This window comes from Streptomyces sp. NPDC043812 (assembly GCF_056436245.1).
Map to the genome: position 1 here is coordinate 1 of NZ_JBWKCY010000039.1, position 51,713 is coordinate 51,713.

Here is a 51,713-nt window from a genome sequence, read left to right on the forward strand (position 1 = left end):
ACGCTACGAACGTAAAGCGGACCACTTCCTCGCCTTCACCAGCATCGCCTGCACCCTCATCTGCTACCGCAGACTCACCAAATGAGATGGCTTCTAAGCGGCCTCCCAACTCGTGGGCGCGGCCGCCGCGCTCGACCCAGTGCGGGTCATCGAGGATGATCTCGGGGTCCAGCAGCCCCGCCCGGGCGAGGAAGACGATCAGGTCGTGATCGCTGTGCGCCAGGCCGAGGATCTCGTCCCGCCCGTTCCGGGACACGGTCACCGCGGCGCGCTGCGGGGGGTTCGGGATCGTAGCCTCGCCGGCCGGTCATCAGCCGCCTCCGCCGCCGGGAAGTCGGCAGCACCGCTGCCCGGATGTCAGCGGTTACGCGGGGTGACCAGGCCGGACTCGTAGGCGAGGACCACAAGTTGGGCACGGTCGCGGGCGTGGAGTTTGGTCATCGCCCGGTTGATGTGGGTCTTGGCGGTCATCGGGCTGATCACCATGCGGTCGGCGATCTGGTCGTTGGACAGGCCCTGTGCGGCCAGGGCGACCGCTTCGCGTTCGCGGCTGGTCAGCTCCGTAAGTGCGGCACCGGTGATGGGGAGCGGCTGGGTGAGGTACCGGTGGATCAGTTTGCGGGTGATGGAGGGGGCGAGCAAGGCATCGCCGCGGGAGGCGACTCGGACGGCGTGCAGGAGGTCCTCCGGCACGATGTCCTTGACCAGGAACCCGGCGGCGCCGGCGCGCAGCGCTTCGTAGACATACTCGTCCATGCCGTAGTTGGTCAGCATGACGACGTGCACGCCGGCCAGGGCGGGGTCCGCGGCGATGCGCCGGGTCGCCTCGATGCCGTCCATGACCGGCATCTGGATGTCGATGAGCGCGACATCGGGCAGATGCTTCTTGATGAGCGCCAAACCCTCTTCGCCATCGGCGGCTTCGGCCACCACCTCGATGTCGTCTTCGAGGTCGAGCAGCGCGCGGAAGCCGCTGCGAATGAGCGGTTGGTCGTCGACCAGCAGGACACGGATCATGATGCTCGTTCCACGGGGAGTTCGGCCTGGACGGTGAAGCCGTGTTCGGTGCGCGGTTCGGCGCGCAGCCGGCCACCGAGAGCGGTGACGCGTTCGCGCATGCCGAGCAGTCCGAGGCCGGGTGCCGGGGCGTCATCGGGGGTGGCCTTGCCGTCGTCGTCGACCTGGATGGACAGCGCGTCGGGGCGGTATTCGATCCGGACCGTCGCGGTGGTGGCGCCGGCGTGCCGGGCAGTGTTGGTCAGCGCCTCCTGGACGATGCGGTAGGCGGTCCGGCCCACTGCGGCCGGTACGTCATGCCGTTGCCCTTCGATCGTCAGCCTCGCGTCCAAGCCCATCGATCTGGCGCGCTCCACCAGTTCCGGTACGTGCTCGAGGCTCTGCGGCGGGCTCGTGTCGTCGTCGCGCAGGGCTTCCAGTGTCGCGCGCAGCTCCCGGGTTGCCTCCCGTCCGGCCGTCTGGATCGCCAGCAGGGTCTCGGGCACCTGCTCGCCGCGCCTGCGGGCTACGTGGACGGCGACCTCGGACTGCACCTTGATGATCGAAATCTGGTGGGTGAGGGAATCGTGCAGCTCCCGCGCGATGTGCAGCCGCTCCTCGTCGGCGCGGCGCCGCGCGGTCTCCTCCCGGGTGCGCTCGGCTTCGTCCGCCCGCCGCTCGGCCTGCCGCAGCGCCTCCCCGGCGGCAAAGGCGGCGATCAGCCAGGCGATTTCCAGTACGTTCCGGGCCTGCGCGAACGCCTCGCGCGCCGGCCCGTCACGGAAGACCAGGGCTGTGAGAGGGAGGACGACGAGGAGAGACACGGATACCGCCACCGTCAGGGCACGGTGCCCGGCCCGCACGGCGCCGTACACCGCGACCAGATACGGGACAGCGAGCACCTCAAAACCCGCCGCCTCGTACCCCACCGCGCACAGGCCGGTGACAGCCAGCACGGCAATCGGAGACCTACGACGCGCGACCAGCGTCAGACCGCCCGCAGCCAGCAGCACGGCGCCGAACAGCTCGCGTTCCCCGGCCGAGTGCTGCCCCGACAGCCCGGTTCCCAGCAGCAGTGCCGCCACGCCGACGGCAATCGCCCAGTCCACGGCACCGGCCGGGACACGAAAACGCCCTGTGTCCATGCGCGCACCCTAGCCGGACGCCGGTGCGGGCGAGTCCCGCCCGCGGACGAGCGGCCGGCTACCGCACCCGCGGTACTTGCCCGACGCCTACCGCATCCGCAGTGCCGGGCTGCGGCATCGGCGGCAGTCCGAAATGACTGCATCCGCCGGACGACCGGCAGTGCAATCGGCAGCACGCTTAAGTCACAGCGAAATCTCGAAATTTGCCACGCACGAAGGAGGAGAGCGGCATGAGCGCGACAGATACCTTGATGATGGCCGCCGAGGGCGGAGTCATCGGCGACGGGCGGACCGGGGCCAACCTGGCCCTCGGGGTGGGACTGATCGGCGTGACCATCGGATGGCTGGCCCTGGCCCGCCTCGCCGGCCGGATCGGCACAGGCAACGCGCGCACATCCGCCCTGTCGGCCATGGCGATGGGGCTGGTCGGCACGGCCCTCGCGGTGCTGCATGTGACCACCTCCAGTGGTGGTCCCGGCACCGGCAACGGAATCGTGGGAGCCATCGGGGCCATCCCGTTGGGGCTGATCGCCATGGCCCTCGGCCAGCGCGCTCTCACCCGCTCCCGACGCAGCGAGCGGACCGCCGACGGCTTCGAACATGAGCGGAAGTTCCGGTCCACCTGATAAGTACTCCCGGACCTCTCTGACGGGCCGGCTGGGTCGTTTCCAACCAGCAGGCCCCCGAGTGCAATGGCAGGGCATGGGCTGCTGCGCGACGCCGGTCACGACCGCACTGCCCGATCAGACGCGGGACGCGTGCGGCTGCCGCTTTGGCTGCGACTGCTGCTCATCAAACGGCGCAGGCTGATCGGCGCGCGGACGTTGAACACGAGGTCAGTGAAGCGGCTTTGGGTGGGAGTTGCCATGGGGCGAGAGATCGCGGCCCGTAAGATTCCCGCGACTCGGGCAGTCTCCCTGACCTGCCCGCTAAAACCCGATGTGGGCCCCGATCTTCGAGGCTCGCCCCATGGTGGCTGCCAGAAGCCGTGGAGCCGACCGCCCCAGCCCCGTGCCGGCCTTTTCTACTCACTCAGCCCGCTGCTGTCACTGAGCCTGAGAGACTGCCGTCAAGACTTACCGTCAACGCCCCCGCAGCGCTTCGCTGCGGGGGCGTCTTGGCTGGTGGGCGCGGACGGTGGCGTCTTGGCTGGCGGGCGCGGGCGGTTTCGAACCGCCGACATCTGCTTTGTAAGCCTGGCAGCGCACGCGGATGTGTCCTCGCTGGTCGACCTGTAGGCCACCGTGCGACTGTGCCGACATTCGTCTGAGCCGCCACGGGCTCAGAGTGACCGTGATTGACCGCTCGATCTGGCACGGATCTGGCACGCGGCCGTCGCCGAGGCCAGGCACATCGAACGAGCCGGAGTGAACGCGGTGCGAACACTCCTGGAACCACTCACGTCCCCGAGGGAATCAAGTTTGTCTCAGCCTAGGTGGGACGCTGTGGCTGTCCGTTCACGGTTCCGGCGTGGCTCCGGGCGTTGGCTCGTCGCGCTCCACCCACGTGCCGCAGCTGGTGATCACCGAACCCGTGCGATCGCAGGTGATGGTGTGCACGGTCCCGGATGTGGTGATCACGTCGATGACAATGTCACTGCCCTGACCGGTGGGGCCGACGTCAATGGAGACCCCGCAGGCCCCGTCAGGTACGTCTCCTCCCTCATCGGAAAGGTCATCCCAGTCGATGATTCCGAGGGGGCTGAGCTCGTCACCGACATAGGCAACTCCACCACTTGTCGCCGCGTAGAACGCTCCGCCGCCGGCTGCTTCCTGGCGGACGGTGTCGATCTCGAAGCACCCGCCACCGTCGCCGTCACCGTCGCCCGGCCTGTCCTTGTCCTTGTCTTTGTCCTTGTCCTTGCCAGGCTCAGGGTCCGTCGCGTGAAGGGCTTCCGATTCGGTGGACACAAAGGCCGCGGCAGGTTCGGCGCTCAGGCCCTGAGCTGCTGCCGGCACGGCACCCAGCGTCCCAACCAGCGCCGTTGCAGCCAGCGAGGTGCCCGCTACCAGTCCCAGCCGCGTCGTCCACCGCGAACGGCGCAGAGGCGATACGGCTCTGTATTGAGCTTGCATGAAACGCTCCCTAGTCGATGGGTCCGGAGTCTCCCGAGGTACCGTTCCATTCTTTGCGGCCGACTGATCCCTACCACTTCTATTGAGCTGACCGAATGACTGCCGTTGAATTTCGCATAGTTAAAGATGGGAACAGCCAGGCCGTGCTCCGGATGGCCCAGGTGTCAATTCCCCATGCGCTACGGGCTCAGAGCGCCCCTGTGACCACGCGACGGGAAGTCCGTCTACCAGCACCAGTTGGTCAAGGAACTCGCCGCCCTCGACGTCGCCCTGGTCGGCATCGACTGCAAGGAAGGAGTAGAGCTCACCCACCCGCCCGACGCGTTTCTCGGCGCTTGCCGACAACGCTGATGATGCCGCCGACCTGCTCGACGTCCTGGTGGATCGCATGGCTTCAGTCCCCGCTCCATCTGACACGTCTGTGGCACGGACTGACTCTCTAGATGCGAACTATGGGCGAGGCGGTCGCTCAGGTCTGCTGAGCTGGCCGCTCGGCTCAGTACGGGCGTTGTTGGTCGACTGCGGTCACTGCGGTTGCTGTATCCGCTGCTGAAAGGGCCAGGCACTCGGCATCGACCGTGTGGCGAAGACGTGCAACGTGCGCGAGCACGACCGTGCCCTGCCGGCGCAGCTCTTCCGAGTCCGAGCGCAGGGCGCGGGCGATCCGGGGAAGGATGACCCCGGGGTCGGGGTGATTGAGGATAAGGCCGATCACTGCCACTCCGACATGAGGCTCCTCACGCTCAAGAGCCGCGTCTATTTCCTCCGGCTGGTCCATCCCGAGCGGGCCTGTGCGATCCGCCAAGTTGTAGGCCCAGTCAGGAGAGCCCGTGGCTTCGCGCTCATATGGCACGTGCTGACCTTACGACTGACCTGAATGACCGAGTCAAGCGCCGCCGGAGTACCGGAGCACTACTGACCTTGCATGCGTGATGTCCTCAGGGTGATGCGGGCGCCAGTCCCGTTCCGGCGAGGCAGCCGTCGAGAACGTCGTGGCGATCACTGGAGTTGGCGTAAGCCTCGCCGGACGACAGTGATCAGGTCTTGCGGGTCGGCAAAGCACGGTTGGCCGTGGCGGTGCGCCGCAGTACCGACCAGATGCCCTCGACCGGGTTGAGATCCGGTGCGTAGCACGGGAGTTGGTAGACGGTGAGCCAGTCCGGTTCGGCGATGTAGCGGCGCATCCCGGCCGTCAGGTGGGTGTTCAAGTTGTCCCAGACCAGCACGATCGGGCCACCGAGCTGCTGGTGGGCGGTCTGGATCAGGTCGCAGTAGTCCTTCCAGGAGAAGCTTTTGCGTCCGTCCGGTCGGGCGTCCGGGCACGGCCGGTTGATCAGCCGGGAGCGTTCGCTCCCCTGGCTTACACCCGAACCAACGATGGCGATCGAGGAGGAGGAGTCTCTCGCAAGCCTGGTCGTCGACGGTCGCCGAATACCTCGATCAGGGAGGGCTCGTCGACCAGCACGACCTGGCGGAAATACGCCCGGACTTGAACAAGCCGGCTCGGAACCCCGGAACCGCCTGAGGCGCCACCAACCAATGCAGCGCGGAGGTCCCGGACCAGAGGCCGGGGCGGGTACCACCGCTCGCGTCGGACAGTCGTCAGCTCAGGCTCTGGCCCGGCGGCGGCGCACGATGAGGAGCGTGCCCGCACCCGTGACCACCGCCGCGGCAGCCGCGCCCGTGATCGGCAGCGTCGAGGATCCGGTGTCAGCCAGGTTGCCGCCGTTCGTCGTCGTCCCGTCGTCGCCGGTCGACGACGACCCGCCGTCCGAGCCATTGGTCGAGCTGCCCGTCGAGCCGGTCGACCCCCCACCCGTGACGTCCAGCGTGATGTCGGCCTTGTCATTGGCCTTGTTGGGGTCGAACGGCCGCGCTTCGGTGCTCAGCGCCACCGAGCCCTTGGCGTCCGCCACCCGCTTGTCGATCTTCAGCTCGAAGGTGTAGGTCTCTCGGCCGCCCTCATTGACCGACCGCTGACTGGTGCCGCAGGCGTACGCCTCACCCTTTGCCTCGCAGAACCCGTGGGGCTTGACGACCGACGTTCCGGCGGGAGGCGTGATCATGACCCTGACGAGCCGGTCCCCCTCCTTGGTCAGCACCCAGGCGGGCCCGGCGTTGGTGAACTTCACCTTCATCGTCACCGTGTCACCGACGCTCCCCTTCAACGCGGCACCCGTCACCTGGTAGTCGGCCGTGTTGACGGAGGTGACGGGCACATCGACAAATGGCGCGGACCCCTCGTCCCCGGCCTGTCCCTCGACCAGTTTCACCGCCGGTGCGGTTCCCGCCACCGGCGGAGTGCCGTTCTCGTCCGCCCCGGGATCGACGTCCCCGACACGCACGCGCAGCTCGTCGTTGAGCGCGCGCTCCAGTGCCTTGACACGGAGAGGCTTCTCGGGCATGTAGACGACGCCCGGCTCCACCGCCTGGTCGAACGCGCACACCGCGATCCATCTCTCGGGCATCTCGTCGTAGGACGGGACCTGCTGTGCTCGGCAGTTGGAGGGAACCTCCGCGAAGTCGAGTCCCCGGGTGACGGAGTAGGAGACCCACACCTTCTCGGCGGCCCCGGTGCCCTTGTTCGCCACGGTGACCGGCAGATCGAAGCTGCTCCCCGGTTTCACCCCGTCGATCGGCTCGATGCCTCCAATGACCAATTCGGGTGCGGTTTCATCGCCGAAGGCGGCGGGAGCCGCGGCCAGCGCGATCAGGCCGGCAGCGCCGAGGGCGGCGACAGCGGCACGGGAGGCGCGACGGTTGTGTTGGGGCATCGGCATGGAGAAAACCTCTGTCGGGACGCGGGCAAACGGACGGTGTCTTCCAGGAGAACAGCCCTTCGGTCGCTAGACTCTTGCCGATCCCGAACGGTTGCACGTCCAGTGCCTCCGCCTTGCGATCGCACCTACCGGACGCCGTGAGCCCCGCCCCGGTGTCGACACCGATTGCCAGTGCGAGGTCGTCGGAGAAGGATCGGCTGCCCACCGGCTGAGGCCTTGCCCGCTTACTCCAGTCCACCGAGGCGGAGGGCATCCTTCATCTCGCTGAGCTTCGCGGCTGCCGTCACGGTCCACTCCTTCGGCCGTTCAGCAACACGGAGGGCGTCCTCAATCTCGCTGAGCTTCACGGAGGACAGCACGCCTGCCCGTTCGACCAGGTCGTCACGGGACACGGTGGTCAGCCACGTGCAAGGGGTGAAGCCTGGACGCGGGAACGCGAACCGCAGCACGCCTTCGAAGGGCAGTCCTTCCGTGGCGCCCACGGCCACTTCGACACCCAGATCGCTGATGTCGACGCCCGCCGGAGCGACGACCTGCATCGCCCGGAACCCGGACGCCTCGTCTCCCGGCAGCAGCACGACCGGCCGTCGCTCATCGAACTCGACCCACCAGACTTCGCCGCGTTCCATATGTCCTCCTGGCACGATCTGCGGTGAGGGCGCTGTGAAAACGGGTGCGGCCACCGTTGATCATCGGTGTGTGAAGACTGAAGATCATGCGGTGGCCGCAGGTCACAGCGTAGACCGTGCCCGGTGGCAGGAGTCATTCGAGGGCCTGATGCAGCGGATCGCGGGCCGCTTCGCGCGGGTTGAACCCCGGCGCCGGATCAGAGGCTTGGTGCTGGGGCTGCTGTCGGACCTGCCGCGCAAGAACTGCTGGACCATAGCCGAGCAATCGGAGACACCACCCCGGACGGGCTGCAGCACCTGCTCCGGCGGGCCAAGTGGGACGCCGACCTGGTCCGCGACGCCCTGCGCGGCTACGTGCTGGAGCATCTGGCGGACAAGCAGGCCGTGCTCGTGATGGACGAGACCGGCGACCTGAAGAAGGGCACGCACACTGTTGGCGTCCAACGCCAGTACACCGGAACCGCCGGGGCCCGTATTTCAATAAGTGCTCGGTAGAGGGGTGTTGGTGGGAGTCTGAGATATGACTCCGTGTCTGTCAGGCCGCGCTGCCACCCGTGCTCTGCGAGCTAAGTTCGATCAGATCCTGCCTCACTTCGATGAGCGTCGCCGCCGGTTGTACCTGGCCAGTGAGGCGACGGCCCTCGGGCACGGCGGGATCGTCCGGGTCGCAGCCGCCTCCGGCACCAGCACCGCCACCATCGCGCGAGGTATTGCCGAGCTGGCGGGTTGCTCCTCGCCGACCCGACGGGTCCGGGCTCCAGGCGCCGGCCGCAAGCGGCTGACAGACACCGACTCCGGTCTACTGCCCGCGCTGGAGTCGCTGATCGAGCCGCACACTCGAGGCGACCCCGTCTCTCCGCTGCGATGGACCACGTTGTCGTTACGGGCTCTGGCCTCGACCCTCACGACACAGGGCCACCCGATCAGCGCTTCAACCGTCGGATACCTGCTGCACACCCTGGGCTACAGCCTGCAGGGAACCGCGAAGACAACAGAGGGCATCAGCCATCCGGACCGGGATGCCCAGTTCACCCACCTCAATGCCACCGCCACCGAGTTCCTCAACGACGCCCAGCCAGTGATCAGCGTCGACACCAAGGCCAAGGAATGGCTCGGCAACCGTGACCGGCCCGGTCGCACCTGGCGGCCGGGCAAGAACGCGATCAAGGTGGACTGCCACACGTTCACCACCAACGACCAGCCCATGGCGATCCCCTACGGGATCTACGACGTCGCCAACAACACCGGGTGGGTCAACGTCGGAACCGACCACGACACCGCCCAGTTCGCGGTGGAGTCCATCCGCCGCTGGTGGCAGCACCGCGGACGGGCGGACCACCCGAATGCCGGCCGGCTCCTGATCACCGCCGACTCCGGCGGCTCCAACGACCCCCGCCGCTGGACCTGGAAGAGCAACCTGGCCGCCTTCGCACGAGAGAGCGGCCTGGAGATCACGGTCTGTCACCTGCCGCCGGGGACTTCGAAGTGGAACAAGATCGAGCACCGGATGTTCTGCCACATCGCCGCGAACTGGCGGGGACGACCGCTGACCAGCTACCAAGTGGTCCTCGAGACCATCGCCGCCACAACAACCAAGACCGGCCTGACCATTGGGGCCGAACTGGACACAGGAAGCTACGACCTCGGCATCAGCGTCACACCCGCCGAGTTCCACGCCCTTCCGATCACACCCAACGCCTTCCACGGCGACTGGAACTACACACTGCCTCCCGTGCCACCGCGCACGCCCGACGCGTCGGCAAGCACTCGCCGGACCGATCCGGCCCTGACCCTGATGCTCACCGAACCAGCCCTGACCGGCATGTCACGCAGCGCTTTCGACGCTTTGGTGGCAGTCTCGGAACCTTTCTGGGACGCCATGGCCGAGGCGGCATTCCAGCGACGCTTCCACCGTCCGCGCAGCTACCGCCACCCGCAGACCAGCAGCGTGGACCACACCCACCGGCTCCTGGCAGCAATCCTGCGCCGCCGCAGAGCAGTGACCATGACGTTCCTGGCCCAATTACTGGGCGTCAACCGCACCAACCTGTCCATTCAGTACCAGGATGGAAAACGGCTCCTGGACCTGCACGGAATCCTCGTCACGCCGATACCCGGATCGCCCGCCCGCACATTGGCACAGCTACACGCCCGAACGACCCTCGCGGAAACCCATGATTGACAGTTATTGAAATACGGGCCCCGGCAGGATCGAGAACTCCCAGGTCGCCGTCTACCTCACCTACACCTCCCGGCACGGGCACGCGAGTATCGACCGCGCCCTGTACCTGCCCAAGTCCTGGACCGGCGACATCGAACGCCGCGAGCAGGCCGCCGTCCCGGACGAGGTGGGCTTCGCCACCAAGCCGCAGCTCGCCCAGCAGATGATCGAACGCGCCCTCGACGCCGGGACCCCGGCCGTATGGGCAGCCGGCGACGAGGTCTACGGCGACAACCCGAAACTTCGAGCCGCCCTGGAGACACGCGAACTGGGCTACGTGCTCGCGGTCTCGTGCGCCAACCGCATCCCACCCCGGCCGGCCCGCAGCGCGCCGACCACCTGGCCAGGAAGATACCGCGCCACGCCTGGCAGAAGCTGTCCGCCGGACGCGGCGCGAAGGGCCACCGCTGGTACGACTGGGCGCTGGTCGCCATCACCACAGGCCAGCCGGCCGGACACCAGCACCTGCTGATCCGCCGCAACCGCACCACCGGGGAGCTGGCCTACTACCGCTGCTATTCGCCCCGCCCCGTCCCGCTCAGCACCCTGGTCACGGTCGCAGGCAGTCGCTGGACAGTGGAGGAGATGTTCCAAAGTTCCAAGGGACTGGCGGACCTTGACGACCATCAGGTGCGACGCTGGGACTCCTGGTACCGCTGGGTCACCCTCGCACTGCTCGCCCACGCCTTCCTCGCCGTCACCATGACCCTCGAACGCCGCGAGCAGGCCCCAGCAGACCACGGGACCAGCCCCAGCGGACTGATCCCCCTCACCTGTAACGAGATCCAGCGCCCGTTCATGACGAGCCACGTCTCCAGGGTGAGCAGCCGGGGTAGATCAGGCGGCAGATCCGACACGGTTGTCCCGTCAGTTCTGCGGTCAGGCGGCGGTGTCGACGGCGACCGCCGGCACCGTTGACGGCCGCGTCTCGGCCTTGAGCACGCTGCGGGCCTTGACCCGCTCCTCGCCGTCCAGCGTCTGCCAGTACGGGTGGGCGATGATCCGGATGGACAGGTCGGTGCACTCCATCCGCAGCCGCTTCACCGCCTGCTCCTGCTCCTCGCTCCAGCCGGGGCTGCTCTCCCGGCCGCCGGTGACGCCGTGGCCAAGAGGTTCGACGAGCGCGCCTACGTCTTCCATGGCACCGTCACCGTTGCCTCGATCCGACTCCGGCTCCGCACATGACCCGACGGACAGGCTCCCTAGAGCATGCTGAGTGCCTGCATCGCATCGCGTTCGATGCGCGAGAGCTCGTGGAGGATGGATCCGGCCTGCATGAGGTTCTTCGCGTCGCCGGATTCGCCTGCCGCCGCGACGAGTGCGGCCACCTGTGTCCAGAGGGTGGCGGCCTCGGTATACAGGCTGTGGCCAGTGCGCAGGTGGCTGCTGTCGATCAGCTGGGCACACTCGGCGAGGAAGTCCCGGTAGAGATTGCGGAACAGGGCGCCGCCGGTGCCGGCCCTCTCCATGAGGACGGCGGCCCGTGGCAGGTCCTCCCGCGGATTGTCGCTGCGCTGCAGCCACTTCGGCACTTGCTTGGCGGTCTTCTCGATGCCCCGGTGGCCCAGATTCGCGATGGGCGGGTTCAGGAAGGCGTCGGCGCAGGTCTTGATCGCGGGGATGATCCGGTCCTGCGGTGACGTCGGGCTGCTGGGAGCCGTGATGGTGAAGGAGCGGTGCTTGGCGGTCATGGGGCCGCGCTCGGCCCTGGCCCTGGCCAGGCCCGCGAGGCTGGTCGAGACGGCTCCGCCTTGCGGGTCGGTGTCCACCAGGTAGGCGTCCTGTTCGTCGTAGCCGTACATGGCCACGACGTGCCCGCCGAAGTGCACCTTGGTGCTGAAATAGTCCAGGTGGTAGCTGTCGAGCTGAAGGCCGACCGGCCGACCGGCGTCGATGGGTGCCGCCACGTTCTGCCATGCCTTGCGCGGAGAGGTGGTCTCCCCGACCAGCAGCTCAAGCCCGAGTACGGCGGCCAGGCTCCTGGTGAGCTCGAACGGCTTGACCCGGCCTCCCAGGAAGGGGAAGCCCATGCCTTTGCTGTCCCAGTAGATGAAGGACAGCCCGGAGCCGAGCCCGAACAGCATGGGCTCGGACAAGTCGAGTCCCTCATGCCGCAGCAGCACGCCCAGCGCCGTCGTCTCACAGTGCTGCATACCGCGGACATCGATGTCTCTCACCATGGTCATGCCGCTCATTCTTCCTCCCTCACCAGATGACAAGCCGTAGATGGGCGGGCCAGACCACCGCGTGCGAGGCATGGCCCGCCGGACAGGCCCTGAGCGCTGTCCCGTAAATGATCTACGCCATGCCAGTTGACCAGCTTGGTTTCCGTCAGCCGGCGAGGCTGAGGTTGCCCGGCAACGGGTGGCCGACCACGGCAACAAGTCGGGTGTCGGTATCGATGACGACCTGGTGGTTGGTGGAGTACCGGTAGTTCTTCGACCGCTCGGCGATGCTGTGATCGCGAGTGGGGACCAGAGTGCCGTCGACGATCAACACGGTGCCCTTGCGGAAGCGCTTGCGGGGCTGCAGCGCAAGCGCCGGCCCGAGGTGGTCGATGATGCGGTCAGCAGCCGACTTCGAGATCCCGAACAGTGGAGCCAGCTGTCGCAATGTCAGGTTGGTGCGCCAGTACGCGACGACCAGCAGCACCCGGTCCTCCAACGGCAGGCCCCATGGCCGTCCTTTGCGCACCCGGGTCCACACCCTCTCGACGCAGAGCGGTGATGAGCTTGCCAAACTGCAGCAGGCTCAACCCGGTGAACGGGATTATCCATGAGGGCTCCGACGCCGTGATCACACCAGCCACAACAAGATCATCGCCGACCTGCTCACGCCCTGACGGGCGCAGAAGAACAGGCAGGTCAGGCACCCTTCCCGACCACAGGCACAAGCTGGGCTGAGCCGGAACGCCAGCTGCGACCGAGAGAGATCCGCCCGGGGGGAACCGTCTCGTTCCGAGGGCCTGCGCCAAGACCCGCCGACTCAGCCGACGGCGCCGTTCCAAGCAGAGCCGCCACCGGTCTCGAAGCCTTACAGGGCGGCGCCGAGCCACCTGCCCCGCATCGGAGGGAGTTGTGCGCAGGCAGGGCCGTCAACTCGCTACGCAGCGCGGCGCCCTGGACGCGCGACAAGGGCCATCGTGGGAACGATGGCCCTCGTCCGGCTGCTTCAGACGGTGCAGTTGACGCGGGAATCGCGGGACCCGCAGGCGCACGGCCGGTTCGGTGTAGCCGGGGCCGCGTTCAAAGCGGCGGAGTCAGGAGCGCGGCACGTACGTACCACCGGAGGGCACCCACTCCAGAGGCTGACCGGTGACCTTGTCCTTCGGCCAGGAAGGATCACGCGTCCGGCCCCCCTCACCGGAGCCGTCGTGGTCCTCGACCGGGACGGAGGCTGGTCCGCACTGGACGCCGCAGAAGTGCTCGTCACTCACGGACACGCGGTCTGCCTGGTCACCGAGGCACCCACTCCCGGGCACCTGCTGCGCCGGCACGAGCAGACCGCTTACCTGCGCCGGCTCGATGCCCACGCTGTCCGGATCCTGCCGCACACCCGGTTGATCGTCGACCAGCCCGGATGTCCGGATCTGATCCTTCACGATCTTGTGTCCGACGAGCGCTCGCCCCTGGCGGACCAAGATGGGAGCGGTCGTGGTGGCTCCCGGACGCACGCCGGACAGCCGCCTGTACTCGGAGCTGGGCTCGCGGCACGGCGTTCAGCGGGTGGGGACGCCGTGGAACCCCGCTGCCTGGAGAACGCCATCATCGAAGGAACCCGAGCCCTCCAGCCGACACACCTCCTGTGACACCGCAGGGCGGCACCCGCCGACCTCGACGACGGTGGCGGGCACAGCCGGCAGCCGGCCGTACGCGAAGACACCGCCGCTATCGGCGTCGCCCGTACCGGCACATGCAGCGCGGCGGCGGCCGCTCGCCCTGAACACCGCCACCGGCCACTCGCCGACCCGTCGCCGGTCCTCACGCTTGTGCGCGCACGGCGGCGACCAACCGCCCAGCAACCATCCCGCGGCCCTGCCCCGCCCCAGACCCGCGAAACAGCCCACCGAACACGGCACCCGACACCCGGAGCCCGGCCGCCCTCACCGCGGGCAGGCAAACGTACGCCGCCCCCGGCCCGCTGCCTGCTCCATGTCCTCAGCGCCCGGTGGTCATGTGTTCTTTCGTGGCCTCCGCGGACGTGGCCCGCCGGCGCTGCACGAGCGCAGTTCCCTCTCCACCAACAGCACCTGCAGGGCAAACGACCTCATATGCAGATGCTCCTGGCTGCAAATGGCGATCAAGTCATCAATGGCACTCTCCGGCACCGTGCCTCCCAACTCCTGACGCGCACCCTTGTTGTTGACAGCTGTGCCGGCGACCCCAGCTTCGAGGTGAAACCGCACCATTCTTGCCAGGAGCAGCGGGAAGCGGTGCAGCACCGGCTCGAATCGCCATCGGCCCGGGGCCAGCGAGAAGAGCCACTCCCTGGCCGACTGTGGAAAATCGGCAGACCCGGGCGGGGAGACGGAGCCGGGCCATCCTTGAGGTACGCGGCCGGCGTGGTCACCCCAGATGAACTCGGTTACCGGTGCGGACTGTTCACGGTGGGACTTCTTCATGGATCTCACCCCATCTGGCCTGGTGGGGACAAAGCCCCAAATCGCTACGGTATGGGGTGAATGACTCTTACCTATCGAGGTTCACGGAACGGTAAACGTTCGGGCGCTTTTCGATTTCAACGGGATGGCGTGCCTGCCATGTGTCGCTCCCAGGGGGCAGAGATCCACAACGAGGCCCTCCACGACGACTCCATCGCCTTCGCCACCGGCATCAAGTACCCCGAGTCCGACCACGCCCCCGCCGTCGCCGCCTTCGACGACCTGCGCGGACTGGATGGAGTGTCCAAGCCGTCTGGCTCAGCGGCAGCTTGGGTTTGTCGGAATGTCTGTCGTGTGACCCGGCACTGCGCGTCTGCGCCGTGAGCGACGTCGAACTGAACTCTCCTGGGTACGGCTACTCATGCGTCGCCCAATGCTGACGCCTACCGTCACACGCATGATCAAGAGCCTTGCATCCAGAGCCCGCGCCTCCGGGCGGTCCGTCCTGTATGCCGTCACAGGGCTCGTGACGGTGGCGCTGCTATTTGCTGCTTTGGTGGCGGGGAACGTCGTGTGGAATGGCACTCCGTATCCTTCGGCCGACCCCGACGCGGTCGCGCAACGGCTCAAGGCCCGGTCCGACGAGGTGCACGACGGCTTCGCGCTGCCCGAGAAGTACACCGCGGGCTCGGGCAAAGTCGGCACCGGCGCCTGTTACTACCGCGGGCTGAGGAGCATCGCCCACATCGACGAGGCACGAAGCGATGTCCGCAGCTTCGGTCTCGATTGGAGCGTGCCCGACGTCCCCGAAGCCACCGCCCGAGACGCGCAACGGCGCGTGCGCCAGCAGCTGGTGCAGAAGGGGTGGAAACTCACCCACGAAGGCGACCGTTCAGGCGCAACCTTCCGCCAGCTGGGCTTCCGATTCCAAAACCCGCAAGGCGGCGACCAGATCGACGTGCGGTGGAACGACTCGACCACGACTCTGTTCATCAGCGTCTACGCCCCCTGCGGGCAGGTTCCCGACGAGTTCGTGGAATACGACTGGCCCGAGGCGGACTGGCACCCGAAAGAGCAACCCGCTGGGTCTTAGTGCGTTGTGGCAAAGGGAGTGTCTGTTCGATGAGCAGGGGCTTCGTCGTGTGCGGGGCATGATCGCGGCGGGGTAGGGGCAGGCAGCGGACGGCTTGTTGTGGATCGAGGAGGGTGCGATGCCGTCGGTGCTGGGGTTAATGGAACAGCGTGAGGCGCGGGCGAGGCAGGATCTGCAGTCCTGGACGGAGGTCCTGGAGCAGGCTCAGGCGGAGGTGGATGCCGCGCGGGAGCGGGTCGAGCGGGCCCGAGTGGGGCGTGAGGAACTCGTGTCGGTGCTGGCCGAGGAGAGCCCGGTGAATACGCCGGATTCTGTGCCTTCTGGTGGTGAGATGGCTGCCGCCGTGGGATCAAGCGGCTCCGGCGTGGGGCATGGCGAGCGGCCGCCGGTGTGGCGGTCGGGCATGAGTGAAGAGGTGCTCGGCGGCCTGTATCGGGAGGTGTTCGCCGCGGTGGTGGCCGCTTCGGGGCCGGTGAACGGGGTGGAGCTGACGCGGGCGGTGGGCCGGGAGGCGGAGATCAAGAACGAGGTGGAGAAGATCCGTCACCGTGCCTACGTGCTGGAGAAGCGGGGCTGGCTGGTGCGGGCGAAGGACGGACGGTTCATGCCCGCGCCCGGGGCAGCCGGCCGGGGCGCTTCTCCGGCCAGCGCGGAGCGTCTGCGGCCAGGCGCCTCGACAGCCTGATCACAGCGGCCCACCACACCATCTGCTGGTGGTGGTCGGGGCGGCGTTCGTGGTCGCGGTTGAGGCGGCGTGAGCGGGCCAGCCAGCTCAGCGTCCGCTCCACGACCCATCTGCGGGCCAGTACGACAAATCCGCGTTGTCCGTCGGAGCGGCGCACGACCTCGATCCGGACTCCGTGACGGGCGAACGCCTTCGCCAGCGTCGTCCCCTGGTAGGCACTGTCGACCCACACCAGCTTCAGCAGCCGGCCCGGCTGGTCCATGAACGTCTCCAGCAGCGCGGGGGCGGCCTTGGAGTCGTGCACATCGGCCGTCGTCACGGTGACCTCCAGGAGCAGGCCCTCGGTATCGGTCAGGATGTGACGCTTGCGCCCGTCACGTGACTTGCCGCCGTCGTATCCGCGGCTGTCCTCGCCGACGGTCTCGGAGGCGTCCACCGACTGACTGTCGATGATTGCCGCACTGGGCTCGGCATTGTGGCCTGAGCGTTCCCTCGCCGAACGTCGCAGGCGTTCGTACAGCTCACGCACGTAGTCGTAGGACCGCCAGCGGCGGAAGAAGTCGTAGACCGCCCGCCAGTACGGGAAGTCGACCGGCATGGCCGTCCACTTCACACCGTTGTCGACCAGATAACGCACAGCGTCGAGTATCTCGCGGTGGCAATACGCCTCCGGACGCCCGCCTCGCTTGAGCAGCCACGCCGGCACCGGCATCGCCGAGCGGACCTCGGCCCACTCCGCATCCGTCATGTCACTGGGATAGCAGGCTGCCCGCCGTCCCGGAGCGAGCGAACCGAACCGGTGCACGTAGCAGTCACACCCAGGGGTGACCGCGGTGGACGCATGCACAGAGATGCTGCTCAACTGATCGGGCAACGGGCTTCCTTGGTCGTGCTGGTGTCGTAACCGCGTCACTTCCAAGGGGCCCGTTCTCTCATGCCCGCGACCGCACCCGAACCTCCGTCCAGATGATCACCCACGCCGCACACCTCGAACGACATCCGGTTAGCCACAACGCACTCAAAGAAGCTGATCCGCTTCACGAAATCCGTGCCTGAACCACTTCAACCCTGACAAAAACAGGCCGGTGATGGCGCGGGCGATCCGCTCGGCCCGCCCAGGGTCGGTCGCGGCCACCGCCCACGAAGGGAGGACACGGGCCGCGACCCCGGCGGGTCACGGCCCGTGCGCTACGAAGCGAAGCCCCTGGTGTCCGAAACGGAGAGCCGACCCCAGACGGATTCGAACCAGCTTCGGGCGCTCTCCACGAACACCGACCCTTGTGAGTGGGGGTCGTCGTCCTCGACGTGGCGCGTGAGCGCGGCGCCCAGGCCCCCAGCGTCCAGGGCCTCGACCGTCTCCCCGTTGAGGTCGATGGGGCGTTGGACGACCTCGTAGAACCCGTGCAGGGCCAACACCTCGTTGATCAGGTAGAGCTTGAAGGACGGCACCAGAGGCACCTGGCGGACGGAGAACAGCACGGAGGGGACGAACTTCGACGTGTACACGTTGCTCAGCGTGTTGTGCAGCATGGTGAGATGACGGTGTGCGATGTCCGCGGCACGCTCCTTGAGGGCGTCGTCCCACGCCGAGCGCCAGTAGGGGAACACGAGCGACATGTCGGGCACCATCACCCGCACCGTGATGCTCCGGGGGCTGATCTGCCCGGCGTAGATGCGCTCCGCCTGCAGATGGATGTGGGCGGTCAGGGATTCCGACGTCAGGGTGAAGACGTCGAGACTCACGTCGTCCTGCTCGAAGGCCCGACCGATGTACGGGCCCAGTGAGACGGGGCGGCCGGAACGCCCCGGGCTCGTCGTCCGCTCGCCCCGGCCGTTCTTGATCACACGGGATCCGCTGCCTTGCCGCGAGCTGATCCAGCCCTCGGCCTCCAGACCTTTGAGCACCCGCTGCACCGTGAGGCGCGAGACTCCCAACTCGCCCGCCAGCGCGCGCTGCGGCGGAAGCGTGAAGCCGAGCGGATAGCTGCCGTCGGTGATACGACGCCGCAGCTCCGCCATAGCCATCGCGCTTACGCGCCGTCCGTTGTCACCGCTCCCGTCGGCCTGTGGCGTGGATCCGGCCCAATTGGTCACCTCGTCGACCCAATTGGTCACTGCGTCGACCCGAGTGGTCACCGCGTCGGCCGGATTGGTCACCGCGTCGACCTGATCGGCAGGGGGCGGCGGCCCGGCCGTCGCTGACGACGGGGCATGTGTGCCGGGGGGAGCCTGCGGCCCGGAGGCATCGTCCTCGCCGTCGTCGTACGCCCGGTCGTACAACTCCTTGAAGTGCTCGATGGTGTCGGTGGGGTGGCGACGCCCGCCGGCCATCTTCGCCAACTCCTCGACGAGGAGCTCGACGACGCCCCAGCGAGGAAGTACCGGTTTGGTCAGGGCCTGGTGGATCGTCGTGTAGCTGAAGATGCCCACCGCCTTCTGAAGCTCCCGGGAGGATGGCCAGCCGGCGCGGCCGTGGAGCGCTTGGAGCGCTCGGTTCAGCTCGCGCAGGGGACCGTCCGGCAGGTCGGGCGCCTTCCAGCGTGACATCGGGCGACTCCCTCGCACTGTCAGAGATTGTCAGCGGTCGTTCACGGCTCATGATGCGGCCGTCGGCACGTTCTGTCAGCGGGTGTCGAAGGTTGTGAGTGTTCATCAGCATTCGTTCGCGACCCGTCGACGCCGTCGACGCTGGTCAGCAAGGGCAGTCGACCGTCGGGAGGACGCGATGGACCAGATCAGCACCCGCATGCTCATCCTGCTGGGCATGGGCGCACTCACCACATACGTCGCCTTCCATCATCCCGCTCTGGGAGTGGCCATCGGCGTGGGGGTGATTGTCATGGCACTCCTCCATGACGTGCTCGGGAAGTAGCCATGGCGCGAAAGGGCGGCACCGCGCCGGCTTCGCCGCCCTGCGCACCACCGACCTGTCCGCCCTGGCCCGCACCGAGGTACGCCCCACCGGGGAACGGCTCCTCCGCCTGGTCAGGTCCATCCCACAGGACCCCGCCGTGGGCAAGGATGGCTTTGTTCACGGGGCGACTCTGAGTGCGTGATGATCACCCGCACCGCAGGCTTCGAACGAGATCCGGTTTGCCACAACGCACTTAAAGGCCCCCTCCCGCCCCCGAGGATGGGAAGCGACTCGTCACTCGGATGGAATCGTTGACCAAGCGGCTGACTTCATTGTCAAGGGACAAAGCCCAGCGATATCCCTTCTTGCGCAAATTGGCACCTGTCTCAGGTGATCTGGCCCCATTCGCTCGTCGTCTCAGGTGTTCTGGTCCGTTGGCGCTGCTCATGTCACGCGAGACCTCGACCCGCGTGGCGAAGACAACCGGGGTCTCGGTGAACAGCACGCGCCACTATGGTGGACCGATGGCGTCGATCAAGCAGTTCCAAGTCACCTTCGACTGCGCAGTACCTGAGCGCGTCGCTCGTTTCTGGTGCGAGGTGTTGGGGTACGTCGTACCGCCGCCGCCGGAGGGGTTCGCTAGCTGGGGCGATTTCGATCGCTCGCTGCCGCCTGAGCGTCAGGGTTCGGCGTTCGCATGCATTGATCCCTCAGGTGTGGGCCCGCGACTGTTCTTCCAGCGCGTTCCCGAAGGCAAGGTCGTCAAGAACAGGCTGCATCTTGACGTGCGGGTCGGCACCGGGCTCGTGGGTGAAGAGCGCCTCGCCGCGCTTGAGGCCGAGTGCGCACGACTGGTCGCGCTCGGGGCGGTACGCGTGCGACTACTGCCTGCCGACGGAGTCGACGAGTCGTGCATCGTGATGCAGGACATCGAGGGCAACGAGTTCTGTCTCGACTGAGGGGCCGCGAACGTGTCCTTGTACTGTCCCCATGGGCCAAGACGCAGAACCACCCCCGACCTGTCAGGGCGCTGTGGCGCAGACCGCCGGATCAGGCGCTCGGGACGGGTGAGCCGTCCGGCCGGTTCGACAGATCACGACACGTTCGATGAGATGAACCCGGTGGTCTGCGTCCACTGAAACTGGCGCACCGCGGCGCAGCGGCGACGCTCTGCCCCAGGTCGGGTGCGAGAGGGCACGCGGATGTCCCATGCGGCTCACGCCACTTGGGAGAAGGTGAAGAGCAATCAGGAAAGCCTTTCCAGACCAGGACACCATCCATATCCCAGCTTCGGAGAGCCGAGGCAAGCCGACACGCGCGTGACCCTCCTGTCAGGCCAGGGCTGCCGTGAGCCTTCTCCCGGCACTCCTCGATAATCTTCCAGAAGGAATCGATGTCCACGGCGGGCACTGTGGCAGGCGCCTCTGACAAACCGCCGACAGCGGGTGGGACAGAGAGCAGCACCGCCGATGACTGCCACGTCCGCGGCTTGAGGCCTGCCGGCAAGCTGGGGAAATGACACGGAGCTGGGACTCCAGCGGATGACATGGCGTGAGACGCTCAAGAACAGTCCAGGCCAGAGACGTGGCAGATGACACGGGCCGTGAAACCTACATCCTTTTGCAGGTTCTCCCGGCCCGTGTCACCTTCTCCGCTGTCGTGTCATGACGATGGCAGTCCTGACGCTCCAGCTCACTGGGTTACGGGCAGGCACTCGGCGAGCAGGTCGACGACGTCATGCCAGGCTCGCTGCGCGTGCTGCGGGTGGTAGCCGACGCCGGGGAGCACCCGCTGGTCGACCGGCGGGTGGTGGAAGGCGTGCAGGGCGCCGCCGTAGACCACGAGGCGCCAGTCGACGCCCGCAGCTTGCATCTCGACGGCGAAGGCGTCCCGTTGCTCAGCGGGCATGATCGGGTCCTCCGATCCGACCCCGGCCCACACAGGGCAACGGATGCGCGCTGCCTCGCCCGGTCGGCCCGTGGTCAGTGCGTTGACCGTCCCGATCGCCCGCAGGTTGACGCCATCGCGCCCGAGTTCCAGCACGATTGCGCCCCCGGTGCCGTAGCCGATAGCGGCGATCCGGTCGGGGTCGGTCCGTGGTTCGGCACGCAGCACATCGAGTGCCGCATGGCCGATACCCCGCATCCGGTCGGGGTCGGCGAGCAGCGGCATACAACGGGCCAGCATCGCGTCGGGGTCGCCCAAATAGCGCCCGCCGTGGATGTCGAAGGCCAGCGCTACGTATCCCAGCTCGGCGAGCGCATCGGCCCGGCGGCGCTCGACGTCGCTGAGCCCCGGGCCCTCTGGTCCGAGCAGCACCGCGGGCCGGCGGTCGACACCGGCGGGGAGCGCGAGGTGCCCGATCATCGTGAGGCCGTCGGCCGGGTATTCGACCGTGCGCGTTGTGACCGTCGTCATGAGACCGGACTGTAGTGATCGTCGAGCCCGGTGGGGCCGGTCTTCACCGTCGGCAGAACGGCGCGGGCGTGGGTCCCTGGGTGGGCACTGTGGAAGGCTCTGGTTCTGGCGGAGCACATCGACACCGATGCGAACCAGGTCGCCGGCCATCGCCTATCAGGCCGCACTCCACCTCGCCGCCATCCTCATTGGGCCCGGCGGTAACAGGCTTGGTTCAGCGGTCGACGGCCCACCACTCGTGTCACCAACTTCCCGGGGCAGGGCATGCGAACAGCTTGCGTATTCGGCCGGTTTGCCGCCGGACGGGGGTGACAGCATGCGGCCATGCCTTTCCCGCACCCCAACGGCGATTACGCGATCACCGCGATGTACTCCGTACCCGATGACGCCTGGTACTTGGAACTGGACCTGGTGGCCCAGCAACGGAATCTTGTGACCGCGATCGTCCCCGACGAGGACCCGGCACGGAAGCCGACGATGTGTTTCGACCCTCATGGGCGGCACCTGGACGTCCCGTACGAGGTCATGTGCTGGTTCATGGACGAGGTCGAGAAGGAGATCCGCACGTCCCGCGCCTGGATGCGGCTGCGGCCCGAGCTTGTCGAGGTCATTTACCAATTGCGCCAGGAGTACCTGGGTGTCATCGACGATGACGACTTTCGTCACGTCCTGGCGGAGGTGCGCGCCGCAGTCCCCCAGGCAGACCTCCCCGCCGTACTTGAGGCCGCCTTCGGGCGGAAGCCCGACGGCACCACAGCTGTACCGGCCGACGGCGGTCGACCAGAACGGATGCGCGAGGGTCCGGACAGACAGCGGTAGCAGACGGCTCCCCCTCCCGGCGGATCACCGATCCACGGTACGAAGCATCTCCCTTTCGCAAGACCCGTTCGCGCGCCTCGCGGAGAAGTCCCTTCCCTGACCGGAGCCCGGCCTCTTCACAGGAACGCAGGACGGCGGGGTCCGGCTCTCCCTGTGACCGTCGTCCGATCGGCGAAGGCGCCACTCGGAGTTCGTCCACCCACCCCGCACCCTCGGTGCGCCGACCAGGCATCGCGTCACGGACGTTTGCCCGCGGGGACCAGTGGAAGAGTCGATTCCGACGTACGGTCGACCAACCCGCCGAGCCTCACCTGGCGGGGCCGGTCCTCCTCGACGCGATGACCCAAACGGGAGCCCGCCGATGCGCCTCTACGCCCAGACCCCAGCACGTCGGAACCGCCAGGTGCTCGAGGACCTGATCGCCGCGGTCCTGATGGCCATCGCGGTGACGTTCGCCCTCGCCGTCCACGAAGCGATCATGCTGCTGGCCGAGCCGGCGCGGAAGGTCGAAAGCTCGGGCGACAACCTCGCCACCGAACTCGACAACGCCGGCGACGCGGCGTCGAACGTGCCGCTCGTCGGCGACCTCCTGAAGAAGCCGCTCCAATCCGCAGCCGACTCCAGTACCGGGTTCGCCGACGCCGGACAGTCGCTCCAGCACATCGTCAGCCAGGTCGCCACCCTGACCACAACGGCTCTGATCGTCATCCCAGTGGCCCTCGTACTGCTGCTGTGGCTCCCCCCACGCCTACGCTGGATTCGGCGCACCATCGCCCTTCAACACCTCCTCAACGCGCCCGGAGGCGCCGACCTGATCGCCCTGCGCGCCCTCACCGGCCCGCTGGGCGACCTCGCCGCACTCCCAGCCCCTCCAGGCGGTCTTGCTGACGCTTGGCGCCGCGGGGACCAGCAAGTCATCGCCGACCTCTCCACGGTCGCACTCAGGAGGGGCGGCTTGCTGCCCTGACAAGCGAAGCAGGGTGACGAGCCCCCTCTCCCACCCCACTTGGCACTCGCGGCCCCGGGTTGGCGCCTGAAGCGCCATCAGCGCCCGCGGCAGCGGGGAGCGGGGCCGGGTACGCGTGAGCCCCTGCACCGCGGGTGCGGTACAGGGGCTCACTGGGCGGGGTCAGGGCGTTCCGCGCCTGCTCGGTCTGCAGGGACCTTCCGGTTGAGCGGGTAGCGGTGGTCTTGGGTGGTTGTCCGTCCAACGCGATGCCCATCAGCCTCTCGCCGATTTCGTGGGAGCCGAGAAGGTTCTGTACCCGATGCTCGAGTGCGTTGAAGGGTGCAACCGCATTCAGGTAACTGGCCGTTGCCGAACCTCTCGGCCGCCCCTTCGGCGACGCGTCGCCCTACTCGCTGGCACAGACGCTGGCGACAGCGTTGTCCACTTGACTGCCACGGAGAACGAAGATCGTGTGGTCGACGGGCCCCCCGTTCACGGAGCCTGTGAACCGGAGCGTGATAGCTGCCCCGGCGGGCACCTCGCCGGTGACCGCGAGCTGACGGCCTTCCCGGCCCTGCGGACACTGCTGTTCGCTGAAGTTCACAGTCGGCTTCGAGGGTGCTGTGACGCTTGCGGTCAGGGTGCCCTCCACCAGCCCATCGTGTGGAATGCACCGTTCGAAGCCGGCATAGGTAAGGCACACATTCGAAGTGCCCTCCACGTTGATTTCCGCAGAGCGTGTGATGGTCTCCTGGGCCACCGCCGTCGTGCCGGCGTTGACCAGAGCCAGCAGGGGCACGGTGGCCAGAGAGATTACCAGTCCGCGTCGCATCCGAGCAGATGCCATTGTTACCTCCGGAAGGCGAAGTTTCCCCGATAGGTGGACGCGCGGTCTGGCACGGCCCGCCCGCGCTGTGTCAGCGCATGCCTGTCACTCCATATGATCATTCAAACTTCAGAGTGACCGAACGGGTGGATTCCTGACCTGACTGCGTAACTCCAGTAGCAACGATCAATTTTTTGATGGCACAGGGAAAGCGATCCTCGGTTGATGCACCGTACGACGGTGTTTCGATGCTCCTAGGCCTCAGGTTGAGCCTGGCGGGCGACTGTCGCGCCGGCCAATTCGCAGTGAGATATCAGCGCGGCTTCGCTGATCATCATATCGTCCGATTAGGCGAATACTCAGTTGCTCCGGCGGCGTTCGCCTCGGAACCGGGTAGGCATCCTGGAGCCCAGGTGCGCATCCTGGGGTAGCGACTGAGAAGGGAAGAACCTGTGCACCTCTCTATAAAGGCCGTCCTCGTCGGTGTGGCGATCGGCGCGCTTTCTGCGGCCGGTTCAGGTACTGCACTCGCCCACTCCGAGGGCGACGGTGTGCACGTCGTGAAGTCCCGCACCGTGGACCAGAAGGAGCCGAAGGACCGGGAGAACGAGGAGCCCGTCATCATCGTGCCGACCTGTGTGGTCAGTCAGGTCGCGAGTACGGAGGCGACCGTCGAGCAGTCGAACACCGCCAGCGACAACACCGATAGTCCGACGAACCAGTCGAATTCGGCGGACATCTCTCAGGCGACTGCCCAAGAGGGCACATGCAACTTCACCTTCAACCTGGTGGCCGCACCGGAACAAAACAGCAATCCGTGAGGCGGTCGGTGGCTTTCCTGATGCGACCCGAAGGTACGCGTGTCTCCTCCGATGGAGTGGTCAGTTGACCGCGTACAACCTCATCTCCAAAGCGAGGTACGACCTCACGTCCAGAGCTCTCGGCGCGTCGTAGAGACGCTCGAGCAGCGAAGTGGATGACTTTGGGGGGTTGGGGATCGACACGGCCCCCAGGCGTTGCGGCTGTGGACGATTACCCGCGGGGAGAACAACAGCATCGGTCTGACTAGCTCGCCCCGGCACTGTTGGAGTCCGCGCTGCGTTCCGCCCCTCGCCGCCGCGGCGAGGGGCGGAACGCCGCAGGGCCGTGAACCCGAACTCGATGAGATTGCGCTTGTGCGCTCCCCGGACGAGCCGGCCGGCCTTGTCGGTCCGCACGCGGACCACCTGGAACCGGTCGTCCACCGGTACACATGGGCGCCCCTCCACCGCAACGTCTGGCTCAACCGTCGCAAGGAAGTCACGGGCACGTCATCGAGTTCGGCCGCGCACCGCAGGCTGATGGCCAGGGTCGGAACCGGACTCACCCGGTGAAGCCCGGGGCAATGACGCCACTGTAGGCAAGGCGCGCCGCGTGGTCGCCCACGCTGCATATTCTCGTGAACGGTCACGAACCCCAAGATCCTCAATTGCTGCCCCAACCAGCAGACAAACACTGCCCCTGGAAGTGGACGAAGCCACGCCGTGACGGCAGAGCCGGCGGCCTTCACGGCTGGCGTAGTAGGTGTGGGGCCGTCCGATTTCGCCGAGCATCAGCGTCGTGCTGCCGGGTCTCCGACGCCAGCACCTGGCAGTCACTCGCCCGGAGTTGGGGATGACCCGGGGGTAGGAGTCGGCGGGCATGGTTGTACCCGTCTGCTGGAGCTGCCCAGGTCGCTGATGAGGGCGGATGGATACAGACGCCATCTGGCCGTAGCTATACGAGAAGAGAACAGGGTTCATCGCGGGCTCGGCCAGAGTGCCGGCCGACCGACAGAGCGGCCGGTTACCAGCTCGGGCCAGCCGCGTTGGGACACCCGCCGTCATGATTGGCGGCCCTCTGCGGGCAGTTCGGCCTCGCCGGGAGCCCTGGGCAGCCGCTGCCGCGAGGGACGGGGCAGGTCTCGTCGGCATGCGGGAGCGCGTGGCCACTACCGCCGGGACACTCCACACAGGTGAGCGTCCCGGCGGCGAATTCTGTGTCCCCTGCGACCGTTCCCGACCTGGAGGCCGTCTGCCTCGGTGCCGGCCCGGTCTACGGCACGACCGGCGGGCACTGCCGATGTGCCCGACGTGCCGTGAAAGAGGCGAGCCGCATAGCGGCGATCCGTGCGCTGCTGATCGATGACCAGCCCATGATCCGAACCGGCTTCCGGCTCACCCTCGAAGCGCAGCCGGACATCAGCGTCGTCGGTGAGGCCGGGGACGGTGAGCACAGTGTCGACGACACCCGGGCGCTGCAGCCTGATCGTCCTGATGAACATCCGCAGGCCCCGCATGGACGGGGTCGAGGCGACGCGCCGCATCGTCGCATCGGGAACAGCGAGCCGCGTCATCAACCTCACCACTTCGACCTCCACGAGCACCTCCATGACGCGCTGCGGGCCGGCGCCAGCGGTCTTCTCGTCAAGGACGGGCCGGCCGGCTCGCTGGTGGGCGCGATCCGAACAGTCACCGAGGGCGACGCGGTCGTCTCACCCCGTGTCCCCGCAGGCTGCTCGACCGCTTCGCCCGGCTCGCCGAGCACACCCCGCCCCGGTGCCCCGGAACCTCGACGCACTCAGGGCCCCGGCCTGTCGAACGCGGAGATCGCCGGCGAGTTGCAGGTCGGCGAGGCGACAGTCGCCCACCTACGGACACGGTGTACACCGGGTTCACCTCCCCCGGCACGGGCCGCGGCCCGGAAACCACCACCGCCGGCCTGAACAGCGCCTCCACGCACGGGGGCGGCATCATCGAGCCCCCGGCCGCACCGATCCGGCCGTCTTCCCGCACGGCAACCCGTACCGCGTCGCCCACGTGGACGGCGGTGGCGAGAGCCCGGTCGCAGAGGTCCGGCGTGCGACGCATCGGCAGCCGCATCACCCCGGTCGCCGCATGGCTGCCAAACGGGCGGCCGCAGGCGGCGCAACACCTGGCCGCACAGCACCAAAGGCCCCTTGAACAACGCCACCGGGGAGCCCGTCACCACCGAGGCACCGGGGCGTCGGCACCAGGAACAGGCCGGGTCCGGTCACGCCCCGACCCGCATCCGGCCGCCTGCCGCAGACGGGGCGGTGCTTCGGTGCTGCCCCCTTCCCCTAATCGTTGGACCATGGAGAGGAGGTGACTGGGATGAGCGACCGTCCGATCGCGGACTATGCACTGCTCTCCGACTGCCAGACCGCGGCTCTGGTCAGCCTGGGCGGCTCCGTGGACTGGCTCTGTCTGCCCCACTTCGACAGCCGGGCCGTGCTCGGGCGGCTCCTCGGCCCCGAGGCCGGGCACTGGTCGATCCGGCCCGCCGGCCCGTACACCAGCCGCCGCCACTACCTCGACCACACCCTGGTGCTGAGGACCGAGTTCCGCACCGACACCGGCACGGTCACCGTCACGGATGCGCTCGCCTCCGGTGTGAACGAGCGGGGCCACGACCTGGGCAGACAAGCTCCCCATGTGCTGCTGCGCGTGGTGGAATGCGTGGCAGGCGAGGCGGACATCGAGATCGAGTTCGCGCCGCGGCCCGAATACGGGCTGATCAGGCCGCTGCTCATCCCCGTGGACGGCGGACTGCGCTGCCACGGCGGACCCGACACCCTCGGCCTGTGCAGCCCGGTGCCATGGGAGATCTGCGACATGGCCCGCGGCCGTGCACGGCTGCGGGCCGGCGACACCCTGGCCTTCGCCCTGCAACAGGTACCCGCAGGACAGAAGCCTCCCCTGCTGTCCCAGGACGAGATCCGGGCGCACCTCGAGGACACCGTCGCCGCCTGGCGCTCCTGGTCGGCGCTCCACCAGTCCTACGAAGGCCCCTGGGCCGAACTCGTCCACCACAGCGGCCGGGTGCTCCAGGGACTCACCTTCCAGCCGACCGGCGCGATCGTCGCGGCACCGACCACCTCCCTGCCGGAATCCGTCGGCGGTGTTCGCAACTGGGACTACCGCTTCGCCTGGGTGAGGGACGCCTCCTTCACCCTGGACGCCCTGTGGGTGGCCGCCTGCCCCGACGAGGCCGAGGCGTTCTTCAACTGGATGGCGCAGGCGGCCGCGAGCGACCCCAGCCACTGTGAATCGATGCAGATCATGTTCGGCATCCGCGGCGAACGCGACCTCAGCGAGCGTGAACTGGCCCATCTGCCGGGCTGGCGGGGCAGCCGTCCCGTCCGCGTCGGCAACGGCGCCTGGCAACAGAGCCAGCTCGACGTGTACGGCGAACTGCTGTCCGCCGCCTACCAGTTGCGCGCGTACCTCGGCGGAATGGACAAGCCCACCAAGGCATTCCTCGCGGGCTGCGCCGATGCCGCCGCGGCCGGCTGGATCGCACCCGACCAGGGCATCTGGGAAATACGTAGCGGGCCGCAGCACTTCGTCTACTCCAAACTCATGTGCTGGGTCGCCGTCGACCGCGCCGTGGCACTGGCCGACGAACTCGATGCCACCGACCGAGTGGCGCACTGGACCCGCGCCCGGGACACCATCCGGGCCGCGATCGAGGAGCAGGGCTGGAGCGAGGAGGCCGGCGCCTACGCCCAGGCGTTCGGCTCGGACGTCCTGGACGCGTCGGTGCTGATGATGCCGATCGTCGGCTTCACCCCCGCCGACGCACCACGGATGCGGGCCACGATCGACGCGGTGCGCGAACGGCTCACCGGCAAGGACGGTCTCGTGTACCGGTACCTGGCCACGGACGACGGCCTGCCCGGCGACGAAGGCACCTTCCTGCTCTGCACCTTCTGGCTGGCCCAGGCCCTGGCCCTGGCCGGGGACACCGACACCGCCCGCGACGTCTTCGAACGCGCAGCCCACCACGCCAACGACGTCGGACTGCTCGCCGAAGAAGTCGACCCCGTGGGCGGGGAGCTTCTCGGCAACTTCCCGCAGGCCTTCAGCCACATCGGGCTCGTGAACGCCGCCTGGGCCATTCATGAAGCCTCCCCGGCCGCCGCCTGACGACGCAACGCACCTGTGCGCCGTGCTCGGCGGCGATCGGCCGATGCGCCCGCGTGTCCAAGAAACCTCACGGCGCACCCTGGGACACCCGATGGCGCCGGCCTGCACAATCCCCGAACGGCAGGCAATGTCCTCGTTGTTGCTGTCTCGACGAACGAGGAGTTCCACGGCATGCGTGGCAGACTCCAGGCAGCTGTCGTTGCGGCTGCGGGCGCCCTCATGGCGTCCGCAACCGTCCCGGCCGGCGGCCACACCACTGCCGCAGAGCCGGTCAACCAGCCACGGCCCTCAGCCGTGGACCACCTCACGCAGATCACCGGCACACGATGTCCTTCAGGACATTCCCCCGTGCCCGGCAGGCTGCCACGGTCGACCCGGCCCCGGCCGGGAACGCCTCTCGTCCCGGACCGTGCACAGCGACGGCGCCGCTCCGCATCATCCCGTCCGACATGGGCAGTCACCTGGCCGCAGGGCTGATCGACGAGGCACTCTTCACAGTGATGGACCCGGTCGCCGACGGCTTCGCCGACGCGCCACGCCACTGCCGGCCACCGGGAGAGGAGGATCGTTCCTCACCCCGCAGACGACCGAGTCACCCGGCGGAGGCCAGGATCGCCCCGCATGCCGGCCGGAGCATGCTCAGCCGCGGTAGGTCTCCAGCAGCCGCAGCCAGACTTCGCCGAGGGTGGGGAAGGCGGGGACGGCGTGCCAGAGCCGGTCGAGGGGCACCTCGCCGGCGACCGCGATGGTGGCCGAGTGCACCAGTTCCCCGACGCCGGGGCCGGCGAAGGTGACGCCGACCACGGTGTTGCGGTCGGTGTCGATGAGCATGCGGGCCCGGTCGCGGTAGTCCTCGCCGTACTGGTGGGCGCCGGCGACGCGGGCGAGGTCGTAGTCGACGACCTCGATGCGGCGCCCGCTCTGCTCGGCCTCGCGGCTGGTCAGGCCGACGGAGACGACCTCGGGGGTGGTGAAGACGACCTGAGGGACGGCCGCGTGGTCGGCGGTGGCGACATGCGCGCCCCAGGGGGCGTCGTCGACGGGCTCTTGCTTGGCGCGGGCGCCGATGACGGTGCCGGCGATCCGGGCCTGGTACTTGCCCTGATGCGTCATCAGGGCGCGGCGGTTGACGTCACCGACGGCGTAGAGCCAGCCGCCGTCGACGCCGGTGACACGGAAGGTGTCGTCGACGGTCAGCCAGTCGCCGGGGGTGAGACCGACGGTCTCCAGGCCGACGTCGCGGGTCTGCGGGGCGCGGCCCGGTCGCGCGATCCTGACCGGCACAGCGAGCAGCGATTCCGAGGGGGAACGCCGCCCTCGCGCCCGTAGCTGAAATCGTCGCGCACGCGGCCCGCGAAGCCGGCCGCGTGCGCGGGCCTCCGACACCTGGCAGCAGCACCCGGTGCCGGCCCGCCATTGGTGCCCAGGGGCGGATGCCTCGTACGGGCCATGGTGCCCCCCGCCTCGTGCAGAAGTTCTGCCGACGCGGCTACGTCCAGGGCATGCCTCCTGGACTCGTCACCGTCCAGGCAGTCGCTCCTGCACCTCCTGTAGTAGCCACCCGTTTCCGTCCGGGTCGCTGAACGAGGCGTAGGCCGCATAGCTGCGGCCGCCGTCCGGACTGCGGCCGTCGACCCGCACCTCAGCGCCGGTGTCGTAGACCTTGTGGAAGATCTCGCTCACCTCGACACCGCGGCCGACGAGGTCGGCGCGGGCTTTGTCGAGGTCGAAGACCACGAGGTAGCCCTCTGCGGATCCAGGCGCCGCGGAGGTGACCCCGCGGCCGAAGATGATCGAGCATTCCGACCCAGGCGGCGTCAGCTGAATGATCCGGAATTCCGGGCCGGCCTCGAAGTCCGCATCGAGCCGCCATCCCAGGCTCTGGTAGAAGCGCAGGGCACGGTCGACGTCAGCAACGGGGACAATGTGGATCTCGAGCTTCATATCCACGGTCGGCTCTTTGACGCCGCCCTGTGCACCGCTCTGCTCTTGAGTGCTCATATCGTTCTCCTGCGCCCGATGCCCAGAAATCCATGAGGACGACGCGGCCGCGCAGCCCTGGGCGGCCGAGCGGCTCGATATCGACGCCCCGCCGCGCGAGGGCACGTGTCGTCGGTCGGGCACGGTCCACCGGAGGGAGTGGAAGGCCGTGCGCAAGTCTTCCACGAGGAGTTCCGGCTGCTCCCAGGCGGCGAAGTGCCCGTCCCTGGGCAGCAGTTGCACTGTCAACCCCGTGCCACCGACATCTCCACGTTAGACCGATGGGGTACACGATGCACCCGGGAAGAACCCCCCGGGGTGCGTCCCGTGGCTCCACCGCCGGGGGCCGGACTTCGTAGGACGCGGTGGCACGGGCCCACCCGGATGTCTAGAATTCGTAAACGCACCAACCTCGAACTTTCGTGACGGGTCGTGAGTTCTTTCGGCGGCCTGATTCGGCCGGCCGGACCGGTAGCGGACAGACCACGGGCCCGGAATTCCGGATGTGCAGCTGACGCCCCCGGGGTCGGGATGCTCGATCCCGTTCGGCCGCGGAGGCACCCCTGCGGAAGCAGGCTCCGCCCAGGGCATGCACCTCGTCGTCCAAGACCTCGACCACACCCTTGCCCGACTGATCAGCCAGGATGTCGAGGTTGGCGAGATCTTCCACCGCGTCCACGACACCGGCGCCCCAGAACAGGTGGACGGCCCAGACCCTCATGGTCTCAGCCAGCACTCGTTCGCGACATTCAGCGACCCGGACGGCAAGGGGTGGCTGCTTCAAGAGGTCCGAGTGCGACAGCCTGGACGACGACGGCCGCAGAAGCGAGAAGATCACGCCACGGTGATCACCTGCGTGAGACCTGTCAAAGACCGAGGCAGGATCCCCAGGCGGCCGTGCGGCATGCGCTTCACACGAGCGCACCGGCACAGACCACAGACGCCGTCACCACCGCTGTCCCATCAGGACGGGCAGGGACGGCTGTTCGCCCCGAACCGGGGGCTCTGCGCACGCTCCTACCGCTGGTCCCGCCGTCGTCCACCCACGTCCTGCGATGCGGAGCATCCACGGAAATGGGACTCTTGAAGCTCAGCCTCGGGGTACGGATCACCGACTCGAGATTGACTGTTCAGCAGGAGGACCGCCCATGATCACAGTTATGCGGCCGCTTCTTCACGGCGCTGTTGCGGGACTCGCCGGTACGACCGCGCTCAACATCGCAGGTTTTGCCGACATCGCGATTCGAGGCCGGCCCATCAGCGATACACCTGAGATCACAGTGCGCAGGCTTGCCGCGAAGCTCCGTATTCGAATCCCCGGGGACGGTCAGATCCTGGAGAACCGGATCGCCGGCCTTGGCCCCTTGATCGGATACACCGTGGGGCTGGGCATGGGGGCGGCGCTGTCACTGGCACAGGCTGCTGGTTGGCCTCAGACGAGGGCTTCCCGCTATGCCGTTGCGTCTCTCTTTGCCCTAACTGCCACAAATGCGCCGATTGTTCTTTTGGGAATCTCGGATCCCCGGACCTGGGCAGCCTCGGACTGGGTCTCGGACATCATCCCGCATGTTCTCTTTGCGGCAGTCACGGTGCGCGTCCTTGACAAGCTGGAAGCAGCGGGCCCCAGGCGTTGATGGCCCAGATCCCGCAGTGACGCCCTCGGACAGCCCTTCACCCCACCTCGATGCGTCAGGGGTGATCGGTCTCCTCGGCCCAGCAGCTGCCGCCGGTGGGCCGGATCCCGAGCGGGCCGAACTCGCCGAAGGCGAAGACCCGGCCCGGGAAACGGTGCCTGTTCGGCGAACTCAGAGCCGCTGGGAAGCACTACCGGCGCAGTCGGCTTCCGCACCGTTGCGCCTCGGCATCTCGCTTCCGCGCTCTCGGGACGTGGCCGGCCAGGGCGCAGACGGCAACCTCTTCCAGCGCGTCGTGCCCGGCGCCACATCTGCTACGCCCTCGCCACACCTGCTACGCCCTCACACCCTCGAGGCACCCCAGGGCGACCGACACTCGGTTGCCCGGGTGTCCGCGGACCTGATACCAGCCGGACGAGGCGTCAGAGCTGCAGCGTTCACGATCCGGTCGAGGGGAGACGCGCGGCGCTGCGGTGTGTGGCGATGCCCACGGCCAGCAGCCAGTAACTGAGGATCGCACCCATCAGAGCGGTGGTGCCCCAGCCGTTCGCCGCGTAGAAGTGCGCGGGAGTGTTACCGAAGAACAAGGACGGCACAAAAGCCAGGTTGACCCCCGCCAGGACATACGCCGACCGGCCGGCCCATCGCGGCAGCATGTTCGTACGCGAGACGGCGTAGCCCACTGCGGTCAGGAAGAACGCCAGCATGAGGCGGGAGATCGATCCGTAGAGAATGTAGGTACCGCTGACGGTGATGGTCGGATCGATCGGATGGTCGGCTGCGATAACCGCACCGGCCTCCAGACCGCAGGAGACCAGGGTGATCGTCACGTAGACCAGTCCCGCGGCGAAGGCCATCGAACCGACCCACTCGTCTGCCGGGCTCACGCGCTTGACCAGTTCACGAAAGGCCGTCACGAACACGACCAGGAAAGCGAGCGCGACGATTCCGAACAGCAGCCTGGCCAGGACGTTCGCGTCCGGCGGCGCGCCCGAGTAGACGAAGTACAGGGGCACTTCGAAGATGAGAGCCAACGCCGCGGCGATCGCTGCGAAACCTGTGAGACGCCTGGCAAGGGTTTCCGTCATTGGTGTCCCCCGTGTCGTGTGTGAATGGGATTTCCCGTCGGTCCGTCTGCCGACGACATGAACCCTGCCGCTCACCGCGCCCGCCGTCACTGGCTCTGAGCACCGGATGAGAGGTGGCCCAAGCGACACCTACCCCGGTGGGAATGGGCCCCTGCAACCCCCGCAACTGCCGCACCACGCACGCGCACAGGACACCGACGAAAGCGGACGCGGGCTACTGCTGGTTGACCAGCCGGCCTGGCAGTGGGGCGCCGCGCCTCACACCGCCGGGAAGACCGTCTGGTTCGACATCGATCTGCCGAACCCGAACTCCTGAGTGGCGAGAGGGACGCATCGACGACGGCGAATTCCTGGCCCGCGATCACTACGAGGCACTCGTTGTCGGGAGCGCCTTCGGCGGCTCGGACGCCGCCTGTCGGCCGACCCAGGCAGGGGTGGACGTGGCGGTCATCGAACGCGGTGGGCGCCGGCCTGCGGCAGTTTCCCCCCGCGACCCGTCCCGGCTCGACGACGGCCGGCTCAGGGTCTGCGAGCACGGGCTCCACGATGCGACTGCGCGTGGCGACATCCTCGCCGTCCGAGCGGCCGGCCACGGCGGCGGCTCTCTGGTGTACACGAATGTCGCGATCAGGTCGCCGCAGGAGGTCTTCGACTCCCGCCGGCCGGCACAGCGACGTGCCCGCCCAGTCGACTGGGAGTACGTCGAGGGCGCGGGAGAGACGCTCGGACTCCTGGTCATCGATGCGTTGCAGTGCATCGGTGACGGCTCGCCCGTGCAGGTCTCGACGCCCTGGCCACAGCGATGCGGCGCGGCGGATCGCCATGCCGGTGGCGGGCGGGAAGGCAACGTCGGGAGTGATCGTGCCGTGGGCGTCCGGGCAGCGCGTGGCAAGGATGCCGGTGGCGAGTGTCTCGTCGAGCGTGCGGTGCCGCCAACTCAGAGCTCGGCGAGGTGTTTTGGCACGGGTCGGGGTGAGCAAGGCGGCGCGGTCACGACTCCAGAGGGTTGAGGTGCGTGACGCAGGACTGTTACTCAATGGGACTGCAGATCACAGCCTTCATCGTTCCCAGCCCAGAACCGAGAATCCACACCGGCCATCACAGCGGCGTTCAGAGGGCGGCGTCTGCATCCGGATCGCCAGTCGAGCGCTGGTCCTCAAACAGGGATTCCATATCAGCGCGTCGTTGAGCCGATCGTCGCTCAAAGCGCGAACGTGCGAGGTGATGGGCCTTGCGGAGCAGCTCGCGGACTGCCGCATCGGTCCGCCGGCCCGGATTCACCACCGCGAGCCAGCCAACGGAGCCGTAGACGGGGTGTGCAATCACCGCATCGGTGACGCTGGGGTCGTCACCGACGGCCGGTTCGCGCGGCGCGCGGCCCGTCCAGTTGATGAACGATTCCTTCCCAGCGGCCATACTGACGCGGAACGTATCCGGGCGGTCCAGGCGCGACCTCTCGTCGCCCGGCTGGTTCTTCGTCACGATCGTCGCGAACGGTTGGGTCGATTTCGGCACGACGCCCTCAGGAGAGTAGAAGAAGAACGTGTCCCCCCAGCTGATCTCTGGTGAGCCGTCGGCGGGTCCCGGCCTGATGGCCAGGACTCCATCGAGGTCCTGCAGGAAGTCGGTGATCTCGTCGATGGTCATGTCCTCAAGCGTTTCATTAAGGTGCTTGTGGAGACTTTGAGCCGAAAGGCAAAGGGGAACGGGTGCCAACTCTCAAGTCGTCGGCCATGCGCACAGTCGATGTCGCGCGACGTGCCGGATACTCGGTTCAGCAGGTGCGCAACCTCGAGCGCGACGGTGTGCTGCCGCCGGCGACACGCACAGCTGCGGGCTACCGGATGTACGGAGAGACTCACTTGCACTCCGCGCTGGCCTACCGAGCCCTCGCAGTCGGCACGGGTCCGGTCGAGGCCAAGCGGATCCTCCGTGCTGTGCATGAGTGCCCGACCTCGAAAGTACTTGCACTCCTCGACGCGGCACACGCCCAACTCGACCGGGAGCGCACGGACCTCAAGCTCGCCAAGGAAGCTGCAGCGGCTATCTCTGCCGAGCTGGTCGAGGACGTACATCCATCGGACTCGATGAGCGTCTCCGAACTCGCCGCCGCGCTCGGAGTGCGCCCATCGACATTGCGGCACTGGGATGCCGAGGGGCTGGTTGTTCCCGACCGGGTCCCCCCGCGAGGAACGCGACGATACTCACCGGCCCAAACTCGGGATGCCCGGATCGTGCACCAACTACGCAGCGCCGGGTACCGCATCGATCAGTTCCGTACCTTGATGCCGGGCCTGCGGCGCGGGCACCGGTCGGAAGACATCGGAGCCGCGCTGACGGCCCGAGATGTGAGCATCGCGGCTCGCTCCCGTGCCCTCCTCGACGCCGCCGTCGCGCTCAGTACAGTCCTCACAGCCAGTCGGGAAGCGGTGGTCGCTGATGATCACCACGGCTCCCAGACAGCAACCGCCCCCACTGACAACAATCCCCCACCGTCCCATGCAGCAGCTCCTGGGACTGACTCCTCTTCACAGAGGCGCCCGCCTCTGTGAAGACGGACCCCAAAGCGTGTTGCAGAAGGTTGCCTTCGGACAGATCGGAGGCGTGTTCGGGTGGTCCTGTTCACGTCGCGAGGGCGAGGTTGTGCATGTGGGGCCGCGGCCTGGACTACGTGGCAGCGAGATGGCGTGCGGCCCGGTAGGCGATGTCAAGTGTGTCGGTTCGCGTCGCCAGGCCACGCCACTGCTCCTGTGTACGACCGGACCGCAACCACGGCGGCGGACTACGAGCCCATGAGGGATCCTTCAGGTCTCCCGACACCATCCCGGGACTCGTACCTGGGAAACTCCTCAGAACTGCAGGTCGCGGCTTTCATCGGTAGCCCGAAGGACCCACCGATCGCAGGCCGGTGGGTCCTGCGATCAGGGGTGGCTGGGTGTAGCTCCCTCTCGGGGAGAGGCTGAGCTGAGGTGTTGTTCGGATATTCCCTGGCCGCCGCCGGCGGGTGGTGTTCATACTGCCGCAATGGATCCGGTGACTCTTGAGACCGACCGCCTGGTGCTGCGGGCCTTCGCGCCCGAGGACGTGGATGCGGTGCATGACGCATGCCAGGACGAGGACATCCAGTTCTACACGCCGGTTCCGGCGCCTTACCAGCGGAAGGACGCCGAGAAGAGCGTCTGCGAGAGCTGGCCCGATGGCTGGGCCACGGACAGGGACTACACCCTCGGTGCATTCCGCAAGGGCAGCGGGGCGCTCGTCGGCTCGTACTGCCTCACCAGGGTGAGCCGAGGTGTCTTCGAGCTCGGCTACTGGGCGGTCAAGGAGCAGCGCGGCCACGGCTATTCAGTCGAGGCTGCGCGGGCGCTGTGCGACTGGGGCTGGGCCACCCTCGACGTCCACCGCATCGAATGGTGGGCCATGGTCGGGAACACCGGCTCGCGTGCCATCGCCGAGAAGCTGGGCTTCACCGTCGAAGGGACGCTGCGCAGCCGCGGGATTGCCAACGACGGCAATCCGCACGACTGGTGGGTAGGCGGACTACTGACGCCCTGAAACTCGGAGCGATACGCAGCCGGCTGGGTGCGCACTTCTGCAAGGGCGTTCCTCTTCGCGTTGCTGGAGCGTGAGACCAGAGGTTGCCGACACGTACCTGCCCCGGCATGCAGCGGCTCGGGGAGGTCACCGGCCTGCGGGAGAGCCCCGGCCTGCTGCGACAGCGCGACATCCGCCCTGTGATCGCGGAGCGAGGCCAGCCGCACGGCACCGGCCCAGGGCCTGTCCGACGGGTCAGGCCCTGGTGCCTGTCCAACAGGGCTTCGGGCTTGCGCTTTCCGTTGCGGCAACTTCTACGGTCATGTGTGTGGCCGGAGAGACCGGCCCGGCGAGGGAGGCACCGCAATGGCCTGGTCGATCGCGGAGGTGGCGCGGATGTCCAAGGTGACATCGCGGACGCTGCGGCATTACGACGAGATCGGCCTGCTGCCGCCCGCATGGATCGGGAGCAACGGGCACCGCTACTACGAGGAGGCCGATCTGCTGCGGTTGCAGCAGATCCTGCTGATGCGGGAGCTGGACCTGGGGCTGCGCGAGATCCAGTCGGTCCTGGACAGCCAGCTCGACCAGGTGGCCGTGCTCCGTGAGCACCACCAACGGCTGCTCGCGGAACGGGACCGGCTGGAGACGCTGGCCCGTACGGTCGGCCGCACCATCGCCGAACTGGAAGAAGGTAAGGACAAGGGCCATATGACGAAGATCAACAAGCCGGAGAACCTGTTCGAGGGGTTCCAGCCCCCCTCCGAGGCCGAGGCCGAGGTACGGGAGCGGTGGCCGCAGGCGTGGGAGCAGTCCCGGCAGGCCGTCGAGGCGATGACCTCCGAGGACACGGAGCGCTGGCAGCGTGAGGTGACGGCGCAGATGATCCGTATGGCGGAGTTCATGGTGGCCGGCACGCCGGTGTCCGACCCTGCGGTACAGGCCGAGGTAGACGCCAACTACCAGGGCATCTACCGGTTCTGGACCCCGACCGCGGCCGCGTACAAGGGAGTGGGCCAGACCTATGTCGACGACCCGCAGATGCGGGCCAACTTCGACAAGATCGCCGACGGTCTCGCCGTCTACCAGCGCGATGCGATGACCGTGTACGCCGATGCCCGGCTGAGCTGACCGCACGCGCCTAAGGGCTGGTCGGCGGGTCATGAGCGCAGCCGGAGGCGAATGGCTGCGACGGTCACGGTGCCGTGGAAGATGTACGCCCCCGCCCCACACCAGCCGGAACGATCTCGCCAATCGCCGGTCACATGACCCATCGGACAGGCTCTAGGTGTATTGATCACGAGCGTTGTTGACACTCGTGGGTCTTGAACATGGCGAAGGCCTCCGGTGTGGTGGAGCTGTCTAGGAACACACCGCACGGAGGCCTTCGTGTCCCACCGTAATGCCCGGTTGACCGTCTTCGGGAGGCGCCTGCTGGTCGAACGTGTCGTATCCGGCCGTCCGGTCGCACATGTGGCAGCCGAGATGGGAATCTCCCGGGCCACGGCCCACAAATGGATGCGCCGGTGGCGGACCGAGGGCGAGGCCGACCTGCACGACCGGTCCAGCAGGCCCCTGACGACGCCGCACCGCAGCCCGCCCGACGTTGAGGCCCGGGTGTGCCGACTGCGGCAGGAACGCAAGCTGGGACCGGCCCGGATCGGCCCGGTCCTGGGCCTGCCTGCCTCGACCGTGCACCGGATCCTGACCCGCCACCGGCTGAACCGGCTGGCCTGGATCGACCGTCCGACCGGACAGATCATCCGCCGCTACGAACGCGAACGGCCCGGCGAGCTGATCCACGTCGACGTGAAGAAGCTCGGCCGGATCCCCGACGGCGGCGGCCACAGGACGTTGGGCCGCCAGGCGGGCCGGGCCACCCGCGGAAAGATGGGCTTCGACTACGTCCACTCGGCCGTCGACGACCACACCCGCCTCGCCTACAGCGAGATCCACCCCGACGAGAAAGTCGCAACCTGCGCAGGCTTCCTCACCCGCGCGGCCGCGTTCTTCCAGACCTGCGGCATCACCCGCATCGAACGCGTGCTCACCGACAACGCCTGGGCCTACCGCAAAGGCCTGGCCTGGAAGGACGCCCTCAACGCACTCGGCGCGACCGGCAGACTCACCCGCCCCTACCGGCCCCAGACCAACGGCAAGGTCGAACGCTTCAACCGCACCCTGCTCGACGAATGGGCCTACCTGCGGCCCTACACCAGCAACACCGAACGCACCGCAGCCCTGGCAGACTTCCTCCACACCTACAACCACCACCGCTGCCACACCGCACTCGCAGGCAAGCCACCCATCACCCGCGTCAACAACGCTCCAGGTCAATACACCTAGGCATCTTCCGCTGCGTCGTCGAGCGCACGATCTCGTGGCTGCACGGCTTCCGCCGCCTGCGCATCCGCTGGGAACGACGCGACGACATTCACGAAGCCTTACTCGGCCCGGCCGTCTGCCTGATCACCCACCGCCACGTCCAACGCCCTTGTCAGGACCTCAAGCCCCTTCCAAGGAAGCATCCTTCGAAGACGCGCCCTTCGGGTACCGGACGAAGAGAACGCCCTGGACCTCGCCCTCCGGTGCGCTGTAGAAGTGCGGGGCGTCGGCCGGCCAGTGCGCGTGGCCGCCGGGCCCGGCCGTCTGCGGCGCGTCCGGCAGGCCGACGACCGCCGTTCCGGAGAGCACCATCAGGCTCTCCGTGGTGTGGGGGACATGCGCGGCCGACTCCTGGGTTGCGCCCTCGGCGATGGTGACGCGGAAAACGTCGGTGGCCGCGCCCTCGTCCTCGTACCGCTCCAGGAGGACCGCGGTGACGGCGCTGCCGGAGACTCCGCCCGCGCCCGACGCGGCGCCGGGCGCCGGGTCGTCGAGGACGGCGCTGAGCGGGCGGCCGAGCGCGGTGGTCAGGGCGTAGAGCGTTTCCAGGGTGGGGTTGCGCCGGCCCGTCTCGAGTTCCGAGAGCGTGCCCTTGCCGACGCCCGAGCGGCGCGAGAGCTCCGACAGGGACAGGCCGTCGTCCTGCCGCAGCCGTTTCAGCCTGCGCCCCACCTCGTCGTTCAGACCCATCCACCCGGTTCCGTTCGTTTCTGCACCCACCGGCGCTTTGACGTGCCGCCACCTGCGTCCTTAGTGTTCCACAAACAGAACGATCCGTTTACGGAACGCCTGGAACCTGCTCTCCCACCCCCTCCGGAAGTGATTCCCGCATGTCCCCGCTCGCCCGCATACGCGCCACCGCACCGCCCTCGGCCGTGGCGGCGGGGCTCATCGCGGTCACCGTCGGCGTGACCAGTGCCGCTGCCCTCGCGTTCACCGCGGCGCGGGCCGCGGGGGCGGACGCGCAGGAGGTCTCTTCATGGATGCTGGCACTCGGGGTCGGAATCGCCGTGACCTGCGCGGGTCTGTCGCTGCGGTACAAGGCCCCGATCGTCACCTCCTGGTCGACGCCGGGAGCCGCGCTCCTCGCCACGAGCCTGAGCGGGGTGTCCATGGAGAAGGCCGTGGGTGCGTTCGTGTTCAGCGCCGTACTGATCATGGTGAGCGGTCTGACGGGATGGTTCGCGCGGATCATGGGCCGCATCCCGGTGCCGCTGGCGTCGGCGCTGCTCGGCGGTGTGCTGCTCGAGTTCGGGACGGGGCTCTTTTCCCAGATGGGAAGCAGTTTCGCGATCGCGTTTCCGGTGTTCGTGCTGTATCTCCTCACGCGTCGGCTGCTGCACCGCTACGCGGTCCTCATCGCGCTCGGCGGCGGAGTCGTCGCCTCCGTCCTCACCGGGGGCTGGCATCTGGAACGGGTCCGACTGTCGCTCGCGCAGCCGGTGTTCACGGCTCCCGAGTTCGACTGGAAGGTGCTGATCAGCGTCGGCGTGCCGCTGTTCGTCGTCACCATGGCCTCGCAGAATCTGCCGGGGGTCGCCGTGCTGCGCGGGTCCGGCTACGAGGTGCCCGTCTCCCCCGTCCTGACGTGGACGGGTGCCGTGCAGGCGGTGCTCGCGCCGTTCGGGGCATTCGGCATCAACCTGGCGGCGATGACCGCCGCGATCTGCACCGGCGACGGGGCCCACCCCGACCGGCAGCGGCGCTACCTCGCGGCCGTGTGGGCGGGCGTCTTCTACCTGTGCGTCGGCCTGCTCGGCGCGACCGTCGCCTCGCTGCTCACCGCGATGCCTCACGCGCTCGTCCTGGCCGTCGCCGGGGTCGGCCTGCTCGCCACGATCGAGGCGTCCCTGGCCAGTGCCCTGTCGGACCCCACGTCCAGGGAGGCGGCCGTCGTCACCTTCCTCGCCACGGCCTCCGGTGTGACGCTGCTCGGCATCGGATCCGCGTTCTGGGGGCTGCTCGCGGGCGTGCTCACCAGCGTCATCGCGTCGGTGGGACGGCGACGCCGAGCCGCCGCATCCACGCCCGCGCCAGACCCGCAGCCGGTCACGGCAGCCTCGCGCACACCTGAGCGCACCTCCGCGTGAACACCGACCACGCCGAGACCGCCGCGCCCTCGTCGGCCACGGCCTCGGTGTGCAGCCGCTCCCTGTCGAAGCCCTGCCGGGCCAGCCGCTCCCGGTCCCAGCCGGCGATCCGCTCGGCCTCCGCCTCCGGGTGAAACTGCACACCCCAGGCCCGCGCCCCGACCCGGGACACCTGGTGGGCAGGCCGCGCTGGACGCCAACCAGGAGATGTTGATGGCCGCGTAGCCGGTGTGTTGACGTCGGTGTCCGCGCGAACATCACGACCTGGCCAGGGCAGCTTCGCGCTCCGCACGAGACGCGTGAGCGACGGCCGGGAGATGACGCGGATTCACTGCGGCATGCGGTTCTACACGGGGGCGGGCGGCTGGGTGAGGAGGACCGGAAGGTCCCACGCCGTTCGAATGTCGTCGAGGATCGTATGCGTGCTGAACGGTGAAATGACGAGCTCCTGACGTGCTTCGGCAAGCCTCCCCACCTCACCGTTCGCCCCCTTGTCCCGGGCCCGCTCACGACGGTTCTCGAAGTCGGGCCTGCCGAAGATCTGTATGAGCGTCAGAGAGAAGTAGATGCACGCCACCACCTCGCGCCACAGTGCCCCCTGCCCGGTATCGGGGGCGCCTGACTCGACGACCTGACCCAGCCCCGGACCGGGAGTGGCCGGCACAGGGGCGAGGCTGTCGGCCAGGTCCTGCAGACGTTCCTGGATCCTCGACTCGGTCACCTCGTTCCCGATGTGCAGCATGCGCACCATCACATGCAACTTGTGCAGCAGAGGACCGCTCTCCGGCCGCCCGGCATCCTCCAGAGCGAGCAGTGCGCGGAACCCTTCCAGGGTGCCCGCCAGTTCCTCCTGGATCAGTCGATGGGTGAGATCCTCCAGCTCCGGCTGTCCCAGGCTGCGCTCCACCTCGGCGAGCCGGCGGGCGTAGCGGATCAAGTCGCGCGGAATCCCACCCGAAAGGGCATGCGCCAGCAGCACGAAAGGCGGGGCAAGATGGGGTGCGCGGCGCGCCAGGATGCCGCGTGATTCCTCCACGGTGCGGGGCGGGAGATAGAGAATGTCGTCGAGGGAGCTGTCGGTGGCATCGCGGTACTGGAGACCGCGCCGGACGAATGCGGCGCCGATGTCCTCGGCAATGGACACCAAGTAGTAGACATTGCGGACGCCGAAGACGGCCTTGATCTGGCCCAGAAATCTGCGCGCCGTCACGGTGTCCCCGACACGGTCGAGCTCGTCGACCGCGATGACGAGGCGTGCCCCCTCCCGGCCCACCTCCTCGGCGATGTCCGCCACGACACGGCGGAACTCCGCGACCAGTTCGGGGAAGGTGAAGGGCAGCGACGACACCGCTGTGGTCCGGGTGCCCCCGGCGCCGGCGCCGAGGATCGGGGGCAATGTGAGGGTGGTGCCGGACGTCGTGCTCTGGACGGTGCGCAGCCTGAGCAGCAGGCGCCGGCACTCGTCGGTAAGAGATGGGGGCTCCATCGCCCTTGGGCGCAGCGACGGCAGGAAATGCAGCCCGGCGAGGATGAGAAGGAGGCCCGGTGCCCACGGGTGAGCACGCCACAATGCGGCGACGTGATCGAGGAGGTCGAGCCCGTCACTACGCAGGCGTGCCAGGTCGACCGGCGCGGTGAATCGTCCGCGCAGCCACAGGACGAACTGGTACAGGCCCGCGGTCAATGCTGTGAGGGCGATCACCAGCCTGGCCAGCCGCCCGAGCACTCGCAGCATCGACCGGACGATCGTCCGCCTGCGGACCCGCTGGAAGAGACCGACGTCCGGGCCGGCGTCTCCGAAGCGCCTGAGGTAGCGGGCACACACCTCACTGAACATTGTCAGCAGGAACTCGTGGGGGCTGTACTCGGCCGGTGTGCTCACGAACACGGACAGATCTCTCGGCTCCGTGATCTGGTCGACGGAACACACACGCAGCAGGGTCGACTTGCCGGCGCCGCGCGGTCCGCAGACCGCGATCGTCCCGCCGTCGATCCGGTTCATCATTCCCTCCAGCTGCTGCTGGGCTGCAGTAGGGACGACAAGCCCGGAGTTGTCCTGGACGACTCTCAGCCAGTCGCCCGAGGCAGCCGTGAGTAGTTGGTCCCACTCGTCGCCGAGCATCTCTCGGGCAGCCTGGTGCATCTGCGGACGGATCCCGTTCCGCACCATGGCCCACCGCCACAGCAGACGCCGTTCCTCCAGCCGCCCTTCCCACAGACGAAGCACCGCCCGGAACCAGACCGCGCCGGCAAGCCCCCTCACGCGGCGGCGCGCGTCCGGCCTCGCAGCGGCGCCGAGCGCGACGAGCGGCACGGCGTAACCCCAGTCGATCAAACCACCGCGGAACGCCCAGAGATCGACGACGAGCCAAACCAGCCCCATGGCCAACGCAGCAGCTCCAGCCGCAACGACGAGCCCGACGCCGGAGGCCTGCCGCGCAGCCGACAGCTCGCGACGGAGTTCGCGGACCCGCCGGACGGCCTCCCGGTAGCAGGCGTACTGCGCAAGCGATGCGTCATGTACCCGGGCGGCGAACTCGCCTTGATGGGCGGCCTCCTGAAGGGCATCGGGCGACAGATACAGACGCAGGCCGTAGTACTGGTAGAACTCCGAGTCCCATAGACAACCGCGGACCACGTTGCGGTACAGCTGCGCATCGTCAGGGTCTTCCCAGGGCCATGCCGCCGTCCTGTGATGATGCGACGTCATGCTCTCCCCCATTACTCCTGTGCACACGTCGGCTGGCAGCCTAGATCTGGGGCAGGCCGGCCGTACAGGACGCATGGTGCGGCCGCGGCACGCTCGTGGCCTGGTTGCAGGCGGCTCGTTCGGCCGTTCCCGCCGCGCGGGAGGCACAACGACCGGTTCATGTGCTGCGGAACAATCCAGGCCGGCCTGGTCGAGGCGGCGGCTTCGTCCGTGCGCAACGAGATCGGCACACCGCATGTGTTGCCGACAACCCCGTCCCATAGTGCAGACGTCAGATGCCATGCGTATCCACTGTGAGGAGGCGATGGTGCTCGGAAGGGGCACGTGGTTGCTCGTGGGCGCCATGCTTTTCTGAACACATGGGTATGCAGGGCTTTATGCCGACAGGCATTTGGTCCCGCAGTGTGTCCCCATTCTCCCCACACCCTGGTCAAGCAGCCGAGAGCGGTGTCGTTTCGGAGCCCTCCCGGGCCGCAGCGACGTAGGAGTGACGGTCGCGGACTCCTCCGACGGGCCCGATGAGCACGGATGGCCCATCGGTGGTTTCGTAGAAGTAAGCGACGTCGACCACAGATCCGAGGTGGGCACGATGCCTGACTTCAAACTTGGCGATCCGCTGGATGAGTACGCGGACGACGTCATCAAGATGCCACCCCCGGTCGTTTTCCGGTCACAGCCCGATAGCTACGTGCTCCTGAAGACCCCAGAGCAACTGCGGGCTTGGGAGCAGGCGGTCCGGCAGACCACAGGGCTTGAGATCGTGGCCGAGAATCTCGCAGGTGTGGCCTCCGAAACCGGGTGCTCGTATGGTGAGGCGAGCCACAGCGACGACTGCGGACTGGCGTGATACTGGCCGTCTCGGTCCGCGACGACCTCCACGCCCTCGCTGTGCAACATGCGGTACGCAGCAGGGGAAAGCACGAATTCCACATTGTGGAGAGCGACACCATCGCTGGTAGGCCGTCGCTGTCCTGGTACTCGCACAGCGACGAAGGTGCCCATAAGAATGGGACCGCGACCCTCCTGACCTCCGAGGGCGTCGCTGTCGCGCCTGAGGAGGCTGCTGTCCTGTGGTGGCGGCGCCCCAGGGCCGATCAGGAGATCGCCGCGCACGCGGGCAGTACCCATGAGCGCAGTCTCGTGAACAACGACTGTCGCGGTGCCCTCGGAGGCATCCTTGCCGCCGCTTTTCACGGCCAGTGGATCTCACCACCCGAGGCGACCGATGGGGCTGCCGACAAGGTGTACCAACTCGCGGTGGCGCGGGACGCCGGCTTCCGCGTACCACGCACCCTCATCTCCCAGTCACGAGCGGACGTCATAGCCTTCACACGGCAGGTCGGGCGAACCATCGTCAAACCGGTCGTCGGCGCCCGCGGGCCGTCCCTCTGGACACGCTGGGTCGATGACCCCGAATCGATCCCAGCGGCGTCTTTCGAGGTATGTCCTGCCACTTACCAGGAGTACATCGAGGGCTGTCGGCACGTCAGACTCAACTGCTTCGGCGAGCGAATGTACGCCGCGCTCATCGAGACGGAAGAACTCGACTGGCGGCCTGACCTCCAAGTACCCATATCTCCCTGGCCCGTTCCCGAGGACGTCCGCCGCCAAGTGGACACGGTCCTGCGCCGACTGCGGCTACGCATGGGTGTAGTGGATCTGAAGCTGACGCCGGACGGGCAGCCGGTATGGCTCGAGGTGAACCCACAGGGCCAGTTCCTGTTCCTGGAACCACTCACGGGCGAACCGCTGACCGAGCACTTCGCTGACTTCCTGCTCTCTGCTGCCGGCACATCGCGCAACGAACAGAATTGACGCCGACACCACCAGCAGGCCTCCAGCCCCGACACAGGGCCGGTACGTACCGAGACCGGCCGGTCGGAGGACACAATCTGCCGCAGTAGGCAGAGAGCGGCGGGCCGGGGCAGAATGGGGATCTGCTGGAGGGCCTGGGTGAATCTGCCGCCCAACGCATAGCGAAGAAAGCCCGTTTGCCAAGACCTGTAACGGTCGGGCAGGTCACGCCCACGGCATGCCGGTGCGAATCTCGTGGACCATCCCGTTGACGACCTTCCGGTCGTCCGCCCTCGGCCGAGGAAATGGACGGAGCGAGTAAATCCCGCTGCTGATCGGTGAGTTCATACAACGTCCTAGGATCGCGTAGCGGTCCCGCACCCCTCGTCCGCGGCCATCATCCGCTCGTTCATCGAGGTGCTGCGATCGTACGGATCGACCTCGGGACCCGAGCCCGATTCCACCGCCGGGCCGAATCCGGGGGTGAGGTATCCGGTGGAGATGTCGCAGCCTCCGTTGGTCATGTCCACCTTGTACGAGACGAGGGAGAAGGTGCCCGGTTCGGTGATGACCTTCGCCGGATCGTCCCAGCTCACCACCACCTCACGCCGCACGATCGTGCGCACGACTTCGTCGCCGCCTGCTGCCGGGGCGACCGGGTACACGTACGTGACGTCCCCGGTCACCTGGAGAGCGCCCCGCTCGCCCTCCCGGTACGTGAGCCGGCCGCGTGTCTTGACCACGTCTCCGACGAGGCGCGCGTACGAAGTGTCGAACCGGCTGAAGAGCAGGAGCGGGTCGTTGTCCGCGCTCGGACTGCGAAACGCTGTCTTCAGGAAGGTCTGCACGTCCTGCTGGTGAGGATTGATCAGAGCGATCGCCTTGTCGGGGTGCTCGCCCCGCAGCACCTTCGGATCCAGACTGGCCGTGGCGAGGAAGTCCCGAGTCTGCGCCAGGGCGCGCTCCACCTGCGTCCGGCTCATCCACCCGGTGTCGCCGGCCTCCGGCACCGTGATCCCGGCAGCGCCGTTCGCCCAACGGGCCGCAGGAGAGCCCTTGAACGGCTCGTGGAGAGTGGGCCGTCGAGGGCTGTGCGCAGGAGGCGCCTCGTCGGGGCGCTGCGACTCCGAGGCGAGTGGCGCCCCGGCCCGCTCCTCGCCGCCGATCCAGTCGACCACCCGTCCCGGGTCCAGTGCCACGACCAGCAGCGCCACCAAAGCCAGCAGACCTGCGGCGTACCAGACCTTCCTCCGCCTAGGCCCGACCGCCGGAGTGTACGTGCGCCACCCCGCTACGCCGCCGGGCTCATTGCGCAGCCGCGTCGCAACGGCTCGGGCCCGCGCCGACGGTTCCTTGGGCGCATCCGCGGCACCGGCCATGGAGTCCCGGAGGAACCGCTCCCACTCCTCGTCGGGTACCGACGAACCGCTCTGCTCCCCGCCCGCGTTCACACCGAACTCCTCGTATGTTCCCCACCACCGCGCCCCTCCCCAGGGCCGCGCTTCCGCATGATCGCACGACGCCCGGCGGCGATCGCGAGGCGGGGGCCGGGCCAGGGCGGGACTGCGCCGCAGGGGGCGACACCAGAGCGAGGTCGCGTAGACCATGGACGACCCGGGCTGCATAGCGCTTCCGGGGGACGGAGGCCACTGGCCCGCGGCCCTCACGACCGGCAGGCAGTGAGAGCCGCGGATCACATACGTCAGGTGAGTGGCCCGGGGAGAGCGGAAGGGCCGGCGTGAGAGTCAGCAGACCCGGATGCCGTCGGCTTTGTCGTTGTCGGCGCTGCCGACGTAGGAGTCCCGCGACGGAGCGGTGGAGGACCAGATCTGAGACCAGGCGCTGCCGGTCCAGTTGTAGACCTTGGTTACGGTGCCGCGGGTCTGGTTGTTGTGCCAGGACGACGTCTTGTCGTTGAAGTTCCAGTCGGAGAGGTCGTTGAAAGCGCAGTCCGACCAGGTCAGTCGACGGCCGTCGTAGCCGGAGTGCTCGTAGAGACAGGTCCACTGATAATCACAGTTGGGTGAACCCAGCGTCCCGACTGGCTCGTCGACAGCGCGGGCCCGCTTCTCGGCGACCCGACCCGGGCCTGGCAACTCGTCGTCCTCGCCGTCACATCCATGGCATGCGGCGCGATCCTCGCCATCACACAACGCACCCGCCGCCGCTCAGCCGGCGACTGAGACCTCGATCGTGCGGCGGTACGGCGGCTGCCAGTCCGCCGCCATCCGGCCAGATCGCAAGCCGGGCGCAGACGCTTCCGCCCGGCTTCCCATCCAGCTGTCGGACAGGTCGTCTGCCGGCCATGTGGTAACCCCGACGTGCGCACACACTGCGCCCGTGTGGATCGATGTCTACTCCTTCGACACCGCCGAGAACGCGCGTGTGGCGTTCAAGGGCCACGCGGCCAGCAGCGACGCCACAAGCCCCAAGCGCCTCCGGAGCCGTTGCAGTACAGCAACGAAGTACTGTGACCATCGCGACCGCAGCTGACCGCCACTGGCCGTAAGACCACCGATGACCGGCCGCGCAGACCTCAGCGACCGCCCCGCCCGTAGTTCGCATCGAGAGGGTTCCCGTGACACAGGCGTGCCAGATGGAGCGAGGGCTCAAAAAGCGCGCGGGACTAGGGGGTGTCAGTGCTCGGGCATAGCGTCTTGCGCATGACGAACCGACCCACTGACAACTGGCGTGCCTGGATGGCCGAGACATCCCGCGAGGTGGCGGCCGGGGCCTTGGATCCGGAGTGCGCCGGGGTTGCGGAGCTTTACCCAGAGTCGTTGTTGCGGGCGACCGACATCACCCTGAAGGCGTTCGAGGACGAGGTGCGCGCGCTGCGGGAGCCATCCGACGAGGTTGTCTTCGGGACAGTCGAGAGGGTGGTTCTCGCGCTCAACGCGATCGATGGGGACGGCCGGCATGGCGCCGCTGGCTTCTGCACGGAGGAGCGGGAGCAGCTGTGCGAGTACATCGACATCTCCTTGAGCGAGCACGGTGTGGACGTGACTGCTCTGGCGGCCAGGCGGGGCATCGACCGGGCGGAGATCACGGACCGCTGGCGCGACTGGTGATGGTCGTGCTGTACGACAGCGAAGTACCGCAACCTCGGCAACCACCCCCGTTCGCTACCGTCCCTCCGGGGTCTCGTAGCGGCCGGCGTGGACGTCGCTGTCCGATCCGGCAGGAGCCACGGATCAGAAGGCAGCCGAGTTGTGCCCGATCCGTGCCCAATGAGGTGGGAACCACGGGCAACAGCGTCTGCTGGACCAGACTTTCGGGCCTGGCTCCAGCACCCACTGCGGCTGCTCAGGGGCCACAGCAGGATGTCGAAGCACGGTGATTCCCAAGCTCAGGGCTCGTCTACGCGACCGTTCAGATGGAAGAGAAGCCACTCGAGCCAGTCCGCCGTGATTCCCAGGGACGAGGCCCAACCGTGCATGGAGCAGACGTAGGTGGCGTATCGGGTCGGCCAACGGCGAGTGCCGGCAGCCCTCCAACTGGACCATCCGAGGGCGTTCAACGAACGAAGGACCCGATCGTCGAGGATCAGGGCCCGGTCACACGTGGCGTCGCGTTCGTCCACGGCCGCGAACCACTTCGTGAAGAAGGATCGTCCCACCCCGTTGAGGACGAACTGCCGGTAGGCCCAGCTCAGGTCGCCGTCTCGGACCGCTTCGCGCGTGGTCCGGAGGACATCGGGCATGCGGGCATCGGACAGGGCCGCTTCGGTGTACCGCGGCCCGCGTCCGTTCGTGGTGCCCGAGCCCCAGATCATGACGGCTACGAACAGGTCGCGCAGGCAGTCGGTACCGTCGCCACGGTCACGGAGGTCGGCCAAGTCGTCCCGGCTAATGAGACGGTCACCCCTCGGCCCGTTCGCACATACAACGCCGATATCGAGTACGTGCGCCGCTCCGTGCGGCTCCAGCCGTGAGCGCCATGTACCCGGGCGGAAGCACACTGGCTTCTGTTCACAATCGCCGTAGCGAGTCACGAGCTTCTGAAGCTGTTCCATCATGCTCCCCCTGGCCATGACGGCGGCGTGCCCTGTGCCCTTGCGGGCCAGTGCCGTGGGCCCTCCTCGATACGAGGATGCTAGCGAGTGGGCCCTACCGCCAGTCTCAGTTTCCGTATCATTCAGTGCAGTTCGCGGCCGTTCAGGCGAGACCGAAGCCGGTAGAGCTGGCGGGCACCGCGCGAGAGTTGGACGAGCCCGTCCGAGACGTGCGCGGGTACGAGTACGCGGTGATCAAGTGATCACGCGCTCTTCCCCCTATGTCGCACACAGACCAAGGCCTCGGCAAGCTCTCTCCGAAACGCCCGCTCGCCGACTTGGACGACGAGCGGGCGCGACCACCGGTCAGCTAACTCTGATCGGCTTTGTGCTTGGTGGCGAGGGACTGCGGCCGCTCGCGCACCATCACCTCGTTGAAACTCACGCGTTCATCAGATCCTTCGGCTCGGCGCGGTGGCGGCCCTTGGACAGAGTCGTCTTGGCCGTCAGGCCTCGGGACTGCCACGCGTTGTCTCGGAGCTTGAACAGAGCCCAGTAGCGGGTAGGGCACAGCAGCACGATGTTCATGAACACAGCCGTCGGAGTTCCGACAAGCCACGAGCGCCACCGCTGGCGCGTGGTCATGTCCGGCCGCATGAGCACGTACAGGCCCGACTGGCCGTACCGGACCACGAGGTAGACCCCGAGGTAGACCATGGCCACGCCGGGGTTGTGGTACCGGCCGCCCAGGGTCATCAGCGTCATCACAAGGGTCCAGGCCAGCATCACGGGGGTGATGACGAGCTGGAGCAGACCGAAAGTCGGCGAGATGAGTTGCTTCAGGGACAACCGCGAGTAGACGAACGGCAGCATCCACCACCATGACCGGGCCCAGCGCAGGCGCTGACGGTAGGTCTTCTTCAGCGTGGTCGGCATGTCGGTGATCACGCCGGCCTCGTTGACGGCCACGACTTCACCGCGCATGAGTGCCCGCAGCGCCAGCCATCGATCGTCGCCCGTTCCGCACTCCACCTCGTAGGCGTCCAGGTGGTCGTAGAGCAGCTCGGCCCTGTAGAGAGCAAGTGCGCCCGAAGTGGTCTCCAGCGCTCCGAGCATGGAACGCGAAGACCGCATCATTACGCACGAGGTGCCGATGTCGATGTCCGCAGCCCTGGAGACCCAGGTCTCCTCGAAGTTGCGGATGTAGATCATCCCAGTGGTGGCCTGGATCTTCGGATTGCTCATGGCCCGGAGCTGCTGCTCCAGTGCGTCCGGGAAGGGCTCGCCGTCCGAGTCGATGGTGAGAATGAAGTCGAAGTGCTTCCTTTGCGCCTGAAGGTGGCGGAGCACCGTGAACCGTTCCGGGTTCGGTAGAGACTCTATTCCGTGAAAGGATTGAGTCATGGCACGCCCCTCCTCCTACCCTTCTGAGCTGCGCAAACGAGCG

46 protein-coding genes and 6 pseudogenes are annotated in these 51,713 nt (G+C 67.7%); 24 read left to right on the plus strand and 28 right to left on the minus strand.

Annotated elements, in window-relative coordinates:
• From AC067Z_RS35450 to AC067Z_RS35460, 3 genes are all read right to left on the minus strand, one after another.
• The coding region (locus AC067Z_RS35450; RefSeq protein ID WP_478793757.1) for a hypothetical protein at positions 1-262 on the minus strand (262 nt) is incomplete at its 3' end.
• Between the two features lie 95 nt (positions 263-357).
• Complete coding sequence (locus AC067Z_RS35455; RefSeq protein WP_478793758.1) at positions 358-1,017, minus strand: response regulator; 660 nt, start codon at positions 1,015-1,017, stop codon at positions 358-360.
• Entirely contained in the window at positions 1,014-2,141 is a 1,128-nt protein-coding gene (locus AC067Z_RS35460) for a sensor histidine kinase (RefSeq protein ID WP_478793759.1), read from the minus strand. Before AC067Z_RS35460 ends, AC067Z_RS35455 begins: the two co-directional genes overlap by 4 nt.
• Positions 2,142-2,371: 230 nt before the next feature.
• Between AC067Z_RS35460 and AC067Z_RS35465 the strand changes: the two genes are divergently transcribed.
• Positions 2,372-2,767 (plus strand): DUF6223 family protein, encoded by a 396-nt coding sequence (locus AC067Z_RS35465; protein ID WP_478793760.1) that lies wholly within the window; start codon positions 2,372-2,374, stop codon positions 2,765-2,767.
• Positions 2,768-3,598: 831 nt separating this feature from the next.
• Here AC067Z_RS35465 and AC067Z_RS35470 read toward each other — a convergent pair.
• A complete protein-coding gene (locus AC067Z_RS35470; protein WP_478793761.1) occupies positions 3,599-4,216 on the minus strand; it encodes a hypothetical protein in 618 nt (205 codons plus the stop codon).
• Positions 4,217-4,429: 213 nt separating this feature from the next.
• On the opposite strand from AC067Z_RS35470, the pseudogene AC067Z_RS35475 reads away from it, so the two are divergent.
• A pseudogene (locus AC067Z_RS35475) lies at positions 4,430-4,616 on the plus strand (FtsK/SpoIIIE domain-containing protein); the annotation flags it as partial.
• Between the two features lie 96 nt (positions 4,617-4,712).
• Here the strand turns inward: AC067Z_RS35475 and AC067Z_RS35480 are convergent.
• From AC067Z_RS35480 to AC067Z_RS35495, 4 genes are all read right to left on the minus strand, one after another.
• Entirely contained in the window at positions 4,713-4,937 is a 225-nt protein-coding gene (locus tag AC067Z_RS35480; RefSeq protein WP_478793762.1) for a hypothetical protein, read from the minus strand.
• Between the two features lie 316 nt (positions 4,938-5,253).
• Positions 5,254-5,799, minus strand: coding sequence for a transposase (locus AC067Z_RS35485; RefSeq protein WP_478793763.1), 546 nt, complete (start codon positions 5,797-5,799; stop codon positions 5,254-5,256).
• A 24-nt stretch (positions 5,800-5,823) separates the two neighbouring features.
• Complete coding sequence (locus tag AC067Z_RS35490) at positions 5,824-6,996, minus strand: hypothetical protein (protein WP_478793764.1); 1,173 nt, start codon at positions 6,994-6,996, stop codon at positions 5,824-5,826.
• A gap of 224 nt (positions 6,997-7,220) precedes the next feature.
• Positions 7,221-7,625, minus strand: coding sequence for a type II toxin-antitoxin system PemK/MazF family toxin (locus tag AC067Z_RS35495; protein ID WP_478793765.1), 405 nt, complete (start codon positions 7,623-7,625; stop codon positions 7,221-7,223).
• A 148-nt stretch (positions 7,626-7,773) separates the two neighbouring features.
• Here AC067Z_RS35495 and AC067Z_RS35500 point away from each other — a divergent pair.
• The 3 genes and pseudogenes from AC067Z_RS35500 to AC067Z_RS35510 form a co-directional block, all read left to right on the plus strand.
• A pseudogene (locus tag AC067Z_RS35500) lies at positions 7,774-8,093 on the plus strand (transposase); the annotation flags it as partial.
• A gap of 52 nt (positions 8,094-8,145) precedes the next feature.
• Positions 8,146-9,803 (plus strand): annotated as a pseudogene (locus tag AC067Z_RS35505) (ISAzo13 family transposase).
• 32 nt (positions 9,804-9,835) lie between these two features.
• Positions 9,836-10,318, plus strand: coding sequence for a transposase (locus AC067Z_RS35510; RefSeq protein ID WP_478793800.1), 483 nt, complete (start codon positions 9,836-9,838; stop codon positions 10,316-10,318).
• Positions 10,319-10,725: 407 nt separating this feature from the next.
• Here AC067Z_RS35510 and AC067Z_RS35515 read toward each other — a convergent pair whose 3' ends face one another.
• The 5 genes and pseudogenes from AC067Z_RS35515 to AC067Z_RS35535 all read right to left on the minus strand — a co-directional run bounded on the left by AC067Z_RS35515 (position 10,726) and on the right by AC067Z_RS35535 (position 14,467).
• Positions 10,726-10,986, minus strand: coding sequence for a hypothetical protein (locus AC067Z_RS35515; protein WP_478793802.1), 261 nt, complete (start codon positions 10,984-10,986; stop codon positions 10,726-10,728).
• A gap of 62 nt (positions 10,987-11,048) precedes the next feature.
• Complete coding sequence (locus AC067Z_RS35520) at positions 11,049-12,032, minus strand: BtrH N-terminal domain-containing protein (RefSeq protein ID WP_478793766.1); 984 nt, start codon at positions 12,030-12,032, stop codon at positions 11,049-11,051.
• Between the two features lie 163 nt (positions 12,033-12,195).
• Positions 12,196-12,655 (minus strand): annotated as a pseudogene (locus AC067Z_RS35525) (transposase family protein); the annotation flags it as partial.
• A gap of 450 nt (positions 12,656-13,105) precedes the next feature.
• A complete protein-coding gene (locus AC067Z_RS35530) occupies positions 13,106-13,447 on the minus strand; it encodes a hypothetical protein (protein WP_478793767.1) in 342 nt (113 codons plus the stop codon).
• Between the two features lie 570 nt (positions 13,448-14,017).
• A complete protein-coding gene (locus AC067Z_RS35535; RefSeq protein ID WP_478793768.1) occupies positions 14,018-14,467 on the minus strand; it encodes a hypothetical protein in 450 nt (149 codons plus the stop codon).
• 436 nt (positions 14,468-14,903) lie between these two features.
• Here AC067Z_RS35535 and AC067Z_RS35540 point away from each other — a divergent pair, with 436 nt between their 5' ends.
• Positions 14,904-15,539, plus strand: a complete 636-nt coding sequence (locus tag AC067Z_RS35540; protein WP_478793769.1) for a hypothetical protein — start codon at positions 14,904-14,906, stop codon at positions 15,537-15,539.
• 118 nt (positions 15,540-15,657) lie between these two features.
• Complete coding sequence (locus tag AC067Z_RS35545) at positions 15,658-16,224, plus strand: hypothetical protein (protein ID WP_478793770.1); 567 nt, start codon at positions 15,658-15,660, stop codon at positions 16,222-16,224.
• On the opposite strand, the gene AC067Z_RS35550 is transcribed toward AC067Z_RS35545, so the two are convergent.
• A complete protein-coding gene (locus AC067Z_RS35550) occupies positions 16,142-16,972 on the minus strand; it encodes an IS5 family transposase (RefSeq protein ID WP_478793771.1) in 831 nt (276 codons plus the stop codon). The two genes, AC067Z_RS35545 and AC067Z_RS35550, sit on opposite strands and share 83 nt — an antisense overlap.
• 440 nt (positions 16,973-17,412) lie before the next feature.
• Positions 17,413-18,771 (minus strand): winged helix-turn-helix domain-containing protein, encoded by a 1,359-nt coding sequence (locus AC067Z_RS35555; protein ID WP_478793772.1) that lies wholly within the window; start codon positions 18,769-18,771, stop codon positions 17,413-17,415.
• Positions 18,772-18,949: 178 nt separating this feature from the next.
• Here AC067Z_RS35555 and AC067Z_RS35560 point away from each other — a divergent pair, with 178 nt between their 5' ends.
• Positions 18,950-19,096 carry a hypothetical protein gene (locus AC067Z_RS35560; protein WP_478793773.1) on the plus strand — a complete coding sequence of 49 codons (147 nt, stop codon included), beginning with the start codon at positions 18,950-18,952 and terminating at the stop codon, positions 19,094-19,096.
• Between the two features lie 506 nt (positions 19,097-19,602).
• Entirely contained in the window at positions 19,603-20,037 is a 435-nt protein-coding gene (locus AC067Z_RS35565; RefSeq protein ID WP_478793774.1) for a VOC family protein, read from the plus strand.
• Between the two features lie 733 nt (positions 20,038-20,770).
• On the opposite strand, the gene AC067Z_RS35570 is transcribed toward AC067Z_RS35565, so the two are convergent.
• Positions 20,771-21,496, minus strand: coding sequence for a dienelactone hydrolase family protein (locus tag AC067Z_RS35570; protein ID WP_478793775.1), 726 nt, complete (start codon positions 21,494-21,496; stop codon positions 20,771-20,773).
• A 324-nt stretch (positions 21,497-21,820) separates the two neighbouring features.
• Here AC067Z_RS35570 and AC067Z_RS35575 point away from each other — a divergent pair, with 324 nt between their 5' ends.
• A complete protein-coding gene (locus AC067Z_RS35575) occupies positions 21,821-22,315 on the plus strand; it encodes a hypothetical protein (protein WP_478793776.1) in 495 nt (164 codons plus the stop codon).
• 361 nt (positions 22,316-22,676) lie between these two features.
• Positions 22,677-23,282 (plus strand): hypothetical protein, encoded by a 606-nt coding sequence (locus tag AC067Z_RS35580; RefSeq protein ID WP_478793777.1) that lies wholly within the window; start codon positions 22,677-22,679, stop codon positions 23,280-23,282.
• A 388-nt stretch (positions 23,283-23,670) separates the two neighbouring features.
• Here AC067Z_RS35580 and AC067Z_RS35585 read toward each other — a convergent pair whose 3' ends face one another.
• The gene (locus AC067Z_RS35585; RefSeq protein ID WP_478793778.1) at positions 23,671-24,096 is read right to left on the minus strand and encodes a hypothetical protein; all 426 of its coding nucleotides are present in this window, start codon (positions 24,094-24,096) and stop codon (positions 23,671-23,673) included.
• Positions 24,097-24,542: 446 nt separating this feature from the next.
• On the opposite strand from AC067Z_RS35585, the gene AC067Z_RS35590 reads away from it, so the two are divergent.
• Positions 24,543-24,911, plus strand: coding sequence for a hypothetical protein (locus tag AC067Z_RS35590; RefSeq protein WP_478793779.1), 369 nt, complete (start codon positions 24,543-24,545; stop codon positions 24,909-24,911).
• A gap of 2,331 nt (positions 24,912-27,242) precedes the next feature.
• A complete protein-coding gene (locus tag AC067Z_RS35595) occupies positions 27,243-29,057 on the plus strand; it encodes a glycoside hydrolase family 15 protein (protein WP_478793780.1) in 1,815 nt (604 codons plus the stop codon).
• A gap of 639 nt (positions 29,058-29,696) precedes the next feature.
• Here AC067Z_RS35595 and AC067Z_RS35600 read toward each other — a convergent pair.
• Both AC067Z_RS35600 and AC067Z_RS35605 read right to left on the minus strand, forming a co-directional pair.
• A pseudogene (locus AC067Z_RS35600) lies at positions 29,697-30,320 on the minus strand (pyridine nucleotide-disulfide oxidoreductase); the annotation flags it as partial.
• Positions 30,321-30,575: 255 nt separating this feature from the next.
• The gene (locus AC067Z_RS35605; protein ID WP_478793781.1) at positions 30,576-31,280 is read right to left on the minus strand and encodes a VOC family protein; all 705 of its coding nucleotides are present in this window, start codon (positions 31,278-31,280) and stop codon (positions 30,576-30,578) included.
• A 905-nt stretch (positions 31,281-32,185) separates the two neighbouring features.
• Between AC067Z_RS35605 and AC067Z_RS35610 the strand changes: the two genes are divergently transcribed.
• The gene (locus AC067Z_RS35610; protein ID WP_478793782.1) at positions 32,186-32,671 is read left to right on the plus strand and encodes a hypothetical protein; all 486 of its coding nucleotides are present in this window, start codon (positions 32,186-32,188) and stop codon (positions 32,669-32,671) included.
• Between the two features lie 437 nt (positions 32,672-33,108).
• Here AC067Z_RS35610 and AC067Z_RS35615 read toward each other — a convergent pair whose 3' ends face one another.
• Entirely contained in the window at positions 33,109-33,759 is a 651-nt protein-coding gene (locus tag AC067Z_RS35615) for a hypothetical protein (protein WP_478793783.1), read from the minus strand.
• Between the two features lie 440 nt (positions 33,760-34,199).
• Here AC067Z_RS35615 and AC067Z_RS35620 point away from each other — a divergent pair, with 440 nt between their 5' ends.
• On the plus strand, positions 34,200-34,769 hold the full coding sequence (locus AC067Z_RS35620; RefSeq protein WP_478793784.1) for a hypothetical protein: 570 nt from the start codon (positions 34,200-34,202) through the stop codon (positions 34,767-34,769).
• Positions 34,770-34,869: 100 nt separating this feature from the next.
• Here AC067Z_RS35620 and AC067Z_RS35625 read toward each other — a convergent pair whose 3' ends face one another.
• Complete coding sequence (locus AC067Z_RS35625) at positions 34,870-35,406, minus strand: DUF6194 family protein (RefSeq protein ID WP_478793785.1); 537 nt, start codon at positions 35,404-35,406, stop codon at positions 34,870-34,872.
• An 86-nt stretch (positions 35,407-35,492) separates the two neighbouring features.
• Between AC067Z_RS35625 and AC067Z_RS35630 the strand changes: the two genes are divergently transcribed.
• The 5 genes and pseudogenes from AC067Z_RS35630 to AC067Z_RS35650 form a co-directional block, all read left to right on the plus strand.
• On the plus strand, positions 35,493-36,311 hold the full coding sequence (locus tag AC067Z_RS35630; RefSeq protein ID WP_478793801.1) for a MerR family transcriptional regulator: 819 nt from the start codon (positions 35,493-35,495) through the stop codon (positions 36,309-36,311).
• 472 nt (positions 36,312-36,783) lie between these two features.
• Complete coding sequence (locus AC067Z_RS35635) at positions 36,784-37,314, plus strand: GNAT family N-acetyltransferase (protein WP_478793786.1); 531 nt, start codon at positions 36,784-36,786, stop codon at positions 37,312-37,314.
• Between the two features lie 345 nt (positions 37,315-37,659).
• Positions 37,660-38,424, plus strand: coding sequence for a MerR family transcriptional regulator (locus AC067Z_RS35640; RefSeq protein WP_478793787.1), 765 nt, complete (start codon positions 37,660-37,662; stop codon positions 38,422-38,424).
• 258 nt (positions 38,425-38,682) lie between these two features.
• Positions 38,683-39,639, plus strand: a complete 957-nt coding sequence (locus AC067Z_RS35645; RefSeq protein WP_478793788.1) for an IS481 family transposase — start codon at positions 38,683-38,685, stop codon at positions 39,637-39,639.
• Positions 39,636-39,782: pseudogene (locus AC067Z_RS35650) on the plus strand (transposase); the annotation flags it as partial. The gene AC067Z_RS35645 and the pseudogene AC067Z_RS35650, both read left to right, overlap by 4 nt.
• 16 nt (positions 39,783-39,798) lie before the next feature.
• Here AC067Z_RS35650 and AC067Z_RS35655 read toward each other — a convergent pair.
• Complete coding sequence (locus AC067Z_RS35655) at positions 39,799-40,368, minus strand: helix-turn-helix domain-containing protein (protein ID WP_478793789.1); 570 nt, start codon at positions 40,366-40,368, stop codon at positions 39,799-39,801.
• Between the two features lie 140 nt (positions 40,369-40,508).
• On the opposite strand from AC067Z_RS35655, the gene AC067Z_RS35660 reads away from it, so the two are divergent.
• Positions 40,509-41,768 carry a benzoate/H(+) symporter BenE family transporter gene (locus AC067Z_RS35660; protein WP_478793790.1) on the plus strand — a complete coding sequence of 420 codons (1,260 nt, stop codon included), beginning with the start codon at positions 40,509-40,511 and terminating at the stop codon, positions 41,766-41,768.
• Here AC067Z_RS35660 and AC067Z_RS35665 read toward each other — a convergent pair.
• Positions 41,728-41,910 (minus strand): hypothetical protein, encoded by a 183-nt coding sequence (locus AC067Z_RS35665; protein WP_478793791.1) that lies wholly within the window; start codon positions 41,908-41,910, stop codon positions 41,728-41,730. The two genes, AC067Z_RS35660 and AC067Z_RS35665, sit on opposite strands and share 41 nt — an antisense overlap.
• Before the next feature lie 204 nt (positions 41,911-42,114).
• Positions 42,115-44,478 carry a P-loop NTPase fold protein gene (locus AC067Z_RS35670; RefSeq protein ID WP_478793792.1) on the minus strand — a complete coding sequence of 788 codons (2,364 nt, stop codon included), beginning with the start codon at positions 44,476-44,478 and terminating at the stop codon, positions 42,115-42,117.
• Positions 44,479-44,965: 487 nt separating this feature from the next.
• Here AC067Z_RS35670 and AC067Z_RS35675 point away from each other — a divergent pair, with 487 nt between their 5' ends.
• Together AC067Z_RS35675 and AC067Z_RS35680 are read left to right on the plus strand one after the other, a co-directional pair.
• Entirely contained in the window at positions 44,966-45,325 is a 360-nt protein-coding gene (locus AC067Z_RS35675; RefSeq protein WP_478793793.1) for a hypothetical protein, read from the plus strand.
• On the plus strand, positions 45,322-46,293 hold the full coding sequence (locus AC067Z_RS35680) for an ATP-grasp domain-containing protein (RefSeq protein WP_478793794.1): 972 nt from the start codon (positions 45,322-45,324) through the stop codon (positions 46,291-46,293). Before AC067Z_RS35675 ends, AC067Z_RS35680 begins: the two co-directional genes overlap by 4 nt.
• Before the next feature lie 335 nt (positions 46,294-46,628).
• On the opposite strand, the gene AC067Z_RS35685 is transcribed toward AC067Z_RS35680, so the two are convergent.
• Positions 46,629-47,723 carry a hypothetical protein gene (locus AC067Z_RS35685; RefSeq protein WP_478793795.1) on the minus strand — a complete coding sequence of 365 codons (1,095 nt, stop codon included), beginning with the start codon at positions 47,721-47,723 and terminating at the stop codon, positions 46,629-46,631.
• Between the two features lie 294 nt (positions 47,724-48,017).
• Positions 48,018-48,368 carry a peptidase inhibitor family I36 protein gene (locus AC067Z_RS35690; RefSeq protein ID WP_478793796.1) on the minus strand — a complete coding sequence of 117 codons (351 nt, stop codon included), beginning with the start codon at positions 48,366-48,368 and terminating at the stop codon, positions 48,018-48,020.
• Between the two features lie 567 nt (positions 48,369-48,935).
• On the opposite strand from AC067Z_RS35690, the gene AC067Z_RS35695 reads away from it, so the two are divergent.
• Positions 48,936-49,343: a hypothetical protein gene (locus tag AC067Z_RS35695; RefSeq protein ID WP_478793797.1), complete on the plus strand. Its 408-nt coding sequence runs from the start codon at positions 48,936-48,938 to the stop codon at positions 49,341-49,343.
• A 278-nt stretch (positions 49,344-49,621) separates the two neighbouring features.
• Here AC067Z_RS35695 and AC067Z_RS35700 read toward each other — a convergent pair whose 3' ends face one another.
• The gene (locus tag AC067Z_RS35700) at positions 49,622-50,305 is read right to left on the minus strand and encodes an 8-oxoguanine DNA glycosylase OGG fold protein (protein ID WP_478793798.1); all 684 of its coding nucleotides are present in this window, start codon (positions 50,303-50,305) and stop codon (positions 49,622-49,624) included.
• Positions 50,306-50,707: 402 nt separating this feature from the next.
• Positions 50,708-51,616 (minus strand): glycosyltransferase family 2 protein, encoded by a 909-nt coding sequence (locus tag AC067Z_RS35705; protein ID WP_478793799.1) that lies wholly within the window; start codon positions 51,614-51,616, stop codon positions 50,708-50,710.
• Positions 51,617-51,713 lie beyond the last annotated feature (97 nt).

Excerpts from the sequence above, each read along its gene's own strand:
- AC067Z_RS35455 (WP_478793758.1), bottom strand. The coding sequence starts at position 1,017 with ATGATCCGTGTCCTGCTGGTCGACGACCAACCGCTCATTCGCAGCGGC.
- AC067Z_RS35460 (WP_478793759.1), bottom strand. The coding sequence starts at position 2,141 with ATGGACACAGGGCGTTTTCGTGTCCCGGCCGGTGCCGTGGACTGGGCG.
- AC067Z_RS35465 (WP_478793760.1), top strand. The coding sequence starts at position 2,372 with ATGAGCGCGACAGATACCTTGATGATGGCCGCCGAGGGCGGAGTCATC.
- AC067Z_RS35470 (WP_478793761.1), bottom strand. The coding sequence starts at position 4,216 with ATGCAAGCTCAATACAGAGCCGTATCGCCTCTGCGCCGTTCGCGGTGG.
- AC067Z_RS35490 (WP_478793764.1), bottom strand. The coding sequence starts at position 6,996 with ATGCCGATGCCCCAACACAACCGTCGCGCCTCCCGTGCCGCTGTCGCC.
- AC067Z_RS35495 (WP_478793765.1), bottom strand. The coding sequence starts at position 7,625 with ATGGAACGCGGCGAAGTCTGGTGGGTCGAGTTCGATGAGCGACGGCCG.
- AC067Z_RS35515 (WP_478793802.1), bottom strand. The coding sequence starts at position 10,986 with ATGGAAGACGTAGGCGCGCTCGTCGAACCTCTTGGCCACGGCGTCACC.
- AC067Z_RS35520 (WP_478793766.1), bottom strand. The coding sequence starts at position 12,032 with ATGACCATGGTGAGAGACATCGATGTCCGCGGTATGCAGCACTGTGAG.
- AC067Z_RS35535 (WP_478793768.1), bottom strand. The coding sequence starts at position 14,467 with ATGAAGAAGTCCCACCGTGAACAGTCCGCACCGGTAACCGAGTTCATC.
- AC067Z_RS35540 (WP_478793769.1), top strand. The coding sequence starts at position 14,904 with ATGATCAAGAGCCTTGCATCCAGAGCCCGCGCCTCCGGGCGGTCCGTC.
- AC067Z_RS35545 (WP_478793770.1), top strand. The coding sequence starts at position 15,658 with ATGCCGTCGGTGCTGGGGTTAATGGAACAGCGTGAGGCGCGGGCGAGG.
- AC067Z_RS35550 (WP_478793771.1), bottom strand. The coding sequence starts at position 16,972 with ATGACGGATGCGGAGTGGGCCGAGGTCCGCTCGGCGATGCCGGTGCCG.
- AC067Z_RS35555 (WP_478793772.1), bottom strand. The coding sequence starts at position 18,771 with ATGTCACGCTGGAAGGCGCCCGACCTGCCGGACGGTCCCCTGCGCGAG.
- AC067Z_RS35560 (WP_478793773.1), top strand. The coding sequence starts at position 18,950 with ATGGACCAGATCAGCACCCGCATGCTCATCCTGCTGGGCATGGGCGCA.
- AC067Z_RS35565 (WP_478793774.1), top strand. The coding sequence starts at position 19,603 with ATGGCGTCGATCAAGCAGTTCCAAGTCACCTTCGACTGCGCAGTACCT.
- AC067Z_RS35570 (WP_478793775.1), bottom strand. The coding sequence starts at position 21,496 with ATGACGACGGTCACAACGCGCACGGTCGAATACCCGGCCGACGGCCTC.
- AC067Z_RS35575 (WP_478793776.1), top strand. The coding sequence starts at position 21,821 with ATGCCTTTCCCGCACCCCAACGGCGATTACGCGATCACCGCGATGTAC.
- AC067Z_RS35580 (WP_478793777.1), top strand. The coding sequence starts at position 22,677 with ATGCGCCTCTACGCCCAGACCCCAGCACGTCGGAACCGCCAGGTGCTC.
- AC067Z_RS35585 (WP_478793778.1), bottom strand. The coding sequence starts at position 24,096 with ATGCGACGCGGACTGGTAATCTCTCTGGCCACCGTGCCCCTGCTGGCT.
- AC067Z_RS35595 (WP_478793780.1), top strand. The coding sequence starts at position 27,243 with ATGAGCGACCGTCCGATCGCGGACTATGCACTGCTCTCCGACTGCCAG.
- AC067Z_RS35610 (WP_478793782.1), top strand. The coding sequence starts at position 32,186 with ATGATCACAGTTATGCGGCCGCTTCTTCACGGCGCTGTTGCGGGACTC.
- AC067Z_RS35615 (WP_478793783.1), bottom strand. The coding sequence starts at position 33,759 with ATGACGGAAACCCTTGCCAGGCGTCTCACAGGTTTCGCAGCGATCGCC.
- AC067Z_RS35625 (WP_478793785.1), bottom strand. The coding sequence starts at position 35,406 with ATGACCATCGACGAGATCACCGACTTCCTGCAGGACCTCGATGGAGTC.
- AC067Z_RS35630 (WP_478793801.1), top strand. The coding sequence starts at position 35,493 with ATGCGCACAGTCGATGTCGCGCGACGTGCCGGATACTCGGTTCAGCAG.
- AC067Z_RS35635 (WP_478793786.1), top strand. The coding sequence starts at position 36,784 with ATGGATCCGGTGACTCTTGAGACCGACCGCCTGGTGCTGCGGGCCTTC.
- AC067Z_RS35640 (WP_478793787.1), top strand. The coding sequence starts at position 37,660 with ATGGCCTGGTCGATCGCGGAGGTGGCGCGGATGTCCAAGGTGACATCG.
- AC067Z_RS35655 (WP_478793789.1), bottom strand. The coding sequence starts at position 40,368 with ATGGGTCTGAACGACGAGGTGGGGCGCAGGCTGAAACGGCTGCGGCAG.
- AC067Z_RS35660 (WP_478793790.1), top strand. The coding sequence starts at position 40,509 with ATGTCCCCGCTCGCCCGCATACGCGCCACCGCACCGCCCTCGGCCGTG.
- AC067Z_RS35670 (WP_478793792.1), bottom strand. The coding sequence starts at position 44,478 with ATGACGTCGCATCATCACAGGACGGCGGCATGGCCCTGGGAAGACCCT.
- AC067Z_RS35695 (WP_478793797.1), top strand. The coding sequence starts at position 48,936 with ATGACGAACCGACCCACTGACAACTGGCGTGCCTGGATGGCCGAGACA.
- AC067Z_RS35700 (WP_478793798.1), bottom strand. The coding sequence starts at position 50,305 with ATGGCCAGGGGGAGCATGATGGAACAGCTTCAGAAGCTCGTGACTCGC.